This window comes from Lactococcus protaetiae, assembly GCF_006965445.1.
Lineage (GTDB): Bacteria > Bacillota > Bacilli > Lactobacillales > Streptococcaceae > Lactococcus > Lactococcus protaetiae.
On record NZ_CP041356.1, the window covers coordinates 1,613,358 to 1,671,028 of the forward strand.

46 protein-coding genes and 7 pseudogenes (2 of these 53 cut by a window edge) are annotated in these 57,671 nt (G+C 39.0%); 40 read left to right on the forward strand and 13 right to left on the reverse strand.

The features are described from left to right. Positions 1-461 (forward strand): annotated as a pseudogene (locus FLP15_RS07885) (cation-translocating P-type ATPase); it begins 2,241 nt to the left of the window's first position. A 185-nt stretch (positions 462-646) separates the two neighbouring features. Here FLP15_RS07885 and FLP15_RS07890 read toward each other — a convergent pair. Continuing rightward, positions 647-1,114 carry a glycoside hydrolase family 73 protein gene (locus FLP15_RS07890; RefSeq protein WP_142766652.1) on the reverse strand — a complete coding sequence of 156 codons (468 nt, stop codon included), beginning with the start codon at positions 1,112-1,114 and terminating at the stop codon, positions 647-649. Between the two features lie 298 nt (positions 1,115-1,412). Here FLP15_RS07890 and FLP15_RS07895 point away from each other — a divergent pair, with 298 nt between their 5' ends. The 11 genes from FLP15_RS07895 to FLP15_RS07945 all read left to right on the forward strand — a co-directional run bounded on the left by FLP15_RS07895 (position 1,413) and on the right by FLP15_RS07945 (position 17,444). Further along, on the forward strand, positions 1,413-1,886 hold the full coding sequence (locus FLP15_RS07895; RefSeq protein WP_142766653.1) for an HAD domain-containing protein: 474 nt from the start codon (positions 1,413-1,415) through the stop codon (positions 1,884-1,886). Positions 1,887-1,907: 21 nt separating this feature from the next. Next, complete coding sequence (locus tag FLP15_RS07900) at positions 1,908-2,381, forward strand: glutathione peroxidase (RefSeq protein WP_142766654.1); 474 nt, start codon at positions 1,908-1,910, stop codon at positions 2,379-2,381. Between the two features lie 1,202 nt (positions 2,382-3,583). Then, entirely contained in the window at positions 3,584-6,775 is a 3,192-nt protein-coding gene (carB, locus tag FLP15_RS07905; RefSeq protein WP_142766655.1) for a carbamoyl-phosphate synthase large subunit, read from the forward strand. Between the two features lie 557 nt (positions 6,776-7,332). Next, entirely contained in the window at positions 7,333-8,262 is a 930-nt protein-coding gene (gene hemH / locus FLP15_RS07910) for a ferrochelatase (RefSeq protein ID WP_142766656.1), read from the forward strand. After that, the gene (gene hemE, locus FLP15_RS07915; protein ID WP_142766657.1) at positions 8,262-9,332 is read left to right on the forward strand and encodes a uroporphyrinogen decarboxylase; all 1,071 of its coding nucleotides are present in this window, start codon (positions 8,262-8,264) and stop codon (positions 9,330-9,332) included. The genes hemH and hemE overlap by 1 nt, the downstream gene beginning before the upstream one ends. A gap of 323 nt (positions 9,333-9,655) precedes the next feature. Further along, positions 9,656-10,171 carry a PAS domain-containing protein gene (locus FLP15_RS07920; protein ID WP_142766658.1) on the forward strand — a complete coding sequence of 172 codons (516 nt, stop codon included), beginning with the start codon at positions 9,656-9,658 and terminating at the stop codon, positions 10,169-10,171. 88 nt (positions 10,172-10,259) lie between these two features. Continuing rightward, entirely contained in the window at positions 10,260-11,678 is a 1,419-nt protein-coding gene (gene hemY, locus FLP15_RS07925; protein ID WP_223804584.1) for a protoporphyrinogen oxidase, read from the forward strand. Between the two features lie 3 nt (positions 11,679-11,681). Then, entirely contained in the window at positions 11,682-12,959 is a 1,278-nt protein-coding gene (gene hemA, locus FLP15_RS07930) for a glutamyl-tRNA reductase (protein WP_142766659.1), read from the forward strand. Between the two features lie 51 nt (positions 12,960-13,010). Beyond that, positions 13,011-13,994 carry a porphobilinogen synthase gene (hemB, locus tag FLP15_RS07935; protein WP_142766660.1) on the forward strand — a complete coding sequence of 328 codons (984 nt, stop codon included), beginning with the start codon at positions 13,011-13,013 and terminating at the stop codon, positions 13,992-13,994. Between the two features lie 318 nt (positions 13,995-14,312). Further along, entirely contained in the window at positions 14,313-15,647 is a 1,335-nt protein-coding gene (locus tag FLP15_RS07940; protein ID WP_142766661.1) for an aspartate aminotransferase family protein, read from the forward strand. 390 nt (positions 15,648-16,037) lie between these two features. Beyond that, complete coding sequence (locus FLP15_RS07945; protein WP_142766662.1) at positions 16,038-17,444, forward strand: APC family permease; 1,407 nt, start codon at positions 16,038-16,040, stop codon at positions 17,442-17,444. A gap of 325 nt (positions 17,445-17,769) precedes the next feature. Here the strand turns inward: FLP15_RS07945 and FLP15_RS07950 are convergent, their stop codons facing one another. Next, complete coding sequence (locus FLP15_RS07950; RefSeq protein ID WP_142766663.1) at positions 17,770-18,306, reverse strand: ClbS/DfsB family four-helix bundle protein; 537 nt, start codon at positions 18,304-18,306, stop codon at positions 17,770-17,772. Positions 18,307-18,612: 306 nt separating this feature from the next. Continuing rightward, positions 18,613-19,566 carry an AraC family transcriptional regulator gene (locus FLP15_RS07955; RefSeq protein ID WP_142766664.1) on the reverse strand — a complete coding sequence of 318 codons (954 nt, stop codon included), beginning with the start codon at positions 19,564-19,566 and terminating at the stop codon, positions 18,613-18,615. Positions 19,567-19,664: 98 nt separating this feature from the next. On the opposite strand from FLP15_RS07955, the pseudogene xylA reads away from it, so the two are divergent. The 13 genes and pseudogenes from xylA to FLP15_RS08015 all read left to right on the forward strand — a co-directional run bounded on the left by xylA (position 19,665) and on the right by FLP15_RS08015 (position 34,791). Continuing rightward, positions 19,665-20,983: pseudogene (gene xylA, locus FLP15_RS07960) on the forward strand (xylose isomerase). A 44-nt stretch (positions 20,984-21,027) separates the two neighbouring features. Then, complete coding sequence (locus FLP15_RS07965) at positions 21,028-22,338, forward strand: ABC transporter substrate-binding protein (RefSeq protein ID WP_142766665.1); 1,311 nt, start codon at positions 21,028-21,030, stop codon at positions 22,336-22,338. A 70-nt stretch (positions 22,339-22,408) separates the two neighbouring features. Then, a pseudogene (locus FLP15_RS07970) lies at positions 22,409-23,364 on the forward strand (carbohydrate ABC transporter permease). Next, positions 23,364-24,221, forward strand: coding sequence for a carbohydrate ABC transporter permease (locus FLP15_RS07975; RefSeq protein WP_142767470.1), 858 nt, complete (start codon positions 23,364-23,366; stop codon positions 24,219-24,221). Before FLP15_RS07970 ends, FLP15_RS07975 begins: the two are co-directional and overlap by 1 nt. A 22-nt stretch (positions 24,222-24,243) precedes the next feature. Then, complete coding sequence (locus FLP15_RS13140) at positions 24,244-24,561, forward strand: polysaccharide deacetylase family protein (RefSeq protein WP_223804585.1); 318 nt, start codon at positions 24,244-24,246, stop codon at positions 24,559-24,561. 131 nt (positions 24,562-24,692) lie between these two features. Then, positions 24,693-24,863, forward strand: a complete 171-nt coding sequence (locus FLP15_RS13145; protein ID WP_223804586.1) for a hypothetical protein — start codon at positions 24,693-24,695, stop codon at positions 24,861-24,863. Between the two features lie 27 nt (positions 24,864-24,890). Further along, entirely contained in the window at positions 24,891-26,402 is a 1,512-nt protein-coding gene (gene xylB / locus FLP15_RS07985) for a xylulokinase (RefSeq protein ID WP_142766666.1), read from the forward strand. Further along, entirely contained in the window at positions 26,399-27,418 is a 1,020-nt protein-coding gene (locus FLP15_RS07990; protein ID WP_223804587.1) for an aldose epimerase family protein, read from the forward strand. Before xylB ends, FLP15_RS07990 begins: the two co-directional genes overlap by 4 nt. Before the next feature lie 77 nt (positions 27,419-27,495). Next, complete coding sequence (locus FLP15_RS07995; protein ID WP_142766667.1) at positions 27,496-29,175, forward strand: glycoside hydrolase family 43 protein; 1,680 nt, start codon at positions 27,496-27,498, stop codon at positions 29,173-29,175. A gap of 60 nt (positions 29,176-29,235) precedes the next feature. Further along, positions 29,236-30,084, forward strand: a complete 849-nt coding sequence (locus FLP15_RS08000) for an aldo/keto reductase (RefSeq protein WP_142766668.1) — start codon at positions 29,236-29,238, stop codon at positions 30,082-30,084. A gap of 17 nt (positions 30,085-30,101) precedes the next feature. Further along, entirely contained in the window at positions 30,102-30,707 is a 606-nt protein-coding gene (locus tag FLP15_RS08005) for a sugar O-acetyltransferase (protein ID WP_142766669.1), read from the forward strand. Between the two features lie 176 nt (positions 30,708-30,883). Further along, entirely contained in the window at positions 30,884-32,254 is a 1,371-nt protein-coding gene (locus tag FLP15_RS08010) for a sugar porter family MFS transporter (RefSeq protein ID WP_142766670.1), read from the forward strand. A gap of 63 nt (positions 32,255-32,317) precedes the next feature. Next, positions 32,318-34,791: pseudogene (locus FLP15_RS08015) on the forward strand (phosphoketolase family protein). A gap of 51 nt (positions 34,792-34,842) precedes the next feature. On the opposite strand, the pseudogene FLP15_RS08020 reads toward FLP15_RS08015, so the two are convergent. From FLP15_RS08020 to glpK, 5 genes and pseudogenes are all read right to left on the reverse strand, one after another. After that, positions 34,843-35,573 (reverse strand): annotated as a pseudogene (locus FLP15_RS08020) (MIP/aquaporin family protein). 302 nt (positions 35,574-35,875) lie between these two features. Next, positions 35,876-36,313, reverse strand: coding sequence for a glycerol-3-phosphate dehydrogenase C-terminal domain-containing protein (locus tag FLP15_RS13150; protein ID WP_223804588.1), 438 nt, complete (start codon positions 36,311-36,313; stop codon positions 35,876-35,878). Then, positions 36,289-36,696, reverse strand: a complete 408-nt coding sequence (locus FLP15_RS13615; RefSeq protein ID WP_280954064.1) for an FAD-dependent oxidoreductase — start codon at positions 36,694-36,696, stop codon at positions 36,289-36,291. The genes FLP15_RS13150 and FLP15_RS13615 overlap by 25 nt, the downstream gene beginning before the upstream one ends. After that, positions 36,693-37,451 (reverse strand): glycerol-3-phosphate dehydrogenase/oxidase, encoded by a 759-nt coding sequence (locus FLP15_RS08025; RefSeq protein ID WP_280954065.1) that lies wholly within the window; start codon positions 37,449-37,451, stop codon positions 36,693-36,695. The genes FLP15_RS13615 and FLP15_RS08025 overlap by 4 nt, the downstream gene beginning before the upstream one ends. Positions 37,452-37,487: 36 nt before the next feature. Next, positions 37,488-39,011 (reverse strand): glycerol kinase GlpK, encoded by a 1,524-nt coding sequence (glpK, locus tag FLP15_RS08030; protein ID WP_142766671.1) that lies wholly within the window; start codon positions 39,009-39,011, stop codon positions 37,488-37,490. Between the two features lie 613 nt (positions 39,012-39,624). Here glpK and hemL point away from each other — a divergent pair. The 4 genes from hemL (at position 39,625) to FLP15_RS08050 (ending at position 43,116) form a co-directional block, all read left to right on the forward strand. Then, positions 39,625-40,914 (forward strand): glutamate-1-semialdehyde 2,1-aminomutase, encoded by a 1,290-nt coding sequence (gene hemL / locus FLP15_RS08035; RefSeq protein ID WP_142766672.1) that lies wholly within the window; start codon positions 39,625-39,627, stop codon positions 40,912-40,914. 113 nt (positions 40,915-41,027) lie between these two features. Next, positions 41,028-41,909 carry a hydroxymethylbilane synthase gene (gene hemC, locus FLP15_RS08040; protein ID WP_142766673.1) on the forward strand — a complete coding sequence of 294 codons (882 nt, stop codon included), beginning with the start codon at positions 41,028-41,030 and terminating at the stop codon, positions 41,907-41,909. Beyond that, on the forward strand, positions 41,906-42,586 hold the full coding sequence (locus tag FLP15_RS08045) for a uroporphyrinogen-III synthase (protein WP_142766674.1): 681 nt from the start codon (positions 41,906-41,908) through the stop codon (positions 42,584-42,586). Before hemC ends, FLP15_RS08045 begins: the two co-directional genes overlap by 4 nt. Beyond that, positions 42,583-43,116, forward strand: a complete 534-nt coding sequence (locus tag FLP15_RS08050) for a pseudouridine synthase (RefSeq protein ID WP_142766675.1) — start codon at positions 42,583-42,585, stop codon at positions 43,114-43,116. The genes FLP15_RS08045 and FLP15_RS08050 overlap by 4 nt, the downstream gene beginning before the upstream one ends. A 381-nt stretch (positions 43,117-43,497) precedes the next feature. On the opposite strand, the gene FLP15_RS08055 is transcribed toward FLP15_RS08050, so the two are convergent. The 5 genes from FLP15_RS08055 to FLP15_RS08070 all read right to left on the reverse strand — a co-directional run bounded on the left by FLP15_RS08055 (position 43,498) and on the right by FLP15_RS08070 (position 47,185). Beyond that, entirely contained in the window at positions 43,498-44,148 is a 651-nt protein-coding gene (locus FLP15_RS08055; RefSeq protein WP_223804762.1) for a TPM domain-containing protein, read from the reverse strand. Beyond that, positions 44,115-44,285, reverse strand: a complete 171-nt coding sequence (locus tag FLP15_RS13155) for a hypothetical protein (RefSeq protein WP_223804589.1) — start codon at positions 44,283-44,285, stop codon at positions 44,115-44,117. The genes FLP15_RS08055 and FLP15_RS13155 overlap by 34 nt, the downstream gene beginning before the upstream one ends. Then, the gene (locus FLP15_RS08060; RefSeq protein WP_142766676.1) at positions 44,282-45,382 is read right to left on the reverse strand and encodes a TFIIB-type zinc ribbon-containing protein; all 1,101 of its coding nucleotides are present in this window, start codon (positions 45,380-45,382) and stop codon (positions 44,282-44,284) included. Before FLP15_RS08060 ends, FLP15_RS13155 begins: the two co-directional genes overlap by 4 nt. A 205-nt stretch (positions 45,383-45,587) precedes the next feature. Continuing rightward, on the reverse strand, positions 45,588-45,962 hold the full coding sequence (locus FLP15_RS08065; protein ID WP_142766677.1) for a hypothetical protein: 375 nt from the start codon (positions 45,960-45,962) through the stop codon (positions 45,588-45,590). An 8-nt stretch (positions 45,963-45,970) separates the two neighbouring features. Beyond that, positions 45,971-47,185, reverse strand: a complete 1,215-nt coding sequence (locus FLP15_RS08070; RefSeq protein WP_142766678.1) for an SPFH domain-containing protein — start codon at positions 47,183-47,185, stop codon at positions 45,971-45,973. Between the two features lie 1,213 nt (positions 47,186-48,398). Here FLP15_RS08070 and FLP15_RS08075 point away from each other — a divergent pair. From FLP15_RS08075 to FLP15_RS08125, 11 genes and pseudogenes are all read left to right on the forward strand, one after another. Then, positions 48,399-49,541 (forward strand): CPBP family intramembrane glutamic endopeptidase, encoded by a 1,143-nt coding sequence (locus FLP15_RS08075; protein WP_142766679.1) that lies wholly within the window; start codon positions 48,399-48,401, stop codon positions 49,539-49,541. A gap of 233 nt (positions 49,542-49,774) precedes the next feature. Beyond that, positions 49,775-50,029, forward strand: coding sequence for a hypothetical protein (locus FLP15_RS08080; protein WP_142766680.1), 255 nt, complete (start codon positions 49,775-49,777; stop codon positions 50,027-50,029). A gap of 42 nt (positions 50,030-50,071) precedes the next feature. Next, positions 50,072-50,859: pseudogene (locus tag FLP15_RS08085) on the forward strand (dihydroorotate dehydrogenase electron transfer subunit). After that, positions 50,856-51,323: a GNAT family N-acetyltransferase gene (locus tag FLP15_RS08090; RefSeq protein WP_142766681.1), complete on the forward strand. Its 468-nt coding sequence runs from the start codon at positions 50,856-50,858 to the stop codon at positions 51,321-51,323. The pseudogene FLP15_RS08085 and the gene FLP15_RS08090 overlap by 4 nt, the downstream one beginning before the upstream one ends. Next, entirely contained in the window at positions 51,316-52,245 is a 930-nt protein-coding gene (locus FLP15_RS08095; protein ID WP_142766682.1) for a dihydroorotate dehydrogenase, read from the forward strand. Before FLP15_RS08090 ends, FLP15_RS08095 begins: the two co-directional genes overlap by 8 nt. Next, a complete protein-coding gene (locus FLP15_RS08100) occupies positions 52,242-52,772 on the forward strand; it encodes a hypothetical protein (protein ID WP_142766683.1) in 531 nt (176 codons plus the stop codon). Before FLP15_RS08095 ends, FLP15_RS08100 begins: the two co-directional genes overlap by 4 nt. 14 nt (positions 52,773-52,786) lie before the next feature. Then, entirely contained in the window at positions 52,787-53,437 is a 651-nt protein-coding gene (locus FLP15_RS08105; RefSeq protein ID WP_142766684.1) for an HAD family hydrolase, read from the forward strand. A 43-nt stretch (positions 53,438-53,480) separates the two neighbouring features. Further along, the gene (locus FLP15_RS08110; RefSeq protein WP_142766685.1) at positions 53,481-54,062 is read left to right on the forward strand and encodes a hypothetical protein; all 582 of its coding nucleotides are present in this window, start codon (positions 53,481-53,483) and stop codon (positions 54,060-54,062) included. Further along, a complete protein-coding gene (gene pyrF / locus FLP15_RS08115) occupies positions 54,046-54,762 on the forward strand; it encodes an orotidine-5'-phosphate decarboxylase (protein ID WP_142766686.1) in 717 nt (238 codons plus the stop codon). Before FLP15_RS08110 ends, pyrF begins: the two co-directional genes overlap by 17 nt. A gap of 467 nt (positions 54,763-55,229) precedes the next feature. Beyond that, a pseudogene (gene serC, locus FLP15_RS08120) lies at positions 55,230-56,317 on the forward strand (3-phosphoserine/phosphohydroxythreonine transaminase). A 607-nt stretch (positions 56,318-56,924) separates the two neighbouring features. Beyond that, positions 56,925-57,671, forward strand: partial view of a 3-phosphoglycerate dehydrogenase family protein gene (locus FLP15_RS08125; RefSeq protein ID WP_142766687.1) — the 5' portion only. The gene runs 447 nt beyond the window's last position; the window shows 747 of its 1,194 coding nt (coding positions 1-747); it begins with the start codon at positions 56,925-56,927; its stop codon lies off the right edge, out of view.

Genomic DNA, 57,671 nt, shown 5'->3' on the forward strand with positions numbered 1-57,671 from the left:
CAAGGCGTTTGCAAGAGGGAATATTTGCAAATGGGTTGATGAGAATTATTGTGATTCGTGGAAGTTTGATTGGACTTGCAACGATTGTCTCACAAGCACTTGGACTTTTGGACTCGCCTGAAATGGGTGTTGCAATGGCATTTACGACACTTATTTTGGCTAGGACGTTGCAAACTTTCTCTGCACGTTCAAATTCACAATCTATCATCAAGCAGGGCTTTGCTTCAAATAAATATGTTTTTGGTGCAGTGGCTTTCTGTTTGGCGTTATATACAATCACCACTTTACCAGTATTGCGCGATGTTTTCTCGATTCCAGCGAATTTTGGTTGGAAAGAATGGCTGATTTCTGCTGGACTTGCCCTTTTGGCAGTCATCTTGATGGAAGTTTTGAAAGCGGTCAATGGTAGTTTTGAACGTTTTCGTTTAAGAATGATTTTGAAGAAAAAATATCAAAAATAAACCACCTTCAGGCGTTTCAGACTGTAGACAAAGTCCAAAATTGAGAAATTTCAGCTCAGAATCTTGATTTTTGAAAAGCAAGAATCGCTTAACTGCAAGTTTTCCAGAACACAATAAAATTACAAAAAGCCCCATTTTGGAACCAAAATGGGGTTTGTCTTCAATCTGAAACACCTTCAGGCGTTTTATTTCTGGTCATAATTGTCCAAATGGTAAGTTTGAATCATCTGAATTAATTTATCAGCATAGCTGGGGTCAGTGGCATAGCCAGATGTTTGAACGGCTTTTGCGGCTGTTGTGTAATCTTTTGCGGCAAGGACACTCGCATATTGTTTGGGGTTCCAAGTTGTTCCCTCAAGGAAAAGCTTAGTGTGACCAAGGACAGATTTTTCAAAACTTGGATAAACACGAAACTCTCCCTGGATGGTTATCCATTGTCCATTTTCGTATTCTTGTGTATCAAGTTTGACGGTTGGGACATTACCATAAGCCTTGACTCCAAAGAGATTATGATATTTACTGGCGAGGGTGCTTTGTCCAAAGTCAGACTCAAGACAGGCTTGAGCAAGAGTGATAGAAGCAAGGACCTTGTCTTCTTTGTAGGCTTTTTGAGCAAGAGGAGCAATCTCCCTGATAAAATTATACTGAATCATTTTTTGCAACTGAGCTGAGAGTTTAGCACTACTTACAGAATTATTAGTAGTAATGGTTTTATAAAAAAGCGTTGAAAAAATGATGAGAATGAGTAAAATAAGTTTTGAGAAAAAAGGGCGAGTCGATATTTATTTTTTCGCCGAGTCTGAGTTTTCATACTATATAGTTTAACATAAAAATCAACTTATTGGCTAAAAATTGGGGATTTGATATACTATAGTTATTCCAAAGAATTTTCTGACTGGACTTCATAAAAAATTTTTGAGAAGTTGGGTGTGAAAGGAGGTCAAAGCTACAATGGAGACAGTGATATTGTTGGATGTTGATGGTGTTTTGGTGCCATTTGGTCCGTATTCCCAACACAAAATGATTGCAGTTGGTCCTGTTTTTGTACGTAAAAAATTGCGGAAATGGTTACAAGATTTGAGCGAAAAATCTGAAATTTATTGGGCAACATCTTGGCAAGCTAATGCCAAAATTTTTGAACATGAGTTAGAATTCCATTGTCAAGGATTCTTAGATTTTTCTAAATATCACACCAAAAATTATTTATGGGGGAAATTAGAAACCATTGAGATTTTCTGTCAGCAAAATATAGGTAAAAAATTTGTTCTTATTGATGACAACGCGAATGACTGGCTGTTGACAGCTTCGTCAGTACTGACAGAATTAATGAAGGAAGGAAAGTTACTTGTCATTAAACCTGATGCCTATGTAGGAATTTCTGATAAAGAAATGAAAAAAGTATCAGAATATGTGAAAAATAAATAAGATAAATCATGGAGGTAAAAAATGAAATTTTATGATTTTAGTGCCATTAAGATGAATGGTGAAAACGAATCAATGACCGACTATAAAGGAAAAGTTGTCATTGTTGTCAATACAGCAAGCAAGTGTGGATTTACACCACAATTTGAAGGATTAGAAGATTTGTATGAAACTTACAAAGATCAAGGACTTGAGATTTTAGGATTTCCATGTAATCAATTTGCTGGACAAGATCCTGCTGAAAATAATGCAATTAACGAGTTTTGTCAGTTGAATTATGGCGTAAAATTCACGATGTTTCAAAAAATTAAAGTCAATGGTAAAGAAGCACATCCACTTTATCAATTTTTGAAAAATGAAGCTAAAGGAACAGTTGGAAGCACAATCAAATGGAATTTTACAAAATTTTTGATTGACCGAGAAGGCAATGTCATTGAACGCTTTGCACCAGCAACCGAGCCTAAAGATATGGTTGCTGCTATTGAAAAATTGCTCTGATACTTTAATACAAAAGTCTTTTTATACTAGTTCACCTTTAACCAAGCAAGTGCGTGCTATCTTCGCCCTTTGGGCTACGCTGTCCATCCTCGCTACGGTGCTATGTGCTTCGCACGCCGTTCTGCGAACGGTCTCCGCAACTTCGTTGCTACGCTGTCCATTCGCTCTATCTCCATTTCACTGCGCTGTCGATTCTCGCTACGGCACGAACGTGCCTAGTCAAAGTCGCAACTCGCTAAAGCGATAAGGCGAAATGGCAAGCTTTGTTTTCGTTCTACTGCCCTAGGGTCTTAGCGCTTTAGCGCTTAGACTTCAGGGACAAGACCACTTCGTCTTGCGACTTTAGTCGCTTAGAGCGAATGGATAACGAAGCAAAGCGGAGGTGTGACCACATATCTTTGATGTGAGGTTGTGCCCTAACGTGAGTGGGAGAGAAAGAATCTCCCACTGATGAGGTAATCACTTCAATTTTACGCAGTAAAATTATTAGATGACTACGCTGTCCATTGGCTGTATCTCCGCTTTGCTCTGCTTCCGATTTCACTAAGCCACTAGGTGAAACAACCAGCATATCCGTAAGCGCCGATGAATATTTGTTCTATCTCTAGGTCACTAAAGTGACAAGAATAGAGGCAACACCAAATGGCGATTAAACGAACAGCAGAGCAACGAAGTTGCATAGAACGTTCGCAGAACGGTATGCGAAGCATGTAGCACCGTAGCGAACCATTTCGCCTTGCTGCTTTAGCAGCTTAGAGCGAATGGATACCCGTGGTGCATTGACAACGTAGCGCAGCGAAGTAACTTTTAAACAGTATTAGAAATTCCGCATTACATTATAATTATTCTGTCAGAATGAATATTTACTGACAGAGTTTTTGTCAGTAAATACTTGAAATCTAAAAGAAATTTTGCTAAACTATTAAACAATAAAACTTTTAATCTAGTCCAGAGAGGCTAGCAAGGTTGTGAACGAGAAAAATATCATTCTGTAAGCTACTGACAGCCTTCTGTCAGTAAATTATTGAAGCATTTTGGTACACATCTGCTAGATTTCTGGCAGATGTTTTTTTATAAAAATGCGCTGTTCAGCACATATCTCATGCTATCTTCTTTAAGGTGGATTTTATACCTTACGTAGATGCAAAATAACAGAGTTACAATTCATCTTATTTAGAGCTGAATAATTATAAGGAGAACAAATGCCAAAACGTACTGATATTAAGAAAATTATGATTATAGGCTCTGGACCAATTATTATTGGACAGGCTGCTGAATTTGATTATGCTGGAACTCAAGCTTGTCTTGCTTTAAAAGAGGAGGGCTATAAAGTCGTTCTTGTCAATTCAAATCCAGCAACGATTATGACAGACCGTGAAATTGCAGATACAGTGTATATTGAGCCGATTACCGTTGAGTTTGTTAGCAAAATTCTTCGCAAAGAACGTCCAGATGCTCTGTTGCCAACACTTGGTGGACAAACGGGATTGAATATGGCGATGGAACTAGCAAATACAGGGATTTTGGAAGAGCTAAATATTGAGCTTTTAGGAACAAAACTCAGTGCGATTGACCAAGCAGAAGACCGAGAACTTTTCAAAAAACTCATGGAAGAATTAAACGAACCTATTCCAGAATCAGAAATTGTGCACACTGTTGAGGAAGCAGTGACTTTTGCCGATACAATCGGGTATCCAGTTATTGTACGACCGGCTTTCACAATGGGTGGAACAGGTGGCGGAATCTGTGCCAACGAAGAAGAACTTCGCGAAATTTCCGCAAATGGATTGAAACTTAGCCCAGTGACGCAATGTCTGATTGAACGCTCTATTGCAGGCTTCAAGGAAATTGAGTATGAAGTAATGCGTGACTCAAGAGATAACGCCATTGTGGTTTGTAATATGGAAAACTTTGACCCAGTAGGTGTTCACACAGGAGATTCTATTGTATTTGCACCTAGTCAAACACTTTCTGATAACGAATACCAAATGTTGCGTGATGCCAGCCTAAAAATTATTCGTGCGCTTAAAATCGAAGGTGGCTGTAACGTCCAACTTGCACTTGACTCCGAAAGTTATAAATATTATGTGATTGAAGTCAATCCGCGGGTCAGTCGTAGTTCAGCGCTCGCTTCAAAAGCAACAGGATATCCTATTGCGAAGATGTCAGCAAAAATCGCTGTTGGTATGACACTTGATGAAATTATCAATCCAGTAACTAATAAAACTTATGCCATGTTTGAGCCAGCACTTGACTATGTTGTCGCCAAAATTGCGCGTTTTCCTTTTGATAAATTTGAAAATGGAGACCGACATTTAGGAACTCAAATGAAGGCAACAGGCGAAGTGATGGCGATTGGACGCAATATTGAAGAGTCACTTCTCAAAGCTGTCAGGTCATTAGAAATTGGCGTGTTTCACAATGACCTTGCAGAAGCACGAGAGGCGACAGATGAAATCCTCTATGAAAAAATGGTTCGTGTCCAAGATGACAGGCTCTTCTATGTAGCAGAAGCCATTCGCCGTGGAATTCCAATAGAAGAAATCGCTGAATTAACAAAAATCGACCTCTTTTTCCTTGATAAATTGCTTCACATTGTTGAAATTGAACAAGCGCTCAAAGTTAATGTTTTCGACCCAGAACTTTTAAAAACAGCTAAAAGAAATGGATTTTCAGACCAAGAAATCGCTAAACTTTGGAATGTAAATGCTGCCGAAATTCGCCGTAGAAGACAAGATAATCAGATCATTCCTGTCTATAAGATGGTTGATACCTGTGCTGCCGAATTTGAAAGTTCAACACCATACTTTTATTCAACATACGAGTGGGAGAACGAATCTGTAAAATCTAATAAAGAAAAAATTATTGTTTTAGGTTCAGGGCCGATTCGGATTGGGCAAGGGGTTGAGTTTGACTATGCAACAGTTCACTGTGTCAAAGCGATTCAAGCAGAAGGGCGTGAAGCCATTGTTATCAACTCTAATCCTGAAACAGTATCAACAGATTTCTCAATTTCAGACAAACTTTACTTTGAACCCTTGACTTTTGAAGATGTCATGAATGTCATTGACCTTGAGCAACCGCTTGGCGTTATTGTGCAGTTTGGAGGACAGACGGCGATTAATCTGGCAGAACCTTTATCAAAATCGGGTGTAAAAATCTTAGGAACACAAGTTGAAGATTTGGATAGGGCAGAAGACCGCGATCTTTTTGAAAAAGCACTTCAAGCATTATCTATCCCACAGCCGCCAGGAAGCACAGCAACAAACGAAGAAGAAGCGGTTATTGCCGCGGGTAAGATTGGATATCCTGTCCTTATTCGTCCATCTTTCGTACTTGGTGGACGTGCTATGGAGATTATTAATAACGAGAAAGACCTGCGAGATTATATGAATCGTGCAGTAAAAGCGAGTCCTGAACATCCCGTTTTAGTTGATAGCTATTTGCAAGGGCGCGAATGTGAAGTGGATGCGATTTGCGATGGAAAAGAGGTATTGTTACCAGGTATTATGGAGCATATCGAACGTGCGGGAGTCCATTCGGGAGACTCGATGGCAGTTTATCCTCCTCAAACCTTCTCACAAGAAATCATTGATACCATTGTTGACTATACAAAACGCCTTGCACTTGGTCTAAATTGTATTGGTATGATGAATATTCAATTTGTCATTCATAATCATCAAGTTTACGTGATTGAAGTCAATCCACGGGCTTCACGTACAGTTCCGTTTTTATCAAAGGTTACCAATATTCCAATGGCACAGTTGGCAACAAAGATGATTTTAGGTAAAACTTTGAGTGAATTAGGCTATAAAGAAGGTTTAGCAGCGACTCCTGATATGGTACACGTCAAAGCACCAGTATTTAGCTTTACAAAATTAGCAAAAGTGGATAGCTTGCTTGGTCCTGAGATGAAATCAACAGGTGAGGCGATGGGATCTGATACAACACTCGAAAAAGCGTTGTATAAATCTTTTGAAGCTGCAAAACTTCATATGGCAGACCATGGGTCAGTCTTGTTTACCGTTGCAGATGAGGATAAAGAAGAAACCTTGGAGCTTGCAAAAGCTTTCGCAGAAATCGGATATTCCCTTGTAGCAACAACAGGTACAGCACAATTCTTCAAGAACCATGGACTTTATGTTCGAGAAGTTGAGAAATTGTCTGGCGATGAAGAAGATGGAACCTTGATTGAAGAAATCAGACGTGGACGCGTGCAAGCTGTCGTTAATACAATGGGAAATAACCGTGCATCATTGCAAACGGAAACAGATGGCTTCAGGATTCGTCAAGAAGCCATAAGTCGTGGAATTCCACTGTTTACCGCACTTGATACGGTTGCGGCTATTCTTAAAGTAATGGAAAGTCGTAGTTTTTCAACACGCATGATTTGAGTGTTCATGATTTGCTTTTTATACTAGTTTATCCTTAGCTATGGAGCATATAAGCTGGTGTTCGTAAGTTTTATAGAAAATTTTAGCTAACATTGAAGTGATTACTTCATTGGTGGGGACCCCCACCGATGTTAGTTGAACGAAAGCAGCACTTGCTAAGTTAAAAACTTTGGAGTAACTCGTTTACTTTGAAGTTTTTTTATTTATGAATTGTCATGTAAAAAGAGTTGCACAATCTTTTTTGTACTGGAAAAGTTTTTCTCAGAAGATAATGTCATATATAAATTATGAGTCTATTTTTGACTAAAAATCTGATGTTAAAGCCTGCCCTGTTTTTTAGAAATTAAATAAAATTGATGTTCAAAATTTACACTGTGTCGTTAAAGTCAGAATTATTTGTGAACTTTGTGCGATTTGTAACCGAATGTTAACTTTCGCAAAGTCTGAAAAAATCTAAAAATTTTAGTATAATAAAATCGTTGTAAAAATTCTTTTACATTCTTTAGAGAAAGAAGGACTGTAAAACCGTGCTATAATCGGTTTTTCATACGTTAAACATGACTAAAAAAGTAGGATTATTAGTGATGGCTTTTGGAACGCCATCAAGTTATGAGGGCATTGAGGATTATTATACTCGAATCCGTCACGGACACAAACCATCGACTGAACAGCTTCAAGAATTAACTAATCGTTTTAAAATGATTGGTTTGTCACCGTTGATAGAATTGACGATTGCTCAGGCAGATGAACTTTACAAGCAAGTCAATGAAGTTCAGTCTGAAGTAGAATTTGAACTTTATTTAGGCTTTCAACATGTTGCTCCATTTATTGGTGATAAGGTTCGTGAAATGCATGAAAATGGAATTCATGAAGTTGTTGCTGTTGCGATGGCGCCACATTATTCTGCTTTTAGTGTGAAAGGATACCATGATGCAGCTTATGAAGTTGCAAAAGAATATCCTGATATGCACTTTACTGATATTATGGAATGGTGGAAGGAAGAGAAGTTCTCTGATTTCTGGGCAAATAATATCAAAGAGGAGTTTGCTAAAATTCCTGAGGAAGAGCATGATAAAACAGTGGTTATCTTATCAGCGCACTCGCTTCCTGAAAAATTAATGGCGATTGAAGATACTTATCAGCACCAAGTAGCAGATTCTGCCGCTGAAATTATCAGAAAAGCAAATCTTAAGCATGCGGTACAAGCATGGCAGTCAGAGGGCGCAACGGCGGATACATGGCTTGGGCCTGATGTTCAAGATGTCACACGTGATTTGTATCAAGCTCATGGTTACACACATTTTGTCTATTGTCCTTTTGGTTTTGTTACGGAACATTTAGAAGTGTTCTTTGATAATGATTATGAATGTAAAATAGTTTGTGATGAATTAGGAGTGAATTACCACCGTCCAGGAATGCCAAACGCAAATCCCACTTTTGTCGGAAGCATTACAGATTTAATCATGAAAAAATTGGAGTTGAACTAATGAGTTTCAATGACAATTTTTTAAAGGCAGCAAGAGGTGAGGCAGTAGACCACGTGCCTGTCTGGTATATGCGACAGGCAGGGCGCTCACAGCCTGAGTACCGCGAGATTAAAAAGACACATACTTTATTTGAGATTACACATGACCCTGAACTTTGTGCTTATGTGACGAAACTTCCTGTGGAAAATTATGGCGTTGACGCAGCAGTGTTGTATAAAGATATCATGACACCGATGGGGGCGATTGGTGTAGATGTGGAGATTAAGTCGGGCATTGGTCCTGTCATTGCAAATCCGATAAGGACATTGTCCGATGTTGAGCGCTTAGGCGAGATTCATCCTGAAGAGGATGTTCCTTATGTGCTTGAGACGATTCGCTTGCTTTCGGAGGACTTGCTTGAGGTGCCACTGATTGGATTTTCTGGTGCGCCATTCACTTTGGCGAGCTATTTGCTTGAGGGCGGTCCTTCAAAAAATTATCAGAAGACCAAGGCTTTCATGCATACGAATCCTGTGGCTTGGTTTGCACTTATGGATAAGCTGGGCGATATGGTGATTCGCTATGTTCAAGCACAAATTCGAGCTGGGGCATCTGCGATTCAGATTTTTGACTCGTGGGTTGGCTGTTTAAATGTGGCAGATTATCGTCGATTTATTAAGCCGATAATGAGGCGGATTTTCTCAATTTTACGTGAAGAAAAAGTGCCGTTGATTTTGTTTGGGGTGGGGGCGTCACATTTGCTTTTGGAATGGAATGATTTACCCTGTGATGTGATTGGACTAGATTGGCGCGTGACGATTGCTGAAGCAGAGCGGTTTGGCGTGACGAAAGCGATTCAGGGAAATTTAGATCCTTCGTTACTTTTGGCGCCTTGGGATGTGCTTGAGCAAGCGACACGGGAAGTTTTAGACATGGGAATGGCTCATCGGGCTGGATTTATTTTTAATTTAGGACATGGGGTTTTTCCAGAGGTTAATCCTGAGGTTTTGAATCGTTTGACTGCTTTTGTTCATGATTATTCAAGGCAAAAAATTGCTGACAGAAATGCTATCAGTACTGACACTGTTTAACTTTCAAACGTACCGCTTGAAAGTTAAAGTTTGCGTTTCACGCAAACCACTTCTTGCGCGTAAAACATTTGTCCATTTGCTTAGCCGCTGAAGTGCCAAGAGCAAAAGGCAAGCGCAAGGCACGCACTTTGTGCGCCGTTCTGCGAACGGTCTACGTTCGTTTCACTCACTACGCTGTCCGTTTGCTTAGCAAGCAAAGCTTGCAAGAGCAAAAGGCAGTATATCTGCAGTTGCCACTTGGCATTACTGCTTTAGCAGCTTACAGCCAATGGACAGCGTAGCCATCTAACAATTCTACTGCGTAGAATTGAAGGTGAACTAGTATGACAAAGATAAAAAATAGAAAAGAGGTCGTTATGACTGAAGAAAAATTAAGCGAAGTTGTTGGTCCAGAAGCTATTATCAAATTTGAAACTGGCACGATTAAGGCAAGCACTTTGGATACAATTATCAAAATGTTGCCTTTTGAAATGGGATTTTGTGATGCTGATGATAAATTCCGTTGGTTCTCAAATAATCCTGACCGTGTCCACAAACGTCGTGTAGAAGCATTTGGAAAATCTGTTTTAGAGCTTCACCCTGGAGTTGCTCATCATGTGAAAAAAGTGCTTGATGATTTTCGTGAAGGAAAAGCAGATGAATTTGAATTTTGGTTCCCTAAACGTAACGGTCAACCAGGACAAATTTATCAAAAATTTATGGCTGTTCGTGATGAAAACGGCAAATATCTTGGTAGCATGGATGTAACAATTAACCTTGATATCTTGAAAGATAAAGAAGGAAAACATGCTCCTGAAACAATCAAAGAGTTCCAAGAGTTGAAACCCCTTGACAAATAAGAGCTAGGAGTCTCTGTCAGTGCTGATATATTTTTCGTCAGTGCTGACAGAGCTTTTAATGTATTTTATAAAAAACAAAGAGAAATAAATGATGAATAAAAAGAAAATTGTCATTGTCGGCGGCGGAATTACAGGACTGTCAGCAATGATGGAAATGCAAAAACGAGTTTTGGATGAAAATTTGCCTGTTGAGCTCTTGCTTGTCGAGGCTGAACCACGCTTGGGCGGGAAAATAGAAACGGTCAAGCATGATGGCTACATTATTGAGCGCGGACCTGATTCATTTTTGGAGCGGAAAACGGCGATGGCGGAGCTTGCCGCAGAAGTTGGAGTCGCAGATAAGCTTGTAAATAATGCGACAGGTCAAGCTTATATCGCAATGAACGGCAGCTTATATCCGATTCCAGCGGGGTCAATCATGGGTGTGCCCACCAATGAAGAAAGTTTTTTGGCATCAGAATTATTCTCTGACGAAGCGAAAAAACGAGCGATGGATGATTTTAAAATAGAAAAATCACCAGCTGGAATTGACCAATCAATGGGGAAATTTTTCCGTCGCAGACTTGGTGATGAAGTCGTAGAAAATCTGATTGAGCCTTTATTATCAGGTGTTTATGGTGGAAATCTGGATGAAATGAGCCTGCTTTCAACCTATCCTCAATTTTACGAAGTTGAGCAAAAGTATGGCAGTTTGATTGGTGGACTTCGTGAACAAGCCAAAGAAAATGTCAAAAAAATGCCTTATCGTGGGGCTGCCAAAGGAATGTTTCAAAATTTTTCAACAGGTTTGCAAACTTTAGTCGATGCGATTGAAGCCCATATTCCTAAAGAAAATGTGCGTCTGAGTAGCCCTGTGACAAAAATTTCGGCTGACAGTGGCAGTTATCAGTTAGAATTTGCTGATAGAAATTCTGTCAGTGCTGACAGTATTATTTTGACTAGTCCGCATGAGATTTCGGTGCAACTTTTGGAAGCTTATGGTGTGATGGACGGCTTCGCAGATGTTCCGTCAACCTCTGTGGTTACGATCGCAATGGGATTTCCTGCTGAAGCACTCAAAAAAGACTTTGACGGCACTGGATTTTTGGTGTCCAGAAATTCTGATTTTTCGATTACAGCTTGCACTTGGCTTCACAAAAAATGGCCGCACACGACACCAGCAGGCAAGATTACGCTCCGTGTTTTCATGGGAAAGCCTGGCGATGAGCGTTATGTAACGCTTTCAGACGAAGAACTGATTTCACTTGCACTCAAAGATTTACGGCAAATTATGGATTTAGATGGAGCGCCAGAATTTGCTGAAATTTCGCGCTTGACCGACTCAATGGCGCAATATACAGTAGGTCACAAGGCACGGCTTGAAGCAGCACGAGAAGCCCTTGCCGAAAAGTTACCAGGTGTTTTCATTGCAGGAATGTCCTATGACGCGATTGGCCTGCCTGATAATGTTGTTGCAGGGCGCAAATATGGCAATGAAGCGCTGAATTTTGTGATGAAGCAGAGATAAAAAATGCATTTATTAGCACTAAGTTTAAATTATAAAAAAGTTCCAATCGAGTTCCGCGAAAAACTGGCTTTTGCAGAATCAGAATTGGCAGCAGCGATGGCAACTTTGAAAGAATCGCAATCTGTCTTTGAAAATGTGATTTTGTCCACCTGTAATCGGACAGAGATTTATGCTGTGGTTGACCAAAAAAAGCGTGGTGAAGATTACCTTAAACGCTTCTTGGCAAGCTGGTTTCATCTTTCGATTACGACTTTTTCTGGATTTTTGGATATTTATCAAGAGTTAGAGGTCGCAAACTACCTTTTTCGAGTGACTTGCGGTCTGGAATCGCTGATTGTTGGAGAAGAGCAGATTCTCTCGCAGGTCAAGTCCAGCTTTCTCTTTGCTCAGGAAAATCAAGCGACAGGAAGCGTTCTCAATACACTGTTTAAATCAGCCATTACGCTGTCCAAAAAGGCACATACGGAAACCCTTCTGTCGCGAAATTCTGTGTCTGTAGGCTCTGCTGCAGTGCAATTAACCAAAAACATCTGGTCAGATTTATCTGACAAAAAAGCAGCTGTCATTGGTGCAGGGCAAATGTCGGAACTTTCGGCGAAATATATTGCCGCCCAGAAGATTGCAGGCTTGAGCATTGCTAACCGCACTTATGAGAAAGCGCAGAAACTCGCCGAGCGCTATCATGCGCAGGCTGTCAAACTGACAGAGCTTGAGCAGTCACTGACAGAAGTCGATTTCGTCTTTTCATCAACTTCCAGCAAATCTTTTATTTTAGATGAAAGTCTCATTCGCATTGTTCAGGCAAAGCGGGGCGATAAGCCGCTGATTCTTTTTGATTTGGCGGTGCCAAGAGATATCGAGCCAACGGTAAGAAGCATCCGAGGAGTGAAACTTTACGATATTGACGACTTGGAAAGCTTAGTCAAATTTAACAAATCAGAGCGTCAGAAAGCTGAAAAAGAAGTAGAAAATATGATTCTAAAAGCGACTGACGAATTTGAAAACTGGCTGTCAGCGCAACAAGTTACGCCAATCATTGCCGAACTTCAAGAAAAATCAATGCAGATTCAAGAGAAAGTCATGGAAACCATTGACCATAAACTGACAGATTTATCCACTCATGACCGAAAAGTCATCAATAAACTGACCAAGTCTATTGTCAATCAACTCCTGCGTGACCCGATTTTGACTGTCAAATCACTCACTACTGATGAAAATTCACCAGAAAAACTGACACTTTTCAAAGAAATTTTTAAGCTGTCAGAAGACAAAAAACACTGACAGAAAACGCTCAGGACTGTCAAATTTGACACAAAAGAAAGAAATGAAAAAATGAACTTACAATTTAACCGTCATCGCCGTCTGCGCTCATCTGAGACCATGCGCAGTATGGTACGCGAAAATTTTATTCGCAAAGAAGACCTGATTTATCCTTTATTTATTGTCGAAGGAGAAAACATCAAAAAAGAGATTTCTTCAATGCCAGGTCAGTACCAATTTAGCCTTGACATGCTTGAAATCGAAATGCAAACTATTATTCAGTTGAAGATTCCAGCAGTGATTCTGTTTGGCATTCCTGACCACAAAGACGCGCTAGGTAGCGAGGCTTACAATGATAATGGCATTTTGCAAAAAGCCATTCGCCAAATCAAAGCAAGTCATCCAGACCTTCTTGTCATTGCTGACACCTGTCTCTGCGAATACACAGACCACGGGCATTGTGGCATGATTGAGCATGATTGTGTCATTAATGACGAAAGTCTTGAACTTCTCGTGAAAACAGCAGTCTCGCAGGCAAAAGCAGGAGCAGACATCATCGCACCGTCAAATATGATGGACGGTTTTGTAGCTGCAATCCGTGCTGGGCTTGACGAAAACGGCTTTGAAAATATTCCCATCATGAGCTACGCCGTCAAATACGCCTCAGCATTCTACGGTCCGTTTCGTGATGCGGCAGACTCAGCGCCACGCACAGGTCCCTCTGACCGTAAGACCTATCAAATGGACCCAGCCAATCGTCTTGAAGCCCTGCGTGAAATGCAATCTGATATTGAAGAAGGCGCAGACTTTCTCATCGTAAAACCTGCCCTCTCATATCTAGACATCACACGAGATGTGCGCAATAACTGCAATCTGCCTGTCGTGACTTACAATGTCTCTGGCGAATACGCCATGGTCAAAGCCGCAGCACAGAAAGGCTGGATTGACGAAAAACGCATCGTCATGGAACAGCTGACCAGCATGAAACGTGCTGGAGCAGATATGATTATTACTTATTTTGCAAAAGATGTTGCGAAATGGCTCAATGAAGATTGAATTTTATCAAAGCAAGTGCATGCTAATACCCCTACCTCTTTGGGTAGGGGATAAAGCAGCACTAAGCCTTGAATTTCGTCCGACTAAATTCAGTGGTGAGTCGAAACTCCCACTGAATAAGTCTTGACTTCATTATCTAAAAAACACAATCAAGATTTCGATTGTGTTTTATTTATCACGAATGATGTACTAAGCAAATAAGAACACCATATTATTAATAATATTTTGACAATTCTATAAAATTTATTTATACTAAATAAATAACATTTCAAAAGATGAAAAGAGCAGTTCATCTTACCTAGAAAGAAAGGAGAGTTTATGAAGGATAACCACAGCATTTTAGCCGAAGAAGCAGAAAGTATCCCAGAAAGTTCACGCGTCAAATACTTTGATATTGTGCTTGAACGTGGGAGCGGTGCATTGTTATATGATGTGGAGGGACGAGAATATATTGATTTCCTTTCTAGTGCATCGTCTGCAAACGTAGGTCATTGTCACCCTAAAGTTGTCAAGGCAATTCAAGAGCAGGCAGAGCGGCTCATTCATTTCACTCCTGCCTATTATGCAAATGAAATGACCGCTTCACTGTTGACCAAACTAGCACAACTCGCTCCAGGAAATTTTTCTAAGAAAGTTGCATTAGGAACGTCAGGTTCAGATGCTAATGATGCAATAATAAAATTTTCTCGCGCCTATACAGGACGACCATATATTATTAGTTTCACCGGAGCTTATCACGGTTCAACCTATGGCTCATTAAGCTTGTCCTCAGTCAGTCTAAATATGTCAAGAAAAATAGGACCACTTTTACCCAACATTATAAAGCTCCCTTACCCTGACATACATCTAAGAATGAAAAATGAAACAGACGACCAATTTATAGATAGAATGTGGCAGATGTTTACACTCCCTTTTGAAACATGGTTACCTGTTGAAGAAGTAGCAGCGATTATTATTGAACCTATTCAGGGAGATGGAGGTATCATCGCGGCACCACAAAGTTATCTCAAGCGTCTTTACGATTTTACAAGAAAACACGGAATTATTTTTGCAGTTGATGAAATCAATCAAGGACTTGGACGTTCAGGGAAGATGTGGTCCGTTGAACATTTTAACATTGAACCAGATCTAATCAGTGTTGGGAAATCATTGGCATCAGGACTCCCATTGTCTGCTCTCATAGGACGTACAGAAATTATGGACAGTTTAGCTGCACCAGCTCACGTATTTACCACGGCAGGAAACCCGATATGTGCAGCAGCAGCCCATGCAACTCTAGAAGTCATTGAAGAAGAAAAACTTGTCAAGCGCTCAGAACAACTCGGAAAACAATCTTTCGAATTTTTTCAAACAATGAAAGAAAAGTATGACTTTATCGGAGATACAAGAATGTATGGACTTGATGGAGGAATTGATATTGTTGATAGTAAGGGTAGTCCAGATATAGATGGAACGACTAAAATCATCTACAAATTATTTCAACTTGGTGTCATTATGATTAGTTTACGAGGAAATATCCTCCGCTTTCAACCACCACTAGTCATTACCGAAGCACAACTCAGCAAAGGGTTCAAACAAATTGAAATTGCTTTTGAAGCCTATAAAAATAATGAGCTAACCCTACCAGAACATTCAGAAAAAATCGGCTGGTAACAAAAGAGACTACCATGCAGTAAAGTCGATTGAAGTGATTACTTCATTGGTGGGGATTCTTTCTCCCCACCGATGTTAGGGCACAACCTCACATCAAAGATATGAGGTCACCCTGTCCCTGAAGTCTAAGCGCTATCTCCGTTTCACTGCGCTGTCCACTCTCGCTAAGTGGCTAAAGCCACAAGTCGAGTCGCAAAGCGCTAAGACCCTAGGCAGTAGAACGAAAGCAGAGCTTGCCATTGCGCCTTATCGCTTTAGCGATTTAGAGCGAATGGACAGCGAAGCGAAGCGGAGATAGTGCTGCTTATCCCCCACCTTTAAGAGGTGGGGGGGGTTAGCACGCACTTGCTAAGTTAAAGAAGAAATAATATAAAGCACTAGGAGAAAAATATGGGATTCACAAAACGTGCAAGTTTTAGCACATACTATCAAAAAGATAAAAAATTAGAACAAGTTTTAGGAGTGCGAGATTTCCTTGCTCTTGGTGTTGGAACAATCATCTCCACTTCGATTTTCACCTTACCTGGTATTGTAGCAGCCGAATATGCAGGACCCGCAGTCGTATTTTCATTTTTGTTAGCCGCTATTGTAGCTGGCTTGGTAGCTTTCGCCTATGCAGAGATGTCAACGGTTATGCCATTTGCAGGCTCTGCTTATTCATGGATTTCGGTCTTATTTGGAGAAGGTTTCGGATGGATTGCAGGTTGGGCGCTTCTTGCTGAATACTTCATTGCAGTCGCCTTTGTAGGTTCAGGATTCTCAGCAACTTTCCAGAGTTTGCTTGGGCAGCTCAACTTTCATATGCCAGCAGCTTTAGCAAGCCCTTTTGGTACAAATGGTGGTATTGTTGATTTGATTTCTTTATTAGTTATTGCCGTATCCTCTTTTGTTGTCTGGCGAGGAGCATCAGACGCAGGACGTGTTGGACAAATTCTTGTCGTCCTAAAAGTTGCTGCTATTCTAGCTTTTATATTTGTTGGTTTAACAGTGATTAAAGCACACAATTATGTTCCCTTTATCCCAGCTCATAACCCAAAAACAGGCTTTGGTGGAATTTCTGGTATTTTATCAGGTGTATCAATGATTTTCCTTGCATATATCGGTTTTGATTCCATTGCAGCCAATTCAGCAGAAGCTAAAAATCCAAAACGTACAATGCCAATTGGTATTCTTGGCTCATTACTTATCGCAGTCGTTCTATTTTCAGCGGTAACTCTAGTTCTAGTTGGTATGCATCCTTATTCTTCGTATGCAGGAAATGCAGCACCAGTCTCTTGGGCTCTGGAAAAAGCTGGTTTTGGTACACTTTCTGAAGTTGTGTCAGTAGTCGCGGATGCAGGGATGTTTGTTGCTTTACTGGGGATGGTACTCGCGGGCTCTCGTCTACTTTATGCCTTTGGACGTGATGGAATGCTTCCAGCAAAAGTAGGAAGTTTAGATAAAAGAGGCCTTCCATCAAACGGCCTATTAGTTTTAACTGTTGTCGCTATTGTCATTGGCGCATTCTTCCCATTTGCTTTTTTGGCACAACTTATCTCTGCAGGAACCTTGGTAGCATTTATTTTCGTCTCTTTAGGAATGTTTGCTCTTCGTCCGAGAGAAGGAAAGGATTTACCTGAAGCAAGTTATAAAATGCCATTTTACCCTATATTGCCAGCACTTGGAGCGATTGGTTCAGTCATCGTCTTTGAGATGCTTGACCCAGCAGCAAAATTAGGAGCATTTATTTGGTTTATTCTTGGGATTATTGTCTATACACTTTACGGAAGTAAACATAGCAAAATAAAGAAACAGTAAGAGATAATAATAATTGAAAATGTAAAAAATAACCTCTTAAAATAGATAATGCGAAGAAGCAGTATCTATTTTAGGAGGTTTTGCTATATCAAATATAGTACAAAACAAGATAGGAGAATTGATGCTTAATCAACTGAAATGAAATTTTATAGCTCATTATCCTAATCAAAAATTTATTACAGATGAATGAACAAGCACTTATCCAGCAGATTGAAGATTGGTATGACTATAGAGTAAAAAAAGCAGGACTTCTAGAAGTTAAAAGTACATCTCTTATTAACTGTTATAACTGAATACATTTTTTAATTTTTGATAGACTTGTTTTTTAATTGTGAAATGTTTTTTTATGAAGTCTTAGCTTTTTCAAAGCCCAATCATAATGGGAAGGTAAAGAAGATTGAAAATATTGTCCTAGACTAGTTGTTCCAGTCCAGTTGAAATACTTTTTTACATATAATTCATCATTAGAAAAAGTACCAATGAGAGCAATTAATTCTTGATGTGTTTGAAAAATTTGTTGTTTCAAATCTTCAAAAGAAATTTTTTGATTTTTTTCCCAGAATTTTTCATTCATATCTCCATAATTTTTCCACGAATAAGGAATGGGCAGAAATGAGATATGTTCTCCCTGTCTATTTTTCATAACAAAATTGAGTAGGAGTTTATGCCACTCATATAAATGTGCCAAAACATCTCTAATATTCTTATCCCTTGACCAATGTTGCTCTTTTTTCCCTTCAGAGTTAAATCTAAAGGTTCCATTTTTCGTTTCTTCATCCATATCATCAATTAATTTCCAAAGTTTCTCCCAGTTCTTTTGAGAATAGGAAATAAGTTCTGATTTATTTGTAGCTTTTACCATATTAATTTTTCCTCATTTATGTGTTACCAACATTGTATCACGAAGCTCATATCTTCTATCAAATTCATTTTTTAACAATTTCAGGAGAGGTTTTCATTATAACCCTGTTCTTATCATAAAACACTCTGTTTTTCACTATCTATTTTGCTCGATTCTTAATAAAAGAATCGTTTTTTATATATTAATTTTTATAGTATAAAACGAATTATAAAAATGACAACGTTTCCACTTTAAAATCGAAAGAATTGGTAAGACAAACATTTAGGAAAACGGTATCATTGTTATTGTGCAAGGGAGAAATAAGAATTAACGCTTAAAAACAAACCTTGTAAACCTCTCATCAAAATAATGCTGAAGTAAATCAAAACTTTCTTTATCACCATAACTTCGTTGATTATCAATTTCGTCTTGATTAAAAGACATCTCTACCAATGAAGGAGAGTTTAGGTTATTCGTTCGATAATCTCTTGGAGAAACACCGTAGCATTTAGAGAATGCATTATTCAATGTCCTGATGTCAGAAAAACCACAAATATAGGAAATTGTGAGCAGATTTTCATTCGTCGATGCAAGAAGAGTTCGTGCTTTTTCACAGCGTAAGTTATCCAAGTACTCTTTAAAAGTGATACCAAAATTATTTTTAAAAAAGTGACTAAAATAAGTCCGAGAAAATCCTTCACGTGTTGCTAAATCATCTAGAGAAATCTTGCTGGTATAGTGTTCATGGATGTACGAAGAAATCCGCTGGATACGCTCTTGTAAGTCCATCAATTTATTTTGTTGGGCTGCACTGAGAATGTCGTAATTGCAGATTTCCATCAGCCCATCCAGAACCAACGAGGTGTAACCATGCACGCGCAACGGAGAATGCGTCCCTTCTTCAAAATAACTCAGAGCTGCTTGAAGAATAAAATAAAGGACTTCAGGATTATTCTCCAAATCAAAGGGTCGGCTTTCAAAGTTTGTCCGATCCAACTGAGGAAAAATAATCTCAAGGATTGTTGTACTAAACTGCACGACCAAGACTTTCATCGCTTGTTCTGAGATAAACTCATGAATCTGGCAACTATTAAAAATAATGCCCTGCCCTGCTTGAATAGTAAATTCTTGTTCTTGAGTTCTAATTTTTCCTTTTCCCTCAAGGACAAACGATACTTCCATATCAAAGTGCAAATGGGGTTTACGATAAGCAATATCCACTAACAAAAAATTCAGATTGTTTATCTTTGAATGATAAATATTCTCCAACTCATTTTTCACGTCTACAACCTCCTGTTAGTAATTGTAACATATTTTTGCAAGCGCTCGCAGGAATTTAGAAATAATAAAAATACATCTTACTTAGGAGGAGCTATAAAATGGCTTACTTTAACAACATCTCATCCATCCAATATGAAGGTACAAAAACAAAAAACATGTTTGCCTTTCGTCATTACAATCCTGAAGAAGTGGTGCTAGGCAAGACAATGGCTGAACATCTTCACTTTGCATTGGCATTCTGGCACACAATTACGATGGATGGAACAGACCCATTTGGTGGAGCAACAATGGAGCGACCTTGGGATTTAGAAGGTGGAACAGAGCTTGAAATCGCTCACCGTCGCGTAGATGCATTCTTCGAAATTGCTGAAAAACTAGGAGTGAAATATTATTGTTTCCACGATATTGATATTGCACCAGCAGGTAGCTCTCTCAAAGAATTTTATGCAAACTTGGACGAAATCACTGACCACCTCCTTGAAAAACAAAAAGAAACAGGTATCAAACTCCTTTGGAACACAGCAAATATGTTCTCAAACCCACGTTATATGAACGGTGTTTCCACATCTAATCGTGCTGAAGTTTTTGCTTATGGAGCGGCTCAAGTTAAAAAAGGTCTTGAAATTTCTAAAAAACTTGGTGGTGAAAATTACGTCTTCTGGGCGGTCGTGAAGGTTACGAATCACTTCTGAATACTGACATGGGTCTTGAAATGGACCATATGGCAAAATTCTTCCATATGGCAATTGACTATGCAAAATCAATCAATCATTTGCCAATCTTCTTGATTGAACCAAAACCAAAAGAACCAATGACTCACCAATACGACTTTGATGCTGCAACAGCAATGGCTTTCCTTCAAAAATATGATTTGGATCCATACTTCAAACTCAACTTGGAAACAAACCACGCTTGGCTTGCTGGTCATACTTTCGAGCATGAATTAAATACAGCTCGTACTTTCAATGCACTTGGTTCCATTGATGCTAATCAAGGAAATTACTTACTTGGTTGGGATACTGATGAGTTCCCAACACTAGTTATTGACATTACGTTGGCTATGCACCAAATTCTCTTGAATGGTGGACTTGGCAAAGGGGGAATCAACTTTGATGCTAAAGTTCGTCGTACGTCATTCAAGGCTGAAGATTTGATTTTAGCGCATATAGCAGGTATGGATACTTATGCGCGTGCGCTTAAAGGAGCAGCAGCAATCATTGAAGATAAATTCTTATCAGATATTGTTGAACATCGCTATGAATCATATAAAACAACAGAAGTTGGTCGCTCAATTGAAGATGGTACAGCAACCTTTGAAAGTCTTGCAACCTACGCTCTTGAACATGGTGATGAAATTGAATTAGAATCTAATCATCTCGAACACATTAAATCAGTTTTGAATGACTATCTTGTTTAAGCAAATAAAATCAAAATAAAATGTTCATATAGGAGTGAATATTCATGAAAACTTCAAAAAAAGTTATCTTAGGAACCATTGCGTTGGCTAGTGCAGGCTTGCTTGCAGCTTGTGGTTCATCAACGAGTGCTTCAAAATCATCTGCACCAAAGGCTGCAGATAAAAACATTAATCTTTGGACTTTTGCAGATATGAAACCGCAAATCCAAGAATATGAAAAAGAGAATCCCAATGGTTTCAAAATAAAAGAGACAGTTATTCCCTATGCGGATTTCCAAACAAAACTAGACAAAGTTCTAGGTACAAATAAGGCACCTGATATGGTCGCTTTAGATGCAGGATTTGTGAGTAAATATGTAGACTCAGGAATGCTTGCTAATCTCAAACCTTATGGTGTTAAGAGTGCTACAAAAGATAGTTTCTCATACACATTAGATATTGGTAAAGATAGCAAAGGTAATCAAGTAGCTATTTCTTATCAAGCTGCTCCAGGAGCTGTTTACTATCGTGCATCATTATTGCAAAAATATTTGGGAATTGCACCAGATGACCAAAAAGCTGCTCAACAAGCTTTCTCAAGTTGGGAACAGGTAGAAAAAACAGCAGAGACGATTAAAGAAAAATCTGGAGGTAAAGCTTATCTCTTCTCATCTCTGCAAGATATGTATATGCCAGCGATTGGTGGACGTACTGAAGGTTGGGTATCCAAAGATAATAAACTTCAAATTGACTCATCATTACTCACTAATCTTGATTTGATGAAAACATTTGTTGACAAGGGATTAACACAAAATACTGTGGGGCAAAATTCTGACTGGTTTGCAGGAATGTCTTCTGATAACATTGTAGCGTATTCATTACCATCATGGGGACTATTTTACTGGTTGAAAGACTATTCTAAAGGAACAGCAGGAGATTGGCGAGCAATTCAAGGACCTCAAGCTTACTCATGGGGTGGTACTTGGTTTGGTGCCGTCAAAGGAACTAAAGATGAAGCGAATGCAGCAAAACTCGCAATTTACTGGTCAACGGATAAAAAATTCCAAACTTGGCAAGCATCTGCTAATACGGACTTTGTAGCAGATCAAAAAGTTGATGAAGCTGTTGCAAAAGACTATGATAATAATCCAGTTAAAGGAAGTCCAATTGGTACTCAAAATCCATACTCATTATTCTCAGAAGCAGCTAAAAATATCAATGGTAAAATTATCACTAAATACGACCAAAATATCCAAAACCTTTGGATTAACGATGTGATTAACCCATATGCTAATGGTAAAACAACTAAAGATAAAGCATTGGCAACTTTCAAAGCTGACGTGAAAAGTGCTTATCCTGAATTGACTACCGACTAAATTCAGTGGTTCAATTAGCAAATAAGAGAACCGAATAAACTTATTCGGTTCTTCTTTTATGGAGAATAACATGGAAAAACATAAAAAAAAATCAACGAAAAAGTTAAAGTTTGAAAAATATAATCGTTACGGTTATTATTTTCTCATTCCATTTTTCATTGGTTTTCTACTCTTTCAACTCTATCCAATTATTTATACTTTCAGAATAGCTTTTACGAGTATGAATGGTTGGCAGACGTTATCAACAGCAACAAATGTAGGATTCGACAACTTTGTAACTTTGCTCACTAAGACACCATTATTTATACAAAGTCTGCAAAATACATTACTTTTATGGCTGCTTAATTTTATACCACAAATACTGATGGCTTTGATTTTGGCAGCATGGTGGACAAATAGAAAACTAGCCCTGAAAGGCTCTAGTTTTTTCAAGACAGTTTTTTATCTCCCTAATATGATTATGGCGGCATCTGTCGCTGCTTTGTTCATGATTTTATTTTCATATCCTCAGGGCCAGCAAATCAATTCTTGATGAATTTACATTTGATTAGTCATCCATTCAACTTCTTACAATCTGTCTGGGGGACACGAGGGATTACGATCTTCCTTCAGTTTTGGATGTGGTATGGACAAACTTCGATTGTATTCGTTGCAGCAATTTCATCTATTGACGAATCACTATTTGAGGCTGCACGTATTGATGGTGCATCTGATGGTCAAATCTATCGTCGTATCACGATGCCTTTAATGCGTCCAATCATCATGTACACTTTCGTAACATCATTTGTCGGAGGTTTGCAAGTCTTCGATATTCCGTATTTGTTAACACAGGGTTCAGGAGGACCTCTTAACTCGGTTTATACTTTGGCTATCTTTATCTATAATCAAGCCTTTCAATATCGTAACTACGGCATTGCATCCGCAGCATCAATTATCTTACTAGTTATTGCTGCAATCGTATCCATTATTATGTTCCGATTCTTCCGGGAAAGAACTACAAATACTGCGATTGGAGGTAAAAAATGATGAATAAGATTAGTATGAGCAAAGCATTGAGGACAAGACGTATATTAATTTATATTGTATTTGCCATTTTGACGATAATCAGTGTTCTACCATTAATTATGATGTTAATCAATTCAACACGCTCTGTTATCCAAATCAATACTGGTGTATCATTGATTCCGGGAAGCTCGTTGATTCACAATATTGAAGTTTTATTCCAGTATGGATTTAATATGGCTCGAGGGGTAGGTAATTCCTTTTTTGTAGCAGCAGCTTCGACCATTATTTCAGTCTATTTTTCTGCAATGGCAGCATATGCGTTGGTAGCCTATGATTTTAAAGGAAAAAGATTGATTTATGGTGCGATTGTTGCTCTAATCATGATTCCAAGTCAAGTTTCAATGATTGGATTCTACGAATTCATGATTAAGTTAAACTTGTTGGATAATTTCTTACCCCTGATTTTACCAGGCTTAGCAGCACCAGCAACAGTATTTTTTCTTGTTGAATATATGTCAACCGTTTACAACAAAGATTATGCAGACTCAGCCCGTTTAGACGGAGCAGGAGAATTGAAGATATTCCACCGTGTCATGTTGCCAATGATGAAACCTGGCCTCGCCACAATGGCAATATTTGGCTTTGTCTTCTCGTGGAACAACTTCTTGATGCCATTGATTTTAATTTCAAAACAAAGCATGTATACTTTGCCAATGATTGTTCAGACGATTACAGCAATGGGTGCAGGAGGACACACTGTAGAATGGGGAGCTATTTATGTCGGACTTTCTATCACAGTAGTGCCTATCATAGTTGTTTATCTCCTCTTATCAAGATTTATCGTTGGCGGCGGAAATGCTGGTGGCGTTAAAGGTTAATGACAAAAGAAAGTATGAGCAGATGACTAAAGAAATTGCCTTAACTTTTGATGATGGTCCTTGGGGCTTAACAACCCCAAGAGTACTAGATGAATTAATCGCTCAAAAAATTCCAGCAACATTCATGATATGGGGCGAGCATGCTAATCAATATCCAGAACTTGTAAAACGAGCAGCAGCAGCCAAACTATTTTCTTTCGGTAATCATACCTTTTCCCACCGTTCTTTACTTGAAATTGATGAGAAAGAAATTAGGAAAGAACTGGAAAAGACAGATCATATTATCAGGGAACTAACTGGAGATTTTCCCAAGTTTATCCGCCCCCTTTTGGTGATATAGACTTCGACACATTAAAAATAGTCAATCGCCCTGTTATTTGTTGGTCTTTAGACACAGAGTCATGGCATCATCATGATGCCAATCAGTGTTTAGAGCGCGCTACAAAAGCAGAAGATGGGGATATTCTTCTCATGCATGATTATCAGGAAGCGGAAGCAGAGGCCCTACCTAAAGTAATAGATTACTTACAAAAAAACGACTTTGTTTTTAAAACGATTCCAGATTTATTGGGGCATCAACTCAAAGAAGAACCATACATCTACTACTCTAGGGATAAAAGAGATAAAATTGGATTTAAATAAAAAGTTATAGATTGAAAGGAAATAAAAATGTCATACGTTTTAGGAATAGACCTTGGAACATCAAGTTTAAAAGGAATCCTCATGAGCCAAGAAGGCTCGGTAGTTACAACAAAAAGCGCCAATTATGATATCGACAATCCCAAGCAAGGTTTTTCTGAGCAAAAACCAGTTATTTGGGTAGAAGCGCTAGAAAAAGTTTTAACTGAAATATCGCAAGAAGTTTCAGATTTTGGTACAGCACTTTCAGGAATTAGTTTTTCAGGTCAGATGCATTCGTTAGTTGTATTAGATGAAAACAATACTCCTATTTATCCAGCTATTTTGTGGAATGACGTGAGAACAAGTAAGCAATGTCAAGAGATTATGAGTAAAATGGGTGACAGATTACTTGAAATTACGGGTAATATCGCGCTTGAAGGCTTTACTTTACCTAAGATTTTATGGCTTCAGGAAAATGAACCAAAAGTTTGGGCACGTGTTAAAAAAATAATGTTGCCCAAAGATTATTTAGGTCTTTATTTGACAGGAAACATTCACACAGAATTTTCAGATGCGGCAGGGACTTTACTTTTAGACATTGAAAAACATGAGTGGTCCAAAGAAATAGCAGATACTTTTAATATTTCAATGGAAGTTTTACCAGAATTAGTTGAGTCTGTAGGACAGATTGGCACAGTGACCACTGGAATCAAGGATAAATTTGGCATTCAAAATGAAGTGAAAGTTTTTGCTGGTGGAGCAGATAATGCAGCAGCAGCTCTCGGTGTTGGATTGATTGACGAAGAAATTGGATTGATCTCAATGGGAACATCAGGAGTTGTTTCTAGTTTTGAATCCAAGTTTACTAATTATGATGGTAAACTTCACTTCTTTAATCACACTGTACCTCAGGCTTATTATTCTATGGGTGTTACTTTAGCAGCAGGTAATTCGTTGAATTGGTACAAAGAAACCTTTGGACAGGGTAAAGGTTTTTCAGAATTACTTTCTGATGTGAACACTGTACCTGTAGGGTCTAGTGGACTTTTATTTACACCTTATATTGTAGGAGAACGTACACCACATTTTGATTCTAAAATCCGCGGTAGTTTTATAGGAATTTCAGCAACACATGAACAAAGACATTTTTCACGTGCAGTCCTAGAAGGCATTCAATTTTCTTTACGAGATTCAAAAGATATAATGGAATCAGCAAAAGGAAAAACATTCAAATACTTGATTTCTGTAGGTGGAGGGGCACAAAATCCAGATATTATGCAAATGCAAGCAGATATTTTTAATACAGAAATGATTCGCTTGACCGTTGAGCAAGGACCAGGACTCGGCGCTTGTATGATTGCTGCTTTTGGTTGCGGTTTCTATCCAACACTTGAAGAAGTAACGAAAGCTTTTGTTCACTATCAGCTAGAGACCTTTAAACCAATTGCTAAAAATGTTGCCGAATATGAAAAAATTTACCAAATCTGGAAACAAGTTTATTCAGCAACAAAAAATTTATCTCATCAATTAGTAGACTTTAATGATGGGAACTTAAAATGATTATGATAAGTGATATTTCTGAAAAGGAGCTCCCGCTTTTAACAGGTAAGAGCATCCATGAAATTACTCTTTCAAATGGGCATCTAACCATTGTCATCCATGACTTTGGAGCGCGTATCCATCAGATTTTTGCGCCCGATAAGTATGGAACGTTTGAAAATATTCTCCTTTCTAAAGACAATTCCGAAACATATATACATGATGGAGGATATTATGGAGTAATTTGTGGACCAGTAGCTGGTAGGATTGCGGGAGCTAGTTATGGTGAGATTAAATTAGATGCAAATGAAGGAAAAAATACGCTTCATTCTGGCAGCAAAGGATGGGAAAGACAATTTTGGGATTATGAGGTATTCAAAGAGAAAGAAAAAATAGGAATTAAACTAACTCTGAAGGATGAACAATCAGGCTTTCCAGGAAATATTTCTGTAAGTGTCATATATGAGCTTGAAGGATCATGTCTAACTGTAAAAATGACAGGAATATCAGAAAAAGACACAGTTTTCAATCCAGCTTTTCACCCATATTTTAACCTTACAGCTGACAAAGAGAGTACTTTGGAACATATTTTACAAACCACAACGACAAAAGTAGTTGAAGTGGATGAAGAAAATATTCCAACGGGAAATCTAGTTCCTGTGGGAGATACGGTTTATGATTTGAGAAAACCAGTATCTATCAGGAGTATTTTAGAAAAAAATCCTCAAGGTTTTGATCACTGCTTCGTATTTCCAGAACAAGATACGAAAAAAGCTCTAAATCTTTTCGAGAAAAAATCAGGAAGAAGGTTAACCTGTATAACGGATCGTCAGGCAGTGGTCATTTATACAGCCACCAATCCTGAACAAGAGTCAACAATATCGGGAAAGAAGATGACACCTAATCGAGGGCTTGCTATTGAATTTCAAGAATTACCTGACATAGTGCATCATCCTGAATGGGGAACGATAGAACTTAGAGCAGGTGAAGAAAAGACCTTCATTTCAACTTATACATTTTCTGTTGAATCAGAGTGACTATCAAGAGTGTAAAAGAAATAATATAAAGATATGATTATCATTGCTTTTCATGTTTATTAAGGAGAATTTTTAGAATGGCACAAATTCAAAATCCGGTTTTATCAGGGTTCAATGCGGATCCTTCAATCATTCGTGTAGATGATACGTACTACATCGCAAATTCAACTTTTGAGTGGTTTCCAGGCGTGCGTTTACACGAATCAAAAGATTTAGCACATTGGAACTTGCTTCCATCGCCTCTATCAACCACAAAATTACTGGATATGAAAGGAAATCCATCATCAGGAGGAATCTGGGCACCAGATTTATCTTATTCTGATGGAAAATTTTGGTTAGTTTATACTGATGTAAAAATTACCGAGGGAGCTTTTAAGGATATGACAAATTATCTGACAACAGCAACAGATATCCATGGCCCTTGGTCTGAACCAATCAAGCTTAACGGCGTAGGGTTTGATGCTTCACTTTTTCATGATGAAAATGGCAAAAAATATCTTGTCCAACAAACTTGGGATCACCGTGAGTATCATCATCCTTTTGATGGAATTACATTGACAGAATTTGATGTATCAACGATGAAACTTCGTCCAGAAACAGCAAGAACAATCTATAAAGGAACTCATGTTAAGTTAGTTGAAGGTCCACACCTTTACAGAGTAAACGGTTATTATTTCCTTTTTGCTGCTCAAGGTGGAACGATATTTACCCATCAAGAAGTCGTTGCTAGATCTAAGACTTTAGAAGCAAACTCATTTGAAACAGAACCTGGGGATCCTTTTATTACCAATTTTGATACACCAGATTCCTATATTCAAAAACAAGGACATGGTGGCTTAGTTTCAACACCTGAGGGAGAATGGTACTATGCTTCTCTTTGCGCTCGACCTTGGAATAGAGAAAACGAATCCAGCACGGACCCACGTGGCTGGTCAACATTAGGGCGTGAAACTTCTATTCAAAAAGTTGAATGGGACAAAGAAGGATGGCCTCGTATTGTCGGTGGACATGGTGGTACTACTTTTGTTGAAGGACCTAAAGATGTGATTGAGACAAAGGTTCCTTTTCATCACTCACAACACGATGATTTTGAAAATAATACACTAGATATGAATTGGAATACTCTTCGTGTACCATTTAATAAAAAAATGGGTCAGGTGGGAAATGGTAAATTAACTTTAGTAGGACAAGGCTCACTAGCTAATGTCCATGACCTATCTTTAATTGCTCGTAGATGGCAAGCTTTTTACTTTGACGCTGAAACCAAGGTTAAATTTAACCCTTTTAGTTACCAACAAATGGCCGGTTTAACCAACTATTATAACGACCGTCATTGGAGTTTTGCTTTTGTGACATGGAATGAAATCAAAGGTCATGTCATCGAAGTTGGAGAAAATAATCGTGGCAATTATACATCGTATTTGAAAGATAATGCAATAAAAATTCCTGAAGGAACAGAGTATGTTTGGTTGCGAACAAAAGTTCGTAAAGAAACATATAGCTATGAATATTCGTTTGACGGCAAAGAATTTATAGAAATTCCAGTTTATTTGGACGCAGCTGTGTTGTCAGATGATTATGTAGTACAGTCTTATGGTGGATTCTTCACTGGTGCTTTTGTAGGACTTGCTGCTGTTGATTATTCTGGATATGATGCTCAAGCTGAGTTTGATTATTTTGATTATCAAGAACTAGGCGACAAACTTCTTAAGGATGGTTCGTACAGCTGGGAAGCTAGTGAATCTCGTTTTGATTAATAAGAAAATAACTCACTTCACCTTTAAAGGCGAAGTGAGTTTTCTAAAGGTAAGGTAAAAATGAACAAAAATTATGGAAAAAAGTTTGTGACATTGAACAATGGAATAAAGATGCCAGTCCTTGGGTTTGGTTCTGTTCTTGAAACAGATGTCTCTGATTTTAATGCTGTTTATAATAGCGCTTGGAATATGGGGTATCGCCTTTTTGATACGGCATCGAGTTATGGTAATCAAATTGCTCTTGGAAATTGGTTGCAAACTTTAGAATGTAATCGTGAGGAATATTGGTTGACGAGTAAAATCGCCCAAGATGAGCAAGGTTATGAACAAACATTGTCTGCATTTCAGAAAACACTAAAGGAATTACAGACGGATTATTTAGATTTATATTTGATTCATTGGCCAAAGGAAAAAACTTTTTTTGAAACATGGAAAGCATTAGAAGAACTCTATGATGATGGTCTTGTAAGAGCGATAGGAGTGTCAAATTTTGAACCTAATCATATTGATCGTCTCTTAACCCGCGCAAGAATTATGCCTGCAGTTGACCAACTGGAAACCCATCCTTACTTTTCTAACCATGTTACTCATAATTATTTGCAGAAGTTAGGGATTCAACTTCAAGCATGGAGTCCTTTAGGTCACGGTGGTCAAGAACTAAATGATAGTAAAATAATAGAATTAGCCCAAAAATATCATAAGTCAGCAGGGCAGATTATTTTACGTTGGCTTGTTCAAAAAGAAATTGCTGTCATTCCAAAATCAACGAATTTTGCAAGGCAGGAGCAAAATATTAGTATCTTTGACTGGTCTTTGACACCAACAGACGAACAAATCATTGACAAACTGCAAAAAGGAGAGCGGGTAATGGGTGCGCCAGATGCAAATTATACAGAAGATAGATGGTAAGAAAAGGGAAGAATAAAATGCAAAGAACACTCACTAATGAAGAAATTGAGCGATTAAACAAGGTATCCTTATTTGAAAAAATAGAAAATGGAGATTGGTACCAATTTGGCAAAGAGCCAGAATTGCAAGAAATTGTCAAAAAGAGTAGCCAAAGAATACAAAAAATAAATGATAAATCAAAAGAAAGTTTTGAAGAAGCAAGAGTGCTTCTCGAAGACTTTTTGCCTCATCTTTCTAAGACAGCTGAAATATATTTTCCGTTGACGAGCGTGGAATATCCTGAACATTTTTATGTGGGAGAAGAAAGTTTTATTAACTCTGGACTACAAGTGATTAGTGCTGGAAAAGTGACGATAGGAAATCACTGTTTTATTGGTCCAAATTGTCAATTATTTACCCCTAATCATCATGCTAGTAGTCCTAGCTTAAGAAGACAAGGTTGGCAGTATGATGCACCGATTACGATTGGTGATGACTGTTGGCTTGGAGGAGGTGTGATTATCTTACCAGGGGTGTCAATCGGGGATGATGTTGTGATTGGTGCAGGGAGTGTAGTCACTAAAGATGTTCTCAGTCATTGCATGGCTGCTGGAAATCCAGCACGTATATTAAAAAGATACTGATGTTAAGTTAAGCCGTCTAGTGCAAAAAGACGGTTTTTTAATATGAAATAAACGCAACCTTTCCGTTTTAAAATATCAAAGTTCTCCAAGAAAATATAATTAGAAAGCGGTATCATTTAAGTGTAATAAAACAATGCAAGAGAGACTTGCGAAAATAAAATTAAGGAGTTATTGTTATGAGAAAACTTTCTCCCACTTTCATCTATTTTTTTGGTGCTTTAGGTGGGCTATTATTTGGATATGATACGGGTGTTATATCTGGTGCATTACTTTTCATTGAAAAAGAGAGTTGGCATGTTAGTAGTTGGGCTTGGATGGAAGGGTGGATTACTGCAGCAGTTTTGATGGGTGCGGTAATTGGTGCTGTTGTTATTGGACCGATGAGTGATAGGTTTGGACGTAAACGACTTTTGTTACTATCAGCAATCATATTTTTTATTGGAGCTTTAGGTTCTGGACTTTCTAATAGTGCAGAGCTACTCATCATTTCTCGTGTTATTTTAGGGATGGCTGTTGGTTCAGCATCTGCATTAGTTCCTACTTATCTATCAGAACTTTCACCTGCAGAAATTCGTGGTGGAGTATCTACAATGTTTCAATTGATGATTATGACTGGAATCTTACTTGCTTACATTTCAAATTATGCTTTGCAAGGAGTGTCAGGAAACTGGCACTGGATGCTTGGGCTTGCAACAATTCCTGCGGCTTTACTTTTTATTGGTGGGTTATTTTTACCTGAATCTCCACGATTTCTTGTACGTCATGATGATGAAAAGGGAGCGCGTGAGATTTTAAGGATGATTAATGACAATCCTGATTCTATTGATGCCGAAATTTCTGATATACAACTTATGGCAAATGAGGAAAAACAAGGTGGATTGCAAGAATTATTTGGGAAAATGTCACGTCCAGTGTTGATTATGGCGATTGGACTTGCTGTTTTCCAACAAGTGATGGGCTGCAATACTGTTTTATACTTTGCTCCATCAATCTTTGTTTCTGTTGGTTTTGGGGCAAGTGCAGCATTGCTCGCTCACATTGGTATTGGTATTTTTAACGTGATTGTCACCTATATTGCAATGAAAGTGATGGATAAGGTTAATCGTCGGTGGATGTTGAATTTTGGCGCTTGGGGAATGGGGATTTCTCTTGTACTGATGTCTGTTGGGATGATTTTGGCTGAGAATGCACATATTGGTTTTGGTAAATATTTGGCAGTTATTGCATTAACAGTTTATATCGCTTTCTTTTCTGCAACGTGGGGACCTGTGATGTGGGTGATGATCGGCGAAAGTTTCCCACTAAAGATTCGTGGACTTGGAAATTCTTTTGGGGCCGCGGTTAACTGGGCTGCAAATTGGGTGGTTTCATTAACTTTCTTGCCTTTGCTTTCGTTTTTTGGTACGGGTAAAATTTTCTTACTTTATGCAGCTTGTTGCTTTCTATCTATCTGGTTTACTAGTAAGAGGGTTATCGAAACTCGTGGTAAAACATTGGAACAAATCGAAGCAGAACTACTTCATCGTGTCCATCATCTTAACGGATAAATATAATAAAATTAAACTTGTTTGTGAATTTTAAATGGAGATAGAAATTAAAAGGAGAATATAGTGGCGAATTATAATTCATATGAATATCTTAAAAATCTTGATAAATGGTGGAGAGCAGCAACCTATCTCGGTGCAGGAATGATTTTTTTGAAATCTAATCCACTTTTTTCAGTAACTAAAACACCGATTCAAGCAGAAGATTTAAAAGCTAATCCAATCGGTCACTGGGGAACTGTCTCAGGACAAACCTTCCTCTATGCACATGCCAATCGGTTAATTAACAAGTATCAACAGAAGATGTTTTATCTTGGTGGTCCTGGACATGGTGGACAGGCGATGGTTGTTCCTTCATATCTTGATGGAAGTTATACAGAAGCCTATCCTGAAATCACACAAGATCTTGAAGGGATGACGCGTTTATACAAACGGTTCTCATTTCCAGGTGGCATTGGTTCACATATGACGGCACAAACGCTAGGTTCATTACACGAAGGAGGAGAATTAGGCTATACGCTTTCTCATGCGACGGGGGCAATCCTTGACCAACCTGACCAAATTGCTTTTGCTGTGGTAGGGGATGGGGAAGCAGAAACAGGTCCTCTGATGGCAGGTTGGCACTCGATTAAATTTATTAATCCTAAAAATGATGGTGCGCTTTTACCAATTTTGGACTTGAATGGTTTTAAAATTTCTAATCCAACGCTATTTGCTCGAACTTCTGATGTGGACATTCGTAAATTTTTTGAAGGACTAGGATATAGTCCACGCTATATCGAAAATGATGATATTCATGATTACATGACTTATCATAAAATTGCAGCAGAAGTATTTGATAAAGCGATAGAAGATATTCATCAGATTTGGTCAGATGCGCGTGAACATGGTCGCTACCAAAATGGAGAAATTCCAGCTTGGCCAGTTATCATTGCGCGACTCCCGAAAGGTTGGGGTGGTCCTCGCTTTAACGACTGGAGTGGTCCAAAGTTTGATGGTAAGGGAATGCCAATTGAACATAGTTTTCGTGCTCATCAAGTTCCATTGCCATTATCGAGTAGAAATATGCAGACTTTGCCAGAGTTTGAAGAGTGGATGAAGTCTTATAAACCTGAAGAATTATTCAATACTGATGGAACCCTTAAAGAAGAATTACGTGAGTTTTCTCCGAAAGGGAATATGCGCATGGCAGCTAACCCAGTGACAAACGGAGGGATTGACCGTTCAAACTTGACCTTACCAGATTGGAAGAAGTTTGCAAATGATATTACAGCGAAAAATCGAGGGAAATTATTGCCAGTGGTCAATGACAACATGGACATGAATGTACTATCTAAGTATTTTGCTGAGATTGTGAGACTCAATCCGACAAGATTCCGCTTGTTTGGTCCCGATGAAACGATGTCTAATCGTTTTTGGGAAATGTTTAAAGTGACGAATCGCCAATGGATGCAAGTTATCAAAAATCCTAATGATGAGTCTATTGCACCAGAGGGAGAATTATTGATTCACAATTATCAGAGCATCAAGCAGAAGGATTTTTGGAAGCTTATACTTTGACTGGTCGTACAGGAGTTTTTGCTTCGTATGAAAGTTTTTTACGTGTAGTTGATTCTATGTTGACTCAGTATTTTAAATGGATTCGTCAGGCTTCTGAACAAAAATGGCGGCATGATTATCCAGCCTTAAATGTGATTTCAACCTCAACAGTTTTCCAACAAGACCATAATGGTTATACTCACCAAGATCCTGGTATGCTAACACACTTAGCGGAAAAGAAGTCTGATTTTATTCGTCAGTATTTACCAGCTGATGGAAATACTTTGCTGGCTGTGTTTAATCGTGCTTTTCAAGATAGGAGCAAAATCAACCATATTGTTGCGTCAAAACAACCTCGGCAACAATGGTTTACGGTTGAAGAAGCGGAAAAATTAGCAAAGGATGGGATTGCCGTTATTGACTGGGCTTCGACGGCCAAAGAAGGTGAGGATGTTGATTTGGTTTTTGCTTCTGCGGGTGCAGAGCCTACGATTGAAACCTTGGCAGCTTTGCAGCTAGTAAATGAAATTTTCCCAGAAGTGAAGTTTCGTTATGTCAATATTGTTGAGCTTGGATGTTTGCAGAAGAAAAATGGTTTGCTTAATCAGGAACGTGAACTTTCTGACGAAGAATTTGAAAAATACTTTGGTCCGTCAGGAACACCAGTTATTTTTGGATTTCATGGCTATGAAGATTTGATAGAATCAATTTTTTATCAAAGAGGTCATTTAGGGCTGAAAGTGCATGGTTACAGAGAAGATGGTGATATTACTACGACTTATGATATGCGTGTTTATTCAGAACTGGATAGGTTTCATCAAGCGATTGATGCTGTCCAAATCCTGTATGTCGAACGCAAAGTCAATCAGGCATTGGCAAAGGCATTTATTGACCGAATGAAGCGAACAATTGCGCATCATTTCGAAGTAACGCGTAATGAAGGAATAGATATTCCAGAATTTACAGATTGGGTATGGAAAGACTTGAATTGTAAAGAATAAATGATGAATAAAAAGGCCCTCGTGAATTGAGGGCTTTTTTGACTAACATTATCAATGTAGTAATCCTAATAAACCTTGGTAGAGTAATGCTCCAAGAGCACCTCCGAGAATTGGACCAACTAGAGGAACTAAAGCATAGTCCCAACCTGATTTTCCTTTGTTTGCAATAGGGAGTATGCTGTGCATAATACGGGGGCCCCAATCACGTGCGGGATTGATGGCATATCCAGTAGTAGCCCCAATGAAAGACCAATTGCCATGATAAGCCAGCCTACCATCATTGGTGAAACACCCGCCACAAGTTTATTTTGACTAAAAGCAAGAACTCCAATTAGGAGAATGGCTGTTCCGACTGCTTCTCCAAAGATATTAGATGGAGTGTGTTTGATCGCAGGACCAGTAGAGAAACATCCAAGAATTGTAGCTGAATCTTTAGTTTCTGCCCAGTGAGGATAGAAGAAAAGCCAAACAAAAAGCTGCCCTACCATTGCTCCAAGAAACTGAGCAAGGATAAACGGAAGAACAAGATTCCAACTAAATTTTCCAATCATCGCCATAGCAAGAGTTAAAGCAGGGTTAAATGATGCTGCAGGCGAGAAGACACCACCAATCATTACCGCAAATAGAACTGCAAAGCCCCAACCTAGAGCGATTGCAAGCCAACCAGTTCCCTGAGCCTTTGTTTTGTTTAAAGAAACACTAGCAACTACACCATTGCCAAATAGGATAATGATAAAATCTCCAAGAAATTCACCAAGACATTGGATCAAAACAGAATGCATAACGCACCTCTATAAAAGGTTTATTAAATAGCTATATTTTTTTCATCAGGGCGCACGAAACACTAACACTTTTTAAAAAAGGTGTTTTTTTACAGCATGATGGGAAAAGAATATCGTTTTTTAGTAAACCTACCTTTCATTATTTTTTAATTTAACTAATCTATATTATCTCTAGATGGTATATACATTAAAATAAGAAGAAATGGACAACTCAGGCGCCTTTTTTGCGCCATGAAGTTGTGTAATAATGTTAATTCATTGCTTTTATATCATATACCTGCTCGTTATGAGTAAATAGTGGTCTATAAAATATATCCGTCAGCTAATTTATTATAATCTGTAACTTGTTCAAGTTCCCAATCTTTGTTGTATCCTAGCTCTGTTGCCATAATATGAGCGACCTTTGGAGCGATTACTTTAGATTCGCGCGCATCAAGGAATAAAACACGAACACGTCTAGCAAGGACATCTTCAAGTTTTTGTGCCATTTCTTCGCGAACAGCCCAGACGACTTCTCCTCCAGTGAACTCATATTTCTCAGAGAGCGGTTGCGCAAGTTCTGGATTCTCTTTTTCAAGTTGACGAATCTTTTCACTATCAGTTCCATAGACGTAAATCCAGTCTTCACGGTCTTGAGTTGTTGTTGGTTTTGAACCATGAATAGTCAGTGTTTTTGTGATGCAGTCATGAATAGGCAGGTTTCCAATTTTTACCCCTAAATCAACGGTTTCTTCTGCCATTTGCCGATAAGTTGTCCACTTGCCACCAGTGATAGTGACGAGACCAGAATCATTGCTGAATAGTTTATGACTTCGTGAGATTTCTTTTGTTTTGGAAGGGTCTGCTCCTTCTTTCGGGCAGCAAGTGGACGGAGTCCTGCATAAGCACAAAGTACATCATTGCGGGTTGGTGCTTGTTCAAGATATTCACCTGCTGTTTGAAGAATGAAGTCAATTTCCTCTTCAAGTGGGCGAGGCTCTAGAGTAAACTCTGTCAAAGGCGTGTCTGTTGTTCCTAAGATAACTTTATTGTGCCAAGGAACACAGAAAAGAACGCGACCATCTGAGGTTTTAGGAACCATAATCGCATCATCGCCTCCCAAAAATTTTCCATCAACAATCAAATGAACCCTTGGGATGGACGAACTGAGGGCTTGTGATTTTTGATGTCCATAGACATAATTTGGTCAACGAAGATGCCTGATGCATTGATGACAACTTTTCCATTTAACTCAAAAGACTCACCTGTAAAATTATCTTTGACGGATACTCCTGAAATTTTTCCGTTTGATTTCCTTAATCCTGTAACACCAGCATAGTTGACTAGGACGGCACCATGTTCTGTTGCAGTCTGGACGAGATTTATTGCCATTCTGGCATCATCAAATTGTCCATCATAATACATGACACCGCCAACTAAGCCATCAAACTTGATTTTAGGGATTCCTTCTTTGACTTTTTTCTTGGAATAAATCTTTGATTTTCCAATATTGAGTTTTCCAGCTAAGGCATCATAAAATTTCATACCAACAGAGTAAAAAGGTTGTTCCCAAGTTTTGCGGTTGGCGATAATGAATTTTTGACTTTTAACGAGATGTTGAGCATTACGTGCTAGGCGACCGCGTTCATGAAGGGCTTCTCGAACAAGAGCGATATCGCCTTGTGCAAGGTAACGAACACCTCCGTGAACGAGTTTTGTTGACCGACTTGAAGTTGATTTTGCAAAGTCATTTTGTTCAAGTAGAACAGTCTTATATCCACGAGAAGCAGCATCAACAGCAACTCCCAGTCCTGTTGCTCCTCCACCTATGATAATGAAATCCCATCCTTCAGGATGATTTTTGAGAGTTTCTATATTTTTTTCACGAGAAATTGGCATTTTCTCACTCCTAACTAATATATGATGAACGGATTGTTATTTGAAAGTACGTGTTGCTTCAACTGCTTTTTTCCAGCCTGAATAGAGTTTTTCACGTCGTTCATCATTCATTTGGACATCAAAACGTTTACCTTCTTTTGCAGAAGACTTGAGCTCATCAAAATCTTTCCAATAACCAACAGCAAGTCCTGCAAGGAAGGCTGCACCAAGTGCAGTGGTTTCTAAATCACCTGCACGCTGAACAGAGGTGTTTAAGATGTCGGCTTGGAATTGCATAAGATAATCATTGTTAGTAGCACCACCATCAACTTTTAGTACGGGGATGTCTATTCCTGTATCTTCTGCCATTGCACCTAGAATATCTCGAACTTGATAGGCGATGCCTTGCAAAGTTGCTTTAATCAGGTCTTTATCCGTTGTGCCACGTGTTAAACCGAAGATAGCGCCGCGTGCGTCTTGGTCCCAATAAGGTGCTCCGAGTCCAACAAAGGCAGGAACCATATAAACCTCATCTTCGTTTTTTGACTCGAGTGCTGCAGATTCGGATTCACTGGCTTTGGTGATAATTTTGAGACCATCACGTAGCCACTGTATAGAGGAGCCGGCAACGAATACAGAGCCTTCAAGGGCATAGTTGATTTCACCGTTAATGCCGTAACCGATTGTAGTAAGTAGATTATTGTGTGAGAGTTGTGGTTTATCTCCTGTGTTCATCACGATGAACGAACCTGTTCCATAGGTATTTTTTACCATGCCAGGTTCAAAAGCCATTTGCCCAAAGAGTGCGGCCTGTTGGTCACCTGCCATTCCTGCAATAGGAACTTTAGATCCAAAGAAGTGATAAGTTTTTGTGAGACCATAAATTTCTGAATTTGATACGGCTTTAGGGAGCATAGCTGCTGGGATATTTAGGATATCAAGGATTTCTTGGTCCCACTCAAGTGTATTGATGTTGAAGAGCATGGTACGACTGGCGTTAGAATAGTCAGTGACATGAACTTTGCCATCGGTGAGTTTGTAGACCAGCCAGCTGTCAATCGTACCGAAAAGAAGTTCACCTTTTTCTGCACGTTCTTGTGCACCTTCTACATGGTCCAAAATCCAACGAATCTTGGTTGCAGAGAAATAGGAGTCGATAATAAGTCCTGTTTTTTTGTGGAAAAGTTCAGCATGCCCTGCATTTTTAAGTTGGTCTGCAATGCTTGCGGATTGGCGAGATTGCCAAACAATCGCATGATAAATGGGAAGTCCTGTTTCTTTATCCCAGACGACAGTTGTTTCACGCTGGTTGGTGATTCCTATTCCTGCAATTTGGTAGGGTTTTATTCCAGATTCAATGAAGGCTCCTGCAATGACGGATTGAACAGAATTCCAAATTTCATTGGCATCATGTTCGACCCAGCCTGCTTCAGGGAAGTATTGGGTAAATTCTTTTTGGCTAGTTCCTACGTGTTTGCCATCATGGTCAAAGATAATGGCGCGTGAGCTTGTTGTACCTTGGTCAATCGCCATGATATATTGTGGTTGTTCGGTGGATTGCAATGGTAATCCTTCAGACATAGATGTGTTCCTCCTTTAAAATATGAGCTTACTTTAATTTTACTGAAATAAACTCGAACGTTTGTAAACGTATTCTGAAAACGATTTCTATTTTACTACAAGAATAATACATTTTCAAGTTTAAAATTCACAAAGTGAACAAACTTTATAATTTGTCTAAAAATAGAAGTGCTTTATTTTGCTGTGTTTATTGATTGTTTTTGATGAAAATAAAAAAATTGGTTTGTTTTTAAGGATTATAAAATTTCACAAAGTAAAAAGAGAAAAATGTTCTCAAAGGAGCTATTGATTGTTTTTTTTGGTAAAATGGAGAGAAGAATTGAGATAAATTTCTGAGTATAAAAGAGTGGCTTAGACTCTTTCACTATGCTGCTAAAGTATCTAGTTGCAAGGGCAACTGACTAGATGAAACAAATCATCGCTGTTGTTGCTTATTCGGTTGATTCAGTGACTATATAAAATGGAGACGTTATGCGAAGGAGTGTCATGTGGTGCTAGTTTTGCACCATGAAGTTGTGTAGCAAGGTTAATTCGTTATTGCTTTTTGTAGCGAATTAGCTGTAATTTTATATCCTCAAAACGAGTATTCTTTATATCTTTATGGGAGAAAATCATGTTTGAAAAATCAGTAAAAGCTTTTGATGAAGCTAAAAAAGTGCTGCCTGGTGGGGTAAATAGTCCTGTACGAGCATTTAAATCTGTTGATATGAATCCTGTATTCATTGACCATGGCGCTGGAAGCAGGCTTTACGATATTGATGGCAATGAATATATTGATTATGTCTTATCTTGGGGACCGTTGGTTCTTGGACACGCAGAGCAGTCGGTTGTGAGAGCTTTAGAGGCTAGTGTGGCACGTGGGACATCTTTTGGTGCACCAACAGAAATTGAAACTGAACTGGCTGAACTTGTCATTCGTCGAGTGCCATCTGTTGAGATGGTTCGGATGGTGAATTCAGGAACGGAGGCGACAATGTCTGCTCTGCGTCTGGCACGTGGTGTGACGGGGCGCAACAAGATTGTGAAGTTTGAGGGGTCTTATCATGGACACGCGGATTCGTTGTTAATTAAGGCGGGGTCTGGTGTGGCAACGCTTGGATTACCTGACTCTCCTGGAGTGCCTGCTGGTATTGCGGAGAATACTTTGACGGTGCCTTACAATGATTTGGTAGCTTTGCGTGTTGCTTTTGAACATTTTGGTGATGATATTGCGGCAGTCATTGTTGAACCAGTGGGAGGAAACATGGGTTGTGTTCCACCTGTTGCTGGTTTTTTGGAAGGTTTACGTGAGATTACAGCGGAGTTTGGTGCGCTTTTGATTTTTGATGAAGTGATGACTGGCTTTCGTGTGGACTACAATTGTGCTCAAGGTAAATTTGGTATTGAACCTGACATTACGTGCTTTGGAAAAATTATCGGTGGCGGTTTGCCTGTTGGAGCCTATGGTGGACGTCGTGAAATAATGGAACAAATTGCACCTAGTGGACCGATTTATCAGGCTGGAACTTTATCTGGGAATCCTTTAGCGATGACAGCTGGTTTGGAAACTTTGAAACAGTTATCAGTTGATGATTATGTTGAGTTTGAGCGTAAAGCAGCTAGATTACTGTCAGGATTTGAGTTGGCGGCTAAGAAGTATGGAATTGCTCTATCTACAAGTCATGTGGGTGGAATGATGGGTGTATTCTTCACTAATGAGACAGTTGTTAATTTTGAAACAGCAAAAACAGCTGATACTGTGATGTTTGCACGGTTTTTCAAAAAAATGCTTGAGCAGGGGATTTATTTACCTGCTTCACAATTTGAAACATGGTTCTTATCAACAGCACATACCGATGCAGATATTGATGCAACAATCGCAGCTTGCGGGCGTGCCTTTGCAGAATTGGCAAGAGAAAAGTGAACTGACGGAGGGTGAAGAGGTATAAAAACCTTGCGGGTCGAAGCTGAATCGGCTTCTAAAAGAAACATTCTAAAGCTATGCTATATTTTTTTTGAGATGGAAATACAGAGAACATGAGAAATTTAAAAGTTGGAACGCGTAAGAGCCCGCTTGCTATGAAACAAACGGAACTGGTTGTTGAAATGCTTAAAGCCAAACATCCTGAACTTGAGATTGAAATTGTTGGAATTTCGACATTAGGGGATAGAGACCAAAAATCTAAACTTTCAGAAATTGGTGGAAAGGGAATTTTTGCAAAAGAGGTGGAGCGAGAATTGATTGATTCGGAGATTGATTTTGCAGTCCATTCTTTGAAAGATTTACCGGCAATTCTACCTGAAGGTCTGGTTTTGGCAGCTCACCCAAAGCGCGCAAATCCTTTGGACTGTGTGGTTTATCCTGAGTATTCTGAAAAAAGGATTTCGGATGGTGGTTTGCGATTGGGTACTGGTTCAAGCCGTCGGATTAAGCAACTTGAGCTTCATTTTAGTGAGGTGGAAACGGTTCCAATTCGTGGAAAAATCGAGACACGTTTAGAGAAAATGTTGGATGAACATTTGGATGGTGTTGTGCTGGCTTGTGCTGGTCTTGAGCGAATGGGTTATTTAGAGCATTTGTTGTATGAGCCGCTTTGTCCAGACAGTTTTGTTCCTGCAGTTGGGCAGGGAATTCTAGGGGTGGAATGTCGGATGGATGATGAGGAAGTCTTTCAGCTGTTGAAAGAGATTTCTGATCTTGAAACAGAACAGATGGCAATTGCGGAACGCAAGTTCTTAGAATTGATGAATGGAAACTGTGATATTCCGCTTGGAGCTTTGGCACAGAAATTTGATGAGGAATGGGTGTTTAATGCTTTTCTTGCCAAAGATGATAATGATGCAGGGCGTTCTGTTCGTTTTACAGGGGAAAATCCACTTTCGCTTGCTGTGCAGGCTTATGAGGAGCTGATGAAGTGAAAAGTGTTTTACGCACACATCAGCAACGGGAGCAGACGAAGAAAATTTTACTGACGAGAAAAAATTCTGCTGCTGACGAAAAATTTTTTGCTGACAGAAATTTTGTAAGTCAAATTTTGCCTCTGTCAGTGCTTGTTTTGAGAACATTAACAGCACAGGATATACTGGATTTGAATCAGTCACATTGGGTTATTTTTACGAGTCAGACACCAGTAAAAATGATTCTATCACTACTTACAAAGCCAATAAAAATTGCTTGCATTGGCGAGCATACGGCAAGCCGAATTCGTCAGTGTGGTTATGAGCCTGATTTTGTTTCGTCAAAGGCAAATAAGGAAGAATTTGTTGCTGAATGGAAAAGTTTGTATTCTGAGGAGGTACAGATTTTTTATCCGATGTCAGACTTGGCAGAGCCGATAGTGGCGACAAATGCCGTCATTAAAAATGTGGTTTGTTATGAGAATCGGGCAAATCTGTCAGCTACTTCGGCACTTGAAAAACTTCTGTCAGCAGGAAATTTAGATGCGGTTTATCTGACAAGTCCATCAGGGTGGGCAAGATTTTATATTGTCTATAAAAATTTTGATTTCCCTTTGAAATTGATTGCAATTGGAAAAACAACACAAGCTGCAATTGCTGCAAACGGCTTTGTTTCTATACTGAAAGATGAGTTATGATTGTACTTTTTAATAAACCTTATAATGTATTGACAAAATTTACAGATGAGGATGGCCGTGCTAACCTTTCGGACTATATCAAAATTCCTAATGTTTATGCAGCGGGACGACTGGATAAAGACAGTGAGGGCTTACTTTTACTGACAGATGATGGTAAACTTAATCATCAGCTGACAGACCCCAAATCGAAGTCTTATAAGACTTATGTGGTACAGGTTGAGGGAGATTTTTCAGATGAAGCAGCTCGGAAATTGCGTCTAGGAATTTTGCTCAAAGATGGGAAAACGTTACCTGCAAAGGTTAAAAAAATTGTACCACCTGATTGGATATGGGCGCGAACACCTCCGATACGTGAGAGAAAAAATATTCCAACGAGTTGGATAGAGATTTCGATTAAGGAGGGGAAAAATCGACAGGTGCGTCGAATGACAGCAGCCGTTGGTTTTCCAACTTTGCGGTTGATTCGCAGCTCTATTGGTCAGTATGATTTGGGAAGCCTCAAATCTGGTGAGTATAAGATAATAAAATGAAGTCAAGACTTATTTAGTGGGAGTTTCGTAAAACATTTATCCATTTTCTTCAGTTGCAGAAGTGACTGATAAAAGGACAACTCACTACTGAATTTAAGGTAGAACTTCTAGGTGTAATAACTAAGCAACTTGTACGCAGCCAAAGTTGCAACATTCTGCTTAACATCTTTGATATGAGGTCACCTTGTCCCTCTCAGAAGCCTAGGTGTTATCTCCGACCTAGAAGCTCGGAGTATTACGATTGCAACTGGGTGCGTTAGCATCAACAGCATAGTCCGAAGGTCGGAGATAGCACGCACTTGCCTTGATAAATTTTACTCAAATGATAGCGTAAATGTAGCGGTAAAACAAAAAATTCATCAGTAGATGAATTTTTTATTTTTAAAAACTACGACCTCCGCCGGAACCTCCACCAGAACTACCGCCACTGTTTGAAGAGGGGCGAGGAATTCGCCGTGTTGTGATGAAAGTGTTAACGAGAACATCTTGTTGTTCATTGAGTTCAAGTTTACCATTTGCTCCATAATCATAGCGCCAAATTGAATGGCTGCCCTTCATTTGATAACGTCGATAAATCGTCCAGACAAAACTGCCACCAACAATAAGTGCAACAATACCTGCGATTAAAATATTGAGCGGTTGAAAACTTCGATGAAAAGTGACGACACCAGTTTCAGGATTAACCGTGTATTTGCGAGAAGTAGGAATACCAGCTTGATAATAATGTTCGACTTTGTCAAAAAAGCCATTTACTGCACCAATGTTATCGTTATCTGATAAAGCAGGTTGCACGACATCAAGCGTGGCATTAATCCGAGAACTTGGCAGATAATATTTCATATTTCCTGTTGCCCAGATATAAACTTTGCGCAGATTCATATTGATGACGAGGACGACACCATTATTGCCACTACCCACTTTGTCTGCCAAATAAGTTCTTGCGTAATCGCCTGCTGATATATCGTTTTCTGTCGTGACGACAAAGACACCAGCTTTTGTTATTTGCGCGACTTCTTGAGCTTTTTGGACAATGTTGAAATATTATTTCCCAAAATCTGTGCATTATCTTCAATATTTGAAGGAAAAGTCTGTGCTGTGGCTTGCTGAGCAAAGAATATAAAAAATAGACTCAAAAAAGAAAGGATAAAAAGTGTTGATTTTTTTCTCATGAAATGAAATACCCCACTAAAATTCCTAAAATTAAAATAAGCATACATAGTCCTATTGCCCAGATCCAAAGTTTTGTTTTGTCAATGGGCAGGACACCAGCCACTTTACCTGTTTGTCCATTCATTGCATAGTAAAAAAGTTTATCATTGCCTGTTTCACGATAGGTGACAAGCCAAATAGGAAGAAGCACATAATCTTCGTCAAGTTTTTTGATTTGCTGCTGACTACGGACATTGCTGATAGAACTGTAACCACTAATCGTGCTTTCCATAAGTCTGTCAGCATACTGACGAAACTCTTGTTCAACATTTTCTTTCATGTCAGTGAACTCAATATCTCGTTTTTCTGTCAGAAAACCTGATAGGTACTGATTTTTGAAGGGAATTGCTGCACTCATGTCAAAAGGTTGAACTGAGCCAACCATCTTATCAGCCAGATTTTTTTGTAAAGCGTTTTTGATTAAATCCCTGAAATTGCTGTCTCCGCTACGCGCGATAGCATACTGTGAGTGCTCGGTGTATTCAATGTCCCCAGCAATCCAAACACGTAAATTAGTCGCATCAGCAGACATTTCGCCAGACAAATCCGCATCCACAGCCCAGTAAGGAAAATAGACACCAGAAAGATTTTGAATTTGTTTTTTATTAAAAAATTCTTTAGGGACAAACAATTTTTTACCGACCCAATCCAAAAATTTTGCTTCAGCATCATCTCGTTCAATCTGAAAAGGCAAAATTTTCTCTGGCAAAAATTGACCAGAAAGTCTAGAAGTAAGCACGACGGGATTATGACAGTAATAACACCAAGTTGATGCTGTTGTTGCATCTGTCACGATTTCAGCACCGCAAGAAGGACACAGAAAAATGCCGACTTCGTCGGTTTTATCATCATTTTCATTGCTGTCAGCACTGACAGAAGTTGTTGATAAGTTGTCAGTAATAGCTGCATCAGCCTGCTTGGCTTCAAACTCTGTCACTTCCTGTTCAGTAAAAGTAGAACCACAATATTCACAATGGAATTTTTGATTTTTAGGTTCAAATAAGAGCGGTCCACCGCAATTGGGACATTTGTGCGTAAGCACAGCATTGTCGCTCATAAGGTCTCCTTTTTTAACCAAGCAAGTGCGTGCTATCTTCGCCCTTTGGCTACGCTGTCCATCCTCGCTACGGTGCTAAAGCACCTAGTCGGAGTGGCAACTCCCCCACCTCTTTTAGGTGGAGGGATAGGCAACACTAAGCTTTGTTTTCGTTCTACTAACATCAGTAGGAGAGAAAAATTTTCCTACTGATGAAGTAATCACTTCAATAATCTGCCCAGTCATTGCTAGGGTCGTCATCTTCTAAAACACCAAGAGCTTGAGAGTGTTCTTGTTCTTTTTTTCCTAAGAAACTGGCGATGAAGAGCAAAAGGGCACCAGGAAAATCAAGTAAAGAAAAAATAGCAACAATTCGCATAAGGATACGTCCAGTTTTTATTGTTTTTGCGCCTTTTCTTTTCATTAACTCACGAGAAAACCAGCCAAAAACTAGAACAATACTAAACCATAATAAGTAACCAATCATATCTGACAGATACTGATGTGCATAAATTTGACTGATAGCACCAATCCAAAGAAAACCAAAAATTACAGAGTTGAAAATATTACCAATCAGGCTCAAAATTAGAGAGGCTTTCATAAAAGACTTCACAAAGCCCTTGCCACAAAAGGTTTCCCACATTCAGGACAGAACTTAGGAACACCATTTGTCAAATTGACAACAGCCCCACATTCGTTGCAAGCCATTTTGATATCAGAGCTAGCTGCAGGCTGAGGCTTACCGTGTCCACAGTTGGAGCAGAATTTTCCAGTGTTCTCAGTTGAACATTCAGGACAAGTCCAAGTTTCAGCAGATTCTTTTTGTGTTTGTTGTTGCGCCATTTGTGCTTGATTTGTACTAGAGAAACCAGCTAGGTTTTGACCACCCATATTCATGCCCATGAAAGCATTCATTGCCCCAGAAGGATTGCTACCAGCAGCTTCAAGACCACGTGCTACGGCACCTTGTACATAACCTTCACGCACACTTGGATCGCCTAACATTGCGCCTTGGTTGCGCATATTGATAAGCTTTTGGCTATCATCTGTATAAGAAATGCTGGCGACGGCTACAGAAACGATTTCCATGCCACGCAGTTTTGTCCAATCTTCATCTAAGGCGTCAGCCATATATTTTGACAATTCCATTGACTTAGAAGTCAAAAATGAAACGCGTTCTCCTTGCGCGGAATATTGATTGATTGAAGTATTCAATGCAGTCAAAAATTCAGCTAAGTATTGTTCGTTAATATCATTAATTTCTACGCGCTCAGCATTTTTAGGGATTGCATTTGTATAAAAAGCCAATGGGTCTGTGATTTTGATAGAATAAGTCCCATGTGTTCGCAAAAACAATTCTGCATTGTAAAAATTATCAAAGTATTGCAAAGGTGTTGCTGTGCCAAACTTGATACCTTTGATTTCTTGTAAATTGATAAAGAAAACTTTCTGAGCTTGTGGAGTGACACCACCAAACTTGAAACGGAAGAAGCTTTCTTGAACAGAGGCACGCAAATCACCATTAAACATACTTGGTGCAGTGTCATTTTTGACAGTATAATAGCCAGGTTCGGCAGTATAGTCAATAATTTTTCCACCGTCAACAAGAAGCATCATCATATTTTCATAGACGTGCACGACCGAACCGTCCGTTATCACATCGCTTGTTCCTTTGCGGTTTGAACCGCGTTTATCATCTTTTCTAACTTTAATGCCATTTGTAAAAACAGTTTGTCCAGACATTTCATTTGGCTCAATCACTTCGAGCCATTGGTCAGAAAGTGCTCCACCAATACTGCTTGTTGCTGCTTTGATAATTCCCATAATTGTTCCTTCCAAAATAGAATATTTTATCGTTCAATGAAGTGGTCTTGTCCAAGAAGCCTAGGCGCTATCTCCGCTTCGCTGCGCTATCCACACCACGGGTATCCATGATCGCTACGGTGCTGAAGCGCCGAGTCGCAATGGTTATCGCTAAGTGGCTACGTGCTTCGCACACCGTTCTGAGAACGGTCTACGCAACTTCGTTGCTCCGCTGTCCGTTTGCTTAGGGCTTAAAGCCCAAGAGCAAAAGGCAAAGCCACAAGTCGAAATGCCCTATGGCAGTCGTTTATCCCCTTCTAAGAGATAGGGGGATAAAGTAGCACTTGCTTTGATAAACTTATTATCCGTTTTCATTATAACAAATTTCCTGTTTAAAACCCATATTATATCAATATTTTTTAAAAAATCGGTCCAAAGTCCGAAAAAAATTGTGGCTTGAATTTTTAAAAGCAAAAGTTTAGAATTATCCGTAGTATGCAAGAGATGAAAGGATTTTTAATACTATTTAATTTTTAACTTAGCAAGTGCGTGCTATCTCCGCCCTTTGGGCTCCGCTGTCCATTCGCTCTATCTCCGTTTCACTGCGCTGTCGATTCTCGCTATGGCACGAACGTGCCTAGTCGAAGTCGCAACTCGCTACGTGCTCTGCATACCGTTCTACGAACGGTCTCCGCAACTTCGTTGCTCCGCTGTCCATTTGATTGCCACTTGGCGTTGGCACTTTAGTCCCTTACAGCCAATGGTCATGCGAAGCTAACTGCTAAAGCAGTAAGAGCAAAAGGCAAAACGATAAGGCGAAATGGCAAGCTCTGCTTTCGTTCTACCGTCCTAGAGTCTTAGCGCTTTAGCGATTGAGATTTGGCTTGTTGCTTTAGCAACTTAGCGAAATCGACAGCGGAGCAAAGCGGAGATAGAGCGAATGGATAACGAAACTTCGCTACGGTGTGACCTCATACCTTTGATGTTAAGCAGACTGTTGCAGCTTCAGCTACGTACAGGTCGCTTAGTTGTTACACCTAGAGGTTGTGCCCTAACATTGGTGGGGAGAAAGAATCCCCCACTAATGAAGTAATCACTTCAAACATACCGATTGAAAATTTTATGCGAATTATCGCTTGCGCTTGATGCTACTTTTCAAGATTGTGAATGAGAAAAGTATCGCCTTTTCCAAGCATCACAAGGCAATATATCTGAATAGTATAAGGAGAAACTTATGAAGAAAATAATGAGTATTTTAGTTGTGGATCTTCTTTATCTTACAGCTTTCCATTTTATCATTGATTTTTTACAGCTTGGAGAGATGATAAAACATTTTGGAGCTTATAGTATAGCTGCTCAGATTTTTCTGGAAGAAATTCCAATTATTGCTCTCATGCTTTTGCTTAATCATTTTATTTGGAAGCAAAAAGTCATTTTCAAAAAATATCCTTTAGGAAAAGGACTAGGCGTTTCTTTTTATACGATTTTAATGTTTTGTGTAGCGATTGGTGCGGGAATATACCGTCAAGTTGGGGTAGGTGTTTTTATTGCATTATTTGTAGGAGCAATTTCCATTGGGTTAGCAGAGGAATTTGTCTTTCGTGGTCTTATTTTGGGACACTTGATTTCTAAAGGAAAGTCACTCTTATTTTCCATGATTGTATCTTCTATTCTATTTGCTTGCTTGCATTTGGTCAACATTTTTCATCAACCACTTTTAAACACATTTTTACAGGTGCTCTATGTTTTTCCTTTAGGAATGTTTTTGGCAGCAATTTATATTAAAACAAATAATCTGATGTTTGCAATCTTTCTTCATGCTATGCAAGATTTTGCGGCATTAGTTTTTACGGGTGGAGTAAGTTCGCAAGTAACCTCATTAAGTGCTGTCTTGATGGACTATGCCCTGTATTTAACCCTTACTTTAATTATTTTATATGCAGATAGTCAGCAAATTGCTCGTTTCAAGGCATTTTTGAAAAATATACCAGCTCAACTCGGAGAGAGGAGCTTGCCCACTTTGGCCAAAAATAAAATGTTCCGCTCAGTTTCACTTGTTGTGGTGCTGGTTTTTGGGATTATTGCGAATTTTTGGTATGTCTTCGCCATTACTTCTAACGTACAACAGGCTTTGGCAGCAGGTGAAACTCAGCCTGGAGCCACGCCAGGAAATCTTGCCATGGGATTTACTATATTTTTAAGTATTCTGTTTTATCTCGTTGTGATGACCTTCTTTGATTATAAAAAAAGTAATTTCTGTTGGTTGCTTATTCCAGTGGTGGGTGGTCCAGTCTTTGTTATTATTGCATTGACAAAAAACGTTCGTCCAAAATTTGAGCAAAAAATCAAACGTGGAAATCAGCAGATGATACGATAATCTTTGACGAATCTGATAAATTTCGTTATAATGATTTAAAACCTTTAAATGAGTCCAGAGAGGCTTACAAGGATACAGAAAATAGAATGTGAAGTGCTGACAATATTTGATATTATTTTGTCAGTGCTGACAGTTTTTAGTACACTTGTAGTCTGAGCTGCGAGTGTTTTTTGTATTATACTAGTTTGTCTTCAATTCTACGTAGTGTGATAGCGCGGAGATAGAATTGTTAGATGAATTTTGGATATTACGTAGATTTTGCGATTCGACTAGCAAGTTTGCTTGCGGAGCGAGAGCCATTTCGTCTTGGGGCTTTAGCCCGTAGAACGAATGCCTCTATTGTTGTCAGCTCTGCTGACTTACGAATAGAGGACAAATGTTCTATGGACACCTGTGGTATGGAAAGCGGAGCGGGGAGAACTTCTAAACGGTACGGTTACAGTATTAAGTTCCACCGCTCTGCGAGATTTTGGACGAGCTTTGTGTGACTGACAACTTTTGTCAGCATACTGACAGAAATGGAGAAAGAAATGCCGAAATTACAAGAAATGATGACAGTGGCCAGTCAGCGTGAAGTTGCACGAGATATTTTCGAAATGGTGCTGACAGGTGAAATAGTTGCTGACATGGAAGTGCCAGGACAATTCTTGCATATCAAAGTACCTAATGATGCAATGCTTCTTAGACGACCGATTTCCATTTCAAGTTGGGATTCTGAAACTAAAAATTGTACGATTTTATATAGAGCTGGGGATGAAGTGACAGGAACCAGGCTTTTATCAGTACTGACAGCAGGACAAAAAGTTGATGTTATGGACCTCTTGGACATGGTTTTCCGATTGACGAAGTCAAAGAAGGAGAACGTGTTTTGATTGTTGGTGGTGGTATTGGCGTTCCGCCATTATATGAGTTGGCTAAACGTTTGAGTAAAGTGAGTTGTAAAATTACAGTATTACTTGGTTTTGCGAGTAAGGAGGTCAAGATTTTAGAGCAAGAATTTCGTGAGTTGCCAAATGTTGAGGTCAAAGTTGCAACTGATGATGGAAGTTATGGAACGCACGGTCATGTGGGACTCTTGATGAATGATTTATCCTTTGAAGCTGATGCTGTTTATACTTGTGGTGCTACTCCGATGCTCAAAGCAGTTGCTCAAAAATATGATACACTTGAGAGACTTTATATTTCTATGGAAAGTCGAATGGCTTGTGGAATTGGTGCTTGTTATGCCTGCGTTGAACATGATAAAAATGACGAATCAAAAGCATTAAAGGTATGCGAAGATGGTCCAGTTTTTGCTGGAAATGAGGTTCTTTTATGAAAATAAGCTTACGGCAAGTCAACAGAGAAAATTATCAGGCTTTGATAGATTTGAAGGTTTCAGAGGAGCAGCAAAACTTCGTTGCACCAAATTGTAGAAGTTTATTGCAGGCAGCCTATGAACCTGAGTTGAACTTGCTTGCAATTTATAAAGATGAAGCAGCCGTTGGATTGTTACTGTATGATTTTGATGAGAAGATGGGTGGCTGGACGTTGAGTCGATTGATGATTGACCATTCTCATCAACAGCAAGGGATTGCAAGTCAAGCTCTTGCGCAATTTTTAGCCTTTTTCAAAAAGGAATATCCAAAACAAGATATTTACACGAGTGCAGAATTAGACAATTCAGTTGCCCAAAATTTGTACGAAAAATTTGGATTTGAAAAACAAGAAACATTTTCATACGAAAATGAGGGGATGACTTTTCACGAAGTAAAAATGGTCAAAGGAGGACAAAATGACTGAAAACAGATTATCGATAAAACTTCCAGGACTTGATTTAAAAAACCCGATTATTCCAGCTTCAGGCTGTTTCGGTTTTGGAGAAGAATATGCCAGATATTTTGACCTTAATCAACTTGGGTCAATCATGGTTAAAGCAACGACTTTGACGGCACGCTTTGGTAATCCGACACCGCGTGTTGCAGAGACGGCGAGTGGTATGCTCAACGCAATTGGTTTGCAAAACCCAGGACTTGAAGAAGTTTTAGCTCATAAGCTTTCATGGCTTAATGAACATTTTGAGAAGCTTCCTATTATTGCAAATGTAGCGGGTTCAGAGGAATCGGACTATGTTGCGGTGTGTGCTAGAATTGGCGAAGCACCTAATGTCAAAGCCATTGAATTAAATATTTCTTGCCCAAATGTTAAGCATGGAGGGCAAGCATTTGGGACGGATCCAGAAGTGGCGGCCAGCCTTGTTCGTGCGTGTAAAGCAGTAACGAACTTGCCTATTTATCCAAAGCTCTCGCCCAATGTGACCGATATTGTGCCTATTGCAAAGGCGGTTGAAGCTGCTGGTGCAGATGGTATTACAATGATTAATACTTTGATGGGAGTTCGTTTTGACTTAAAGACTAGAAAACCTGTCCTTGCTAATGTTACAGGTGGACTTTCCGGTCCTGCGATAAAACCTGTTGCGCTCAAGTTGATTCATCAGGTATCACAAGCAGTTGATATCCCGATTATTGGTATGGGTGGAGTAGCAACAGCTCAAGATGTCCTTGAAATGTATCTTGCTGGAGCGTCAGCGGTGGCAGTAGGTACGGCAAATTTTGCCAATCCAACGGTCTGTCCTGAGATTATTGAAAATCTTCCCGAGTTGATGGATAGATATGGCATTGATACATTGGAAGGATTGATTAAAGAGGTAAAATCAAACAGGTGAAAAATGTTACATATAGTGAGGGTAATCTAGTTGTTTTTGGAGATACAAGAGGATCAATATTTTCTTCGTTTGGATTGATTTTTCTAATTTGTGTCCCATTTCTTTGGTTTTTTGGAACAATTTATGCCTTTGTCTCAGCAAGTTTAGGAATTATCTTGATTTTGGTTGGGTTAATCACATATCAGAATAAGAAAAAAACTAAATTTCTTGAAATCAAGGAGGAACTTCTAACAATTTATCCTACTGGAAATCAAAATCAACGTTATGAAGTCCCATTAGCTAGAATTAGCTGTTTTACTAAACGACATTTACAACGAAGTAGAAATACTGAGGTAATCATTCTTTGTTTAAATTCTAAATCTTTTCCACCAGTGACTTGGATAAATAATGGGTACAACGAAATCTTGAGTAAAAAAGAAATTGAGATTGATTCACTTCCAATAAAAGAAAGAAATTTAGAACAGTTTTTTGATTTACTTGATGAGAAATTTGCGATTAAGTTTGTAAAACTTAAAAAACATTCTTAGATTTGGAGCTACAAATGACTTATTCAACAATTTTATTTGATTTAGACGGAACGCTCTCTAATCCAGCACAGGGCATTGTCAACGCTTTAGTTTATGCGTTGCAAAAGTCTTCTATACCTGAGATTAATCAAGAAGATTTGCTCAAATTTATTGGGCCTCCTCTTGCCGAATCTTTCAAAACATTTTGCGGGTTTAATGATGAGCAAACTGAGCAGGCTATCATCAATTATCGGGAGTACTTCAGTAAAAATGGCTTGTTTGAAAATCAGCTTTATGCGGGTATTCCAGAACTTTTGCATACTTTGAAAGAAAGTGGCAAGCAACTAGTTGTTGCGACTTCAAAACCTGAATTTTATGCCAAGCAGATTATTGATTACTTTTCTATTTCCGAGTACTTTGATTTTATCGCTGGTGCGACAATGGATGGAAGCAGGAGCAAAAAGAGTGATGTGATTGCCTATGCTATAGAAGCTCATTGTATTACAAAGGAAAACACCGTGATGATTGGTGATCGTGCTTTTGATGTCATTGGTGCAAAAGAAAATGGATTACCCTCAATTGGTGTCCTTTATGGCTTTGGCAACCAAAAAGAACTTGAAGAAGCAGGCGCTACTTGGATTGTTGATGATATCAAAAGTTTGCAAGAGAAGCTGATAGGAAATTGATGTAGATTAAGAAAAAAAACAAAACTTGAAAGGAAGAATAAGATTGACCAAAGAAAGATTTGATTCAGAAATGTTTTATGCAGGTTTCCCTGTGTTTATTACTCTTGTGAAAATAGGTACAGAACAAATCCTTGCAACGACTTATAGCTCATCTTATATGCTGGATAATTGGCTTGTCATAGGTACAGGTGCTGACGGAAATACAGCTTCACATCTAAAAGTTGGAACAAAATTGTCAGTAAATTATTTGGATGCTGAAAATGGGATTTTAGCTGACATTGCAGGTCTTGTCAGTAGTCGCACAAGGCTGTCAGTACTGACAGAAATGGGAGCAGAATTGACAGAGATTGATGAGATTCCCATCCTTGAAAATGGTTCAGTATCAATCATTGGACAGATTGAAAAAGTTGTTTCGATGGGTGGAATTAATCATCTTTTTATAAAAATCACTGACAGATTTATTGATAAAAGTCTCCTCACTGACGGAAAAATCGATTGGGGAAATATGAGTGCACTTGAATACTTTGGCGCTCAAACGGAACGATTTTATAAAGCTGTCAGTAGTGACAAAAAGAAAAAAGGACAATTTTTAAAAGAAAGTAGAAAATATGACACACGAAAATAGACCAGTTATTGCCTTAGACTTTCCGGAATTTGTGGATGTAAAAGACTTTTTGGAGCAATTTGACCCTTCAGAAAAACTCTATATTAAACTAGGAATGGAGCTGTTTTATACTGCAGGTCCACAAGTTGTCTATTATGTGAAATCACTTGGACATCGTGTGTTTTTAGATTTGAAATTGCACGATATTCCAAATACAGTGGAATCCTCAATGCGTGTTCTTGCACGCTTGGGTGTAGATATGGTTAATGTTCATGCAGCTGGCGGTGTTGAAATGATGATTGCTGCAAGACGTGGTTTAGAGGCAGGTACACCAGCCGGACGACAAAAACCGAAACTTATTGCAGTGACTCAACTGACCTCAACTTCTGAAGAAATCATGCATAACGACCAAAAAATCATGACAAGTCTGGAAGAGTCTGTCATCAATTATGCTCAAAAAACAGCAGAAGCAGGACTTGACGGTGTGGTTTGTTCAGCACACGAAGTAGAAAAGATAAAAGCAGCAACTCATAAAGATTTTATTTGCCTGACACCCGGTATTCGTCCAGCCGGAACAGCTTCAGGAGACCAAAAACGAGTAATGACACCAGCGCAGGCTCATCAGATTGGTGCAGATTATATCGTGGTCGGTCGTCCGATTACCCAAGCGCAAAATCCTATTGAGGCTTACCACAATATTAAAGCAGAGTGGAATCAATAAGTTAAATTATAAACCAATCCAATGAAGTCAAAACTTGTTCAGTAGGAGTTTCGACTCACCACTGAATTTAAGGTACAACCTCTAGGTGTAACAACTAAGCGACCTGTACCTGTACGCAGCTAAAGCTACCACAATCTGCTTAACATCTTCGATATGAGGTCACCTTGTCTCAGAAGCTGCGTGCTAAAGCACTCATGCTCCGACTTTAGTAGCTAAGTAAATGGACAGCGTAGCCCTAAGGGCGGAGATGGACACACTTGCTTTGATAAAAGTTAAAAAAAATGGATAAGTGAACTTATCCATTTTTTTATGGCTAGAAAACGTCATGGATAATAAAATAATCTGAAAATTATGCTACAATATATAAAAATTCTAATTTTCATACTGAGGATAGGACTGTCCATCTTATCTAAAACATTGAATTTTTACAGCAACTCAACGAACATTCGTCACAGCTTAAAGGAGAAATAATGATTTATAACTTTGCAGCAGGACCAGCAGTGCTCCCCAAGAAGTGCTTAGAAAAGCACAAAAAGAATTTTTAAACTATGCGAACTCGGGAATGAGTGTGATGGAGTTGACACATCGGGGTAAATTGTTTGGTGAAATTATTACGCACGCAGAAGAAACTTTGCGTGAGCTGATGAACATTCCTGACCATTACAAAATTTTGTTTTTACAAGGAGGAGCATCCACACAATTTACAATGGTACCGCTAAATTTGGCACTTGGGAAAAAGGCATATTATACAATATCGGGGCTTTTCGGACAAAAAGCATACGAAGAAGCCGTTAAATTATCTAAAACATTGGATTTACAACCAATTATCCTTTCCGAGAGTAAAAGTGACCATTTTACCAAAATCGCACAATTCGATAAATGTCAAGTTGACCCGAAGGCTGCGTATGTTCATTTGACGATGAATAATACCATTGAAGGGAGCAGCCTCTATGAACTTCCTGAAACTAATGATGTGCCAATTGTTGGAGATATGAGTTCAAATATTCTTGCTGTAAAATATGATATTAACAAATTTGGACTCGTCTATGCTGGAGCTCAAAAAAATATTGGACCAGCAGGAGTAACCATTGTTATCGTGCGAGAAGACCTCTTATCTCATCAAGAAATGCTGTCTTCAATGCTGGATTATCAGCTTTTAATCAAAAATCATTCGCTTTATAATACACCACCAACTTTTGGAATATATATGGCGGGACTTGTCTTTGATTGGGTAAAAGCGCTTGGAGGTGTTGATGAGATGGAGAAGCTAAATCGAGAAAAAGCAGCGTTACTTTATGATTATCTTGACAGCACTACTTTTTATCAAACGCCCATCCAAAATAAAGCAGAACGTTCAATTTGTAATATCCCTTTTACGACTTCTGACGCAGCGCTTGACCAGCTTTTTGTCAAACAGGCTGATGAAGCAGGATTAAAGAACCTAAAAGGACACCGTTCGGTAGGTGGGATGAGAGCAAGTATATACAATGCTTTTCCGAGAGACGGTGTGGTTGAGTTGGTCAGATTTATGAAAAAATTTGAAAAAGAACATTGAAGTGATTACTTCATCAGTGGGAGATTCTTTCTCTCCCACTGATGTTAGTAGAACGAAAGCAAAGCTTAGTGTTGCTAAATCCTCCCACCTAAAAGAGGTGGGGGATTTAGCAGACACTTGCTTGGTTAAACCTATTACGAAACTCAGCAGTGAGCAGCAATGCCATAACTCAAAGAGCGGAGTAGCAAGGTAAAATGAAGTCAAGACTTATTCAGTGGGAGTTTCGTAAAACATTTGTCCATTTTCTCTAGTCGCTGAAGCGACTGATAAAAGGGCAACTCCCCGCTGAATTTAGTCGAACAAAATTCAAAGCTTGCTATTCCGACTAGGTGCTTCAGCACCGTAGCGAGGATGGACAGCGTAGCAAAGCGAAGATGGTGCTGCCTTATCTCCGACCTAGAAGGTCGGAGTATTGCGATTGCGACTAGGCGCTTTGCCTTTTGCTCTTACTGCTTTAGCAGTTAAGCAAACGGACAGCGGAGCAACGAAGTTGCGTAGACCGTTCGCAGAACGGCGTGCGAAGCACGTAGCGCCTTAGCAAGCATCGACAGCGTAGCCGCAAGGCGGAGATAGCACGCGCTTGCTTTGATAAATTGGGAGAAAAGAAATGGTTTATAATATCAAAACAATTGGAAATAATATTGATCCTCTAGGTTTACAAGCATTTGGTGAAGGATTTGTCATTGATGCTGTAAAAGAAGATGAAGCAGATGCCTTTGTTTGCCGTGCTCAGAACTTTCATGATTATCAGTTTGGAAAAAACCTTCTAGCCATTGGTCGTGCAGGAGCAGGTTTCAATAATATTCCAGTTGAGCGATGTGCTAGTGAAGGAATTGTTGTTTTCAATGCACCTGGCGGAAATGCTAATGCGGTAAAAGAGCAGGTGCTTTGCATGATGATTTTTGGTTCTAGAAATCTCAAACCAGCAAATAAATGGTTGACGAGCCAAAAAGGAACCGATAGAGAAATTGATTTAGCTGTTGAAAAAGGTAAAAAAGCTTTTGCAGGAAGTGAAATCCGTGGGAAAACACTAGGTATTATTGGTTTGGGCAATATTGGCTCTCGTGTAGCAAATGATGCGGCGAATCTAGGAATGAGAGTTTTAGGCTACGATCCTTACATTTCTGTTGAGCGCGCGTGGGATATTTCTCATGATGTAAAAAGGGTAACGAATCTTGATGATATTTTTGAGGAAGCAGACTATATCACGATTCATACGCCTTTGACTGAAGAAACAAAAGAAATGTACGGTTATGAGAATTTTTCGAAGATGAAAAAAGGTGTGATTTTGATGAATTTTGCACGAGATGAGATTACTGATAAATCGGCTGTTCTTGATTATATTGCCAATGGG

Coding starts and splice junctions, on each gene's coding strand:
- FLP15_RS07890 (WP_142766652.1), bottom strand. CDS start 1,114: ATGATTCAGTATAATTTTATCAGGGAGATTGCTCCTCTTGCTCAAAAA.
- FLP15_RS07895 (WP_142766653.1), top strand. CDS start 1,413: ATGGAGACAGTGATATTGTTGGATGTTGATGGTGTTTTGGTGCCATTT.
- FLP15_RS07900 (WP_142766654.1), top strand. CDS start 1,908: ATGAAATTTTATGATTTTAGTGCCATTAAGATGAATGGTGAAAACGAA.
- carB (WP_142766655.1), top strand. CDS start 3,584: ATGCCAAAACGTACTGATATTAAGAAAATTATGATTATAGGCTCTGGA.
- hemH (WP_142766656.1), top strand. CDS start 7,333: ATGACTAAAAAAGTAGGATTATTAGTGATGGCTTTTGGAACGCCATCA.
- hemE (WP_142766657.1), top strand. CDS start 8,262: ATGAGTTTCAATGACAATTTTTTAAAGGCAGCAAGAGGTGAGGCAGTA.
- FLP15_RS07920 (WP_142766658.1), top strand. CDS start 9,656: ATGACAAAGATAAAAAATAGAAAAGAGGTCGTTATGACTGAAGAAAAA.
- hemY (WP_223804584.1), top strand. CDS start 10,260: ATGATGAATAAAAAGAAAATTGTCATTGTCGGCGGCGGAATTACAGGA.
- hemA (WP_142766659.1), top strand. CDS start 11,682: ATGCATTTATTAGCACTAAGTTTAAATTATAAAAAAGTTCCAATCGAG.
- hemB (WP_142766660.1), top strand. CDS start 13,011: ATGAACTTACAATTTAACCGTCATCGCCGTCTGCGCTCATCTGAGACC.
- FLP15_RS07940 (WP_142766661.1), top strand. CDS start 14,313: ATGAAGGATAACCACAGCATTTTAGCCGAAGAAGCAGAAAGTATCCCA.
- FLP15_RS07945 (WP_142766662.1), top strand. CDS start 16,038: ATGGGATTCACAAAACGTGCAAGTTTTAGCACATACTATCAAAAAGAT.
- FLP15_RS07950 (WP_142766663.1), bottom strand. CDS start 18,306: ATGGTAAAAGCTACAAATAAATCAGAACTTATTTCCTATTCTCAAAAG.
- FLP15_RS07965 (WP_142766665.1), top strand. CDS start 21,028: ATGAAAACTTCAAAAAAAGTTATCTTAGGAACCATTGCGTTGGCTAGT.
- FLP15_RS07975 (WP_142767470.1), top strand. CDS start 23,364: ATGAATAAGATTAGTATGAGCAAAGCATTGAGGACAAGACGTATATTA.
- FLP15_RS13140 (WP_223804585.1), top strand. CDS start 24,244: ATGACTAAAGAAATTGCCTTAACTTTTGATGATGGTCCTTGGGGCTTA.
- FLP15_RS13145 (WP_223804586.1), top strand. CDS start 24,693: ATGCATGATTATCAGGAAGCGGAAGCAGAGGCCCTACCTAAAGTAATA.
- xylB (WP_142766666.1), top strand. CDS start 24,891: ATGTCATACGTTTTAGGAATAGACCTTGGAACATCAAGTTTAAAAGGA.
- FLP15_RS07990 (WP_223804587.1), top strand. CDS start 26,399: ATGATTATGATAAGTGATATTTCTGAAAAGGAGCTCCCGCTTTTAACA.
- FLP15_RS07995 (WP_142766667.1), top strand. CDS start 27,496: ATGGCACAAATTCAAAATCCGGTTTTATCAGGGTTCAATGCGGATCCT.
- FLP15_RS08000 (WP_142766668.1), top strand. CDS start 29,236: ATGAACAAAAATTATGGAAAAAAGTTTGTGACATTGAACAATGGAATA.
- FLP15_RS08005 (WP_142766669.1), top strand. CDS start 30,102: ATGCAAAGAACACTCACTAATGAAGAAATTGAGCGATTAAACAAGGTA.
- FLP15_RS08010 (WP_142766670.1), top strand. CDS start 30,884: ATGAGAAAACTTTCTCCCACTTTCATCTATTTTTTTGGTGCTTTAGGT.
- FLP15_RS13150 (WP_223804588.1), bottom strand. CDS start 36,313: ATGGCAGAAGAAACCGTTGATTTAGGGGTAAAAATTGGAAACCTGCCT.
- FLP15_RS08025 (WP_280954065.1), bottom strand. CDS start 37,451: ATGCCAATTTCTCGTGAAAAAAATATAGAAACTCTCAAAAATCATCCT.
- glpK (WP_142766671.1), bottom strand. CDS start 39,011: ATGTCTGAAGGATTACCATTGCAATCCACCGAACAACCACAATATATC.
- hemL (WP_142766672.1), top strand. CDS start 39,625: ATGTTTGAAAAATCAGTAAAAGCTTTTGATGAAGCTAAAAAAGTGCTG.
- hemC (WP_142766673.1), top strand. CDS start 41,028: ATGAGAAATTTAAAAGTTGGAACGCGTAAGAGCCCGCTTGCTATGAAA.
- FLP15_RS08050 (WP_142766675.1), top strand. CDS start 42,583: ATGATTGTACTTTTTAATAAACCTTATAATGTATTGACAAAATTTACA.
- FLP15_RS13155 (WP_223804589.1), bottom strand. CDS start 44,285: ATGAGAAAAAAATCAACACTTTTTATCCTTTCTTTTTTGAGTCTATTT.
- FLP15_RS08060 (WP_142766676.1), bottom strand. CDS start 45,382: ATGAGCGACAATGCTGTGCTTACGCACAAATGTCCCAATTGCGGTGGA.
- FLP15_RS08065 (WP_142766677.1), bottom strand. CDS start 45,962: ATGAAAGCCTCTCTAATTTTGAGCCTGATTGGTAATATTTTCAACTCT.
- FLP15_RS08070 (WP_142766678.1), bottom strand. CDS start 47,185: ATGGGAATTATCAAAGCAGCAACAAGCAGTATTGGTGGAGCACTTTCT.
- FLP15_RS08075 (WP_142766679.1), top strand. CDS start 48,399: ATGAAGAAAATAATGAGTATTTTAGTTGTGGATCTTCTTTATCTTACA.
- FLP15_RS08080 (WP_142766680.1), top strand. CDS start 49,775: ATGAATTTTGGATATTACGTAGATTTTGCGATTCGACTAGCAAGTTTG.
- FLP15_RS08090 (WP_142766681.1), top strand. CDS start 50,856: ATGAAAATAAGCTTACGGCAAGTCAACAGAGAAAATTATCAGGCTTTG.
- FLP15_RS08095 (WP_142766682.1), top strand. CDS start 51,316: ATGACTGAAAACAGATTATCGATAAAACTTCCAGGACTTGATTTAAAA.
- FLP15_RS08105 (WP_142766684.1), top strand. CDS start 52,787: ATGACTTATTCAACAATTTTATTTGATTTAGACGGAACGCTCTCTAAT.
- pyrF (WP_142766686.1), top strand. CDS start 54,046: ATGACACACGAAAATAGACCAGTTATTGCCTTAGACTTTCCGGAATTT.